Origin of the sequence: Micromonospora sp. NPDC005299, from assembly GCF_042872345.1 — a bacterium.
Classification (GTDB): domain Bacteria; phylum Actinomycetota; class Actinomycetes; order Mycobacteriales; family Micromonosporaceae; genus Micromonospora.
On sequence record NZ_JBIAKG010000019.1, the window covers coordinates 1 to 55815 of the forward strand.

Below are 55815 nucleotides of genomic sequence, written 5' to 3' on the forward strand. Positions count from 1 at the left end.
CGGCCATCCGCTGACAGGAGCGAGCACGAAGGGCCGGCCCCCACAAGGGGCCGGCCCTTCGTCGTGTCTCCGGACCGTGTCTCAGGACTCGGTGAGTACGGCGAGGATCCCCTCGCCGTACTTGGCCAGCTTGTTGTCGCCGACGCCGCTGATCCGGGACAGCTCGGCCAGCGAGGTCGGCGCCTCGGTGGCGATCTGCCGCAGCGTGGCGTCGTGGAAGATCACGTACGCCGGGACGCCCTGTTCCTTGGCGGTCGCCGCCCGCCAGGCGCGGAGCCGCTCGAACACCGGGACGGCGGCCGGGGCGAGGTCGGCCACCACGGTGGCCGCGCCCCGGGGCTTGGCGGACCGGCCGGCCGCCGGCCGCTCCAGCTCCCGCCGCATGGTGACCGTCCGCCGGCGGCCCAGCACCTCGGCGCTCGCCTCGGTGAGGGTCAGCGTGCCGTAGTCGCCCTCGACGGCGAGCAGGCCCTCGGCGAGCAGTTGCCGCACCACGCCCCGCCACTCGGCCTCGCGCAGGTCGGTGCCGATGCCGAAGGTGCTCAGCGAGTCGTGGCCGTGCTGGTCGACCTTGTCGGTGCGCTTGCCGAGCAGGATGTCCACGCAGTGCCCGGCGCCGAACCGCTGGTTGCGTTCCCGGTCGAGCCGGTAGACGGTGGAGAGCAGCTTCTGCGCGGCGACCGTGCCGTCCCAGGACTCCGGCGGCTCCAGGCAGGTGTCGCAGTTGCCGCAGTTGGCCGTGCCGCCCTCCCCGAAGTATTCGAGGAGTTGCGCACGGCGGCAGCGGACCGTCTCGCAGAGCGCGAGCATGGCGTCGAGGTGGGTGGCGAGGTTGCGCCGGTGGGCCAGGTCGCCCTCCGACGTCTCGATCATCTTGCGCTGCTGCACCACGTCCTGGAGCCCGTACGCCAGCCAGGCCGTCGACGGCAGCCCGTCCCGCCCGGCGCGCCCGGTCTCCTGGTAGTAGCCCTCCACCGACTTGGGCAGGTCGAGGTGGGCGACGAAGCGGACGTCGGGCTTGTCGATGCCCATGCCGAAGGCGATGGTGGCGACCATGACGAGGCCGTCCTCGCGCAGGAAGCGCTGCTGGTTGGACGCCCGGGTCGCCGCGTCGAGCCCGGCGTGGTAGGGCAGCGCCGCGATGCCGTTGGCGACGAGGAACTCGGCGGTCTTCTCCACCGAGGCGCGGGACAGGCAGTAGACGATGCCGGCGTCGCCGGGGTGCTCGTCGCGCAGCAGGGCGAGCAGCTGCTTGCGCGGCTCCCGCTTGGGCACGATCCGGTACTGGATGTTGGGCCGGTCGAAGCTGGCCACGAAGTGCCGGGCGTCGGTGAGCTTGAGCCGCGTGGCGATCTCCGTGCGGGTGGCCTGGGTGGCGGTCGCGGTCAGCGCGATCCGCGGCACGCCGGGCCAGCGCTCGTGCAGCATCGACAGGTTGAGGTAGTCGGGGCGGAAGTCGTGCCCCCACTGCGAGACGCAGTGCGCCTCGTCGATCGCGAAGAGCGCGATCCGTCCGCGCTCCAGCAGGGCGACGGTGGCGCGCGTCGCCAGCGCCTCCGGGGCGAGGTAGAGCAGGTCGAGCTCGCCAGCGAGGAACGCCGCCTCGACCCGCCGCCGCTCGGCGAGATCCTGGGTCGAGTTGAGGAACCCGGCCCGGACGCCGACGGTGGTGAGCGCGTCGACCTGGTCCTGCATGAGCGCGATCAGCGGCGAGACGACCACCGCCACGCCGTCGCGGACCAGCGCCGGGATCTGGTAGCAGAGCGACTTGCCGCCCCCGGTCGGCATCAGCACCAGCGCGTCGCCGCCGGCCACCACGTGCTCGACGACCTCGTGCTGGAAGCCGCGGAAGGCGTCGTAGCCGAACACCCGGCGCAGCACCCGCAGCGCGTCCTCGGTCCGCTGATCGGTGGGGGAGACCATCCGCGCAGTCTACGAGCGGCCGCCGACAGCGCCCCGCCCCGAACGGCGTGTGGCGGCAACCGGACCTCGACCGAGCGGTAGCCGGACCTCGACAAAACGGACAAGCGCTCGTTCCGGTCATCACCCCGTGGAATCCCGGGCGGGGTCGCAGCGGTTAGAGTCGCTGACTGACCATGCGCGGCCGACCGGCCGCGGCGCCACGGCTGGGGGTACGGGTGAGCGAGGCGCGGACGGGGGGAGACCTGGTGCCGACCAACGCGGAGACAGCGCTCGGGCGGCCGGCGCCGGCCGAGGCGGACACCACCCTGGTGGTGGTGACCGGCCTGTCCGGCGGTGGCCGCAGCACGGTGGCCCGGGCGTTGGAGAACGTCGGCTACTACGTGGTGGACAACCTGCCCCAGGCGTTGATGCTCGACATGGCCGAGCTGGCCTTCAAGGCCGGCGGCGCGGCCCGGCGTACGGCGATGGTGCTGGACGTCCGCTCGCGGGCCTTCTCCACCGACCTGGCCGGGGCGATCCGGGAGCTGCGCGAGCGCGGCTTCCAGCCCCGGGTGGTCTTCGTCGACGCCGACGACGAGGTGCTGATCCGCCGCTTCGAGAGCGTCCGCCGCTCGCACCCGCTGCAGGGTGACGGGCGGCTGGCCGACGGGATCGCCGTCGAGCGGGCGCTGCTGGAGGAGGCCCGGGACCAGGCCGACGTGATCATCGACACCAGCCACCTGAACGTGAACCAGCTCCGCCGCCGGGTCGAGGAGCTGTTCGGCGGGGAGGACTCCCGCCGGCTGCGGATCACCGTGCTCTCCTTCGGCTTCAAGTACGGCCTGCCGCCGGACGCCGACTTCGTGATGGACGCCCGGTTCCTGCCGAACCCCTACTGGGTGCCGGAGCTGCGCGAGCACACCGGGCGCGAGGAGGCGGTGAGCGCGTACGTGCTGGGCCAGGAGGGTGCGGACGCCTTCGTGGCCGGGTACGCGGACCTGGTCAACGCCACCACCGCCGGTTTCGAGCGGGAGGGCAAGCGCTACCTGACCGTGGCCGTCGGCTGCACCGGTGGCAAGCACCGTAGCGTGGCGATCGCCGAGGAGCTGGCCGCCCGGCTGCGCCGCTCCGGCATCGCCGCCAACCCCCAGCACCGGGACCTGGGGCGGGAATGACCCCGACCAGGGTGGTCGCCTTCGGCGGCGGACACGGGCTGTCGGCGTCGCTGCGGGCGCTGCGGCACTGCGTACCCGGACTGGACCTGGACATCACCGCGGTGGTCACGGTCGGCGACGACGGTGGCTCCAGCGGGCGGCTGCGCGCGGAGCGCGGCGGCCTGCCCCCGGGCGACCTGCGGCAGGCGCTCGTCGCCCTGTCCGGCGACCATCCGGCCACCCGGCGCAGCGCCGCGCTCTTCCAGCACCGCTTCGCCGCCGTCTCCGGCGGAGGGGGCGGGGGAGCGGCCGATCCGCTCGCCGGCCACGCGGTCGGCAACCTGCTGCTGCACGGGCTGACCGAGCTGCTCGGCGACCCGGTGGTCGCGCTTGACCACGCGGGGGCGATGCTCGGCGCGGTCGGCCGGGTGCTGCCGATGTCCCGGCAGCCGGTCGGCATCGAGGCCCGGGTACGCGGCGCCGACCCGGACCGCCCCGACGAGGTCCGCACGGTGCGCGGCCAGCACCAGGTGGCGGTCACCTCCGGCACGGTCGAGTCGCTGCGGCTCACCCCGGCCGCGCCGGCCGCCTGCGCGGAGGCGGTGACCGCGGTGCGTGCCGCCGACTGGCTGATCTTCGGGCCGGGCAGCTGGTACACCAGCGTGCTGCCGCATCTGCTGGTGCCGGGTCTGGCCGACGCGATCGTCTCCAGCCCGGCGCGTCGGCTGGTGACCCTCAACCTGGTGGCGGAGAAGGAGACGCTCGGCCTCTCCCTGCCTGACCATCTGGACACCCTCCGGCGCTATCTGCCCGAGTTGAAGGTGGACATGGTGCTGGCCGACTCCACGGCGGTGGGTGATCCCGCGGCGGTCGAACGTGCGGCAGAATCGCTGGGTGCCCGGCTGGTCCTCGTTCCCGTCGCCGTCACCGACGGCACGCCCCGTCATGATCCGGCCGCCCTGGGCGCCGCGTTGGTGCCTGTCCTGGGCGCCGATCGTTAGACACGTACGTAATCACCGGCGACACGCCGGAACCGGTCCGTGAGGGGGCGCGCAACATGGCGATGACGGCTGCGGTCAAGGACGAGCTGAGTCGGGTCGATGTGCCCAAGCCCTGCTGCCGGCGGGCGGAGATGGCGGCCCTGCTCCGGTTCGCCGGCGGGCTGCACATCGTGTCGGGTCGCGTCGTGGTCGAGGCGGAGCTGGACACCGGCGCGGTGGCCCGGCGGCTCCGCCGGGAGATCGCCGAGGTCTACGGCTATTCGAGCGAGATCCACGTGCTCGCCTCGGGCGGCCTGCGCAAGGGCAGCCACTTCATCGTGCGGGTGGTGAAGGACGGCGAGGCCCTCGCCCGGCAGACCGGCCTGCTGGACGTCCGCGGCCGGCCGGTGCGTGGCCTGCCCCCGCACGTGGTGGCCGCCAACGTGTGCTGCGCGGTCTCCGCCTGGCGGGGCGCGTTCATGGCGCACGGCTCGCTCACCGAACCGGGCCGGTCCAGCGCACTGGAGATCACCTGCCCCGGCCCGGAGTCCGCGCTCGCCCTGGTCGGCGCGGCCCGTCGGATCGGCATCAGCGCCAAGAACCGCGAGGTGCGCGGCGTGGACCGGGTGGTGGTCAAGGACGGCGACGCGATCGCCGCGCTGCTCACCCGGATCGGCGCCCACTCCAGTGTGCTGGCCTGGGAGGAGCGGCGGGTGCGCCGCGAGGTGCGGGCGACCGCCAACCGACTGGCCAACTTCGACGACGCCAACCTGCGCCGCTCGGCCCGCGCCGCGGTGGCCGCCGCCGCCCGGGTCACCCGCGCGCTGGAGATCCTCGCCGACGACGCCCCCAACCACCTGACCTCGGCCGGCCGGCTGCGGTTGGAGCACCGGCAGGCCTCCCTGGAGGAACTCGGCGCGCTGGCCGAGCCGCCGCTGACCAAGGACGCCATCGCCGGCCGGATCCGCCGGCTGCTCGCGCTCGCCGACAAGCGGGCACGCGACCTGGGCATCCCGGATACCGAAGCGGCCGTCACGCCCGACATGCTCGTGGTCTGATAGGACCGGTGAGGCGTCGGGCTGCGAGGGGATCACCACCCGCCGCAGCGCGGCGGCGCGCGCTCGGATAAGGTCGCTGCGTACGGCAAGGGGGCCGGCAAAGGCACCCCTCGCCGTGCTCACCGCCTCGGGCGGTCTGGTCTCCTGGGACCGCGGCGGGGTGGCCGAGATGAACCGTCAACGGCCGGCTCCACCGGTCGGCGAACAATCTCCGCCGGCCGGGGTTCGACGCCGGCGGACCAGAACGCGAGGAGATGGGACCTGTGACCATCCGGGTTGGCATCAACGGCTTCGGCCGGATCGGCCGCAACTTCTTTCGGGCAGTGCTGGCGTCCGGCGCTGACATCGAGGTCGTGGCGGTCAACGACCTGACCGACAACGCGACGCTCGCCCACCTTGTCAAGTACGACAGCATCCTGGGTCGCCTCCCGCACGAGGTGAAGGCCACCGCCGACGAGATCACCGTGGGTGGCAAGACCATCAAGGCGTACGCCGAGAAGGACCCGGCCAAGCTGCCGTGGGGCGAGGTCGGCGCCGACGTCGTCATCGAGTCCACCGGTTTCTTCACCGACGCCACCAAGGCGAAGGCGCACGTCGACGGCGGGGCCAAGAAGGTCATCATCTCCGCCCCGGCGAAGAACGAGGACGTCACCGTGGTCATGGGCGTCAACCAGGACCAGTACGACCCGGCCAAGCACACGATCATCTCGAACGCCTCCTGCACCACCAACTGCCTCGCCCCGATGGCCAAGGTGCTGCACGACACGTTCGGCATCCAGCAGGGTCTGATGACCACCATCCACGCCTACACGCAGGACCAGAACCTGCAGGACGCGCCGCACAAGGACCTGCGCCGCGCCCGGGCCGCCGCGCTCAACATCGTGCCGACCTCGACCGGCGCCGCGAAGGCGATCGGCCTGGTCCTGCCGGACCTCAAGGGCAAGCTGGACGGCTACGCGCTGCGCGTGCCGATCCCGACCGGCTCGGTCACCGACCTGACCGTCACGGTCGGCCGGGAGACCACGGTGGACGAGGTCAACGCGGCGCTCAAGGCCGCCGCGGACGGCCCGCTCAAGGGCATCCTGATCTACAACGAGGACGCGATCGTCTCCTCGGACATCGTCACCGACCCGGCGTCCTGCATCTTCGACGCGCCGCTGACCAAGGTGATCGGCAACCAGGTCAAGGTCGTCGGCTGGTACGACAACGAGTGGGGCTACTCGAACCGCCTGGTCGACCTGGTCAAGCTGGTGGGTTCGTCGCTGTGAGCATCCGCAACCTCGACGACCTGCTCGGCGAGGGGATGTCGGGTCGGCGCGTGCTGGTGCGCGCCGACCTGAACGTCCCGCTCGACAAGCAGAGCGGTGAGATCACCGACGACGGCCGGATCCGGGCCGTGCTGCCGACCCTGAGCGCGCTGGTCCAGGCCGGCGCCAAGGTGGTCGTCTGCTCGCACCTGGGCCGCCCGAAGGGCGCGCCGGACCCCCAGTTCAGCCTCCGCCCGGTCGCCGGGCGGCTCGGCGAGCTGCTCGGCGCGCCGGTGCACTTCGCCAAGGACACCGTCGGCGACTCCGCCCGTTCCATCGTGGAGGGCCTGGCCGACGGCCAGGTCGCCCTGCTGGAGAACCTGCGCTTCAACAAGGGTGAGACCAGCAAGGACGACGCCGAGCGGGGCGCCTTCGCCGACCAGCTCGCCGCCTTCGGTGACGCGTACGTCGACGATGCCTTCGGCGCGGTGCACCGCAAGCACGCCAGCGTCTACGACGTGCCGGCCCGGCTGCCGCACGTCGCCGGCCGCCTCGTGCTGCGCGAGGTGGAGGTGCTCAGCAAGCTCACCGGCGACCCGGAGCGGCCGTACGTGGTGGTGCTGGGCGGTTCCAAGGTCTCCGACAAGCTGGCCGTGATCGAGGCGCTGCTGCCGACGGTCGACCGGCTGCTCATCGGCGGCGGCATGTGCTTCACCTTCCTCAAGGCGCAGGGCCACGAGGTGGGCTCCTCGCTGCTGGAGGAGGAGATGGTCGAGACCTGCCGCAACCTGCTGGAGCGCTCCGGGGGCAAGATCATGCTCCCGGTCGACGTGGTGGCCGCGGACGCGTTCGCGCCCGACGCCACCCACGACACCGTGCCCGCCGACGGCATCCCGAGCCACCGGCTCGGGCTGGACATCGGCCCGGAGACGGTGGCCGGCTTCGCCGCCGCGCTGTCCCAGGCGAAGACGATCTTCTGGAACGGCCCGATGGGCGTGTTCGAGATGGCCGCGTTCGCCAACGGCACCCGGGGCGTCGCCGAGGCGATCACCAAGACCGACGCGTTCAGCGTGGTCGGCGGCGGCGACTCGGCCGCGGCGGTGCGGGCGCTCGGCCTGGACGAGTCCTCGTTCGGGCACATCTCCACCGGCGGCGGCGCCTCCCTGGAATACCTCGAGGGCAAGACCCTCCCCGGCATCGCGGCCCTGGAGAACTGAATGGCGAGCACCCCCCGCCGGCCGCTGATGGCCGGCAACTGGAAGATGAACTTGAACCACCTCGAGGCCAACCTGCTGGTGCAGAAGCTGGCCGCGAGCCTCAACGAGAAGCAGCTCACCGAGGTCGAGACGGTGGTCCTGCCGCCCTTCACCGACCTGCGCACGGTGCAGACGGCGGTGGACGGCGACAAGCTGCTGATCGGCTACGGCGCGCAGGACCTGTCGCCGTTCCAGTCCGGCGCGTACACCGGGGATATCTCCGGTTCGATGCTCGCCAAGCTGGGTTGCACCTACGTGGTGGTCGGCCACTCCGAGCGGCGGCAGTACCACCACGAGGACGACGCCCTGGTCAACGCCAAGGTGGCCGCCGCGCTGGGGAACGGGCTCACCCCGATCCTCTGCATCGGCGAGGGGCTGGAGATCCGCGAGCAGCTCAGGCACGTGCCGTTCTGCTGCGACCAGCTGGACGGCGCGCTGAAGGGGCTCACCCCGGAGCAGGTCACCAAGGTCGTCGTGGCGTACGAGCCGGTCTGGGCGATCGGCACCGGCAAGACGGCGACCCCGGAGGACGCCCAGGAGGTCTGCGGGGAGGTGCGCAAGCGCCTGGTGGAGACCTTCGGCCAGGACACGGCGGACCAGGTCCGGATCCTGTACGGCGGGTCGGTGAAGTCGTCGAACGTGGCGGCGACCATGGCCCAGCCGGACGTGGACGGGGCCCTGGTCGGGGGCGCCAGCCTGGACGCCGAGGAATTCGCGCAGATCTGCCGGTTCCCGGAGCACATCGCCCGCTGAACGCTCGCTATCCTTGACGCTGCCCGCCCACCGGTCGGTGCCGCTGTGCCCGTCAGGACCGGGCAGTGATCGCAACGAGAGGATTGACCCCCGCCATGCCGATCTGGTTCGCCTACACGATGATCGTGTTGCTGGTCATCACGAGCATCCTGCTCACCCTGCTGATCCTCCTGCACCGCGGTAAGGGCGGCGGGTTGTCGAGCATGTTCGGCGGCGGCGTCAGCTCCAGCCTGGCCGGTTCCTCCGTGGCCGAGAAGAACCTCGACCGCTACACCGTTCTGGTCGGGATCATCTGGTTCGCGTGCATCGTCGGGATCGGGCTCTGGCTCCGGCTCCAGACGGGCAGCGGCGCCTGAGCGGGCGCTTCGAGTCGTACAATCTGCGCGCGGTCCGTGACGGACCGCGCGCAGATTGTTTCTCCGCGCGTCGCCCGCCGCCCATCCCCGCAAGCGGCGGTCCCCTCCGACGACAGGAGCGAGCAGCCGTGTCCAGTGGCAACGTCATCCGCGGCACCCGGATCGGATCCGCGCCCGAGCGGTTCGAGCAGCGCATCGAGCCGGCGCCCCGCCGGCCGGTCACCTACTGGTGCGCCAACGCCCACCGCGTCCAGTTCCTCATCGCCGCCGAGGCGGAGGCCCCGGAGACCTGGGACTGCCCGCGCTGCGGCGAGCCGGCCGGCCCCGACCCGGGCAACCCGCCCGGCCCGGCCCGGGCCGAGCCCTACAAGACCCACCTGGCGTACGTGCAGGAGCGGCGCACCCCGGAGCAGGGTGAGGCGCTGCTGGCCGAGGCCCTGGAGACGCTGCGCCGGCGGCGCGGCGGGGCCTGACCGTGGTCAGGAAGGGGCCCCGGCGTTAACCGGGGGCCCTTCCTCACGATTCAGCGCAGGCTGCGCAGCCGGGGCGGCACGTCGGCCGCCGCGGCCCGGTCCAGCAGCCAGAGGGTCCGGGACACCCCGTGCACCCCGGCCGCCGGCAACTGCACCGGCCCGGCCCCGGCCAGGGCCATCCCGACCGCCCGGGCCTTGTCCGCCCCGGCGGCCACGAGCCAGACCTCCTCGGCCGTGTTGATCGTCGGGAGGGTCAGCGTGGTCCGCACCGGCGGCGGCTTGGGGCTGCCGCGTACCGCACTGACCGGGCGGTTGTCGTGGTGCACCGGGTGCTCCGGGAACACCGAGGCGACGTGCCCGTCCTCGCCGACGCCGAGCATCAGCACGTCGAAGTGGGGAAGGGCGGCGGTCCCCGGCCGGGCGGCCCGGGCCAGCTCCTGCGCGTACCCGGCGGCGGCCGCCTCCGGGTCGTTGCCGGCCGGCCCGTCCGACGCCGGCATCGGGTGGATGCGGGCCGGGTCCAGCGGGACCACGTCCAGCAGCGCCGCCCGGGCCTGGGTCTCGTTGCGGTCCGGGTCGCCGGCCGGCAGGAACCGCTCGTCGCCCCACCAGACGTCGACCCGGGACCAGTCGACGGCGTCCCGGGCCGGCAGCTGCGCCACCGCCCGGTACACCGCCGCAGCGATCCGCCCGCCGGTCAGCACCACCGACGCCTGGCCGCGCTCGGCCTGCGCGTCGAGCAGCTTCACCACCAACCGGGCCGCCACCGCCTGCCCCAGCAGGTCGGGGTCGGCGTGTACGGCGACACTCGCCTCACTCATCCATCGTGCCTTCGTCCTCCGACCGCTCCACGGCGGTCACCTGTGCTGTCCGACCGCCGAGCGGCCCCTGCGTTCCGCTCACTCATTGGCGGTCGCGCCGGCGTGCGCGGTGAGCCCGGCCTCGGCCCGCTGGGCGGTCGCCGGATCCTTCCACACGTGCACCCGCTGGGCGACCCGCTGGTCGAGCGCGGTCAGCCCGGCGGTCGCACCGAGCGCCTCCGCGTAGACCTGGTCGGCGTCGAGCCGGCGCAGCTCCTCGGCCAGTTCGTCGCCGAGCGGGCGGCGGACCAGCGGCAGCGTCCGGTCCTCCTGGCCGGTACGCCGGAAGATGGCCACGTTCTCGTCGCGGCTCAGCATCAGCTCGTCGCCGTTGGCGCAGCGCAGCTGCACCTCGCGCATCCGGGGGAACTTGTCGGTGTGCTCCCAGACCGGGTCGATGCCGAGCCGGGCGGTCAGCCAGCCCCGCATGAGCGCGGCCGTCGGGTCGGTGCGCGGCGCCACCACGGTCGCCTCGGTGACCCGGGCCTGGGTGGTGTCGAACGCCCCGGCCACGAGGGTGCGCCACGGGGTGATCCGGGTCCACGCCAGGTCGGTGTCGCCCGGTGCGTAATCCGCGGCCCGCTGCCGCAGCGCGACGATCGGGTCGGCGGCCTGCGCCGCGTCGGTGATCCGCCGGTCGGCCACCACACCGAGGAAGTCGGTCGCGATCTCCTCCGGCGGCTCGCCGTGCCACCACGTCACCACCGGCACGTCCGGCACCAGCAGCGGCATCACCACCGACTCGGCGTGCAGCGCGAGCCGGCCGTACATCCGGGTCACCACCGCCTCGCACGGGCCGAGCCGGCCGCCGACGACGATCTCCGCGTCCAGCCGGTTGCGGTCCCGCTCGACGTCCGAGCGGACCACCACGAGCAGCCGGCACGGGTGGGCGGCGGCCGCGATGGTCGCCGCCGCCTCCGCCTCCCGCACGCGCTTCTCGTCGACCACCACGATCAGCGTGAGCGCCATGCCGCTGGCCACCCCGCCGGCGCTGCGCCGCTCGGCGGCGAGGGCCTTGACCACCTCGTTCCCGGTGGTGTCCCACAGCCCGATCATGCTCTCCTCCAGGACCGACCCTCGCGGGCCAGCATCTCGTCGGCGGCCCGGGGGCCCCACTCGCCGGCCCGGTACGGCTCCGGCTTGGTGCCCGCCCAGGCGTGCTCCAGCGGGTCCACCGCCTGCCAGCTCTGCTCCACCTCGGCGGCGTCCGGGAACAGCGTCCGGTCACCGATGAGCACGTCCAGCACCAGCCGCTCGTACGCCTCGGGGCTGGACTCGGTGAACGCCTCGCCGTACTGGAAGTCCATCGCGATGTCGCGGACCTCCATGGTCGTGCCCGGCACCTTGGAGCCGAACTTCAGCACCACGCCCTCGTCGGGCTGCACCCGGATGACGAGCTGGTTGGGGCCGAGCGACTCCATGTCGGCGGGGTTGAACGGCAGGTGCGGCGCCGTCTTGAACACGATGGCCACCTCGGTGACCCGCCGGGGCAGCCGCTTGCCGGCCCGGATGTAGAACGGCACCCCCGCCCAGCGCCGGTTCTGGATGCCCAGCTTCACGGCCACGTACGTCTCGGTGGTGGAGTCCGCCGGGACGCCCTCCTCGTCGAGGTAGCCGACGGCGCGTTCGCCGCCCACCCAGCCGGGCAGGTACTGGCCGCGGACGGTGTCCCGGGAGACGTCCTTCGGCACCGTGATGGCCTTGAGCACCTTGAGCTTCTCGGTCCGGATCTCGTCGGCGTCGAAGCTCGTCGGCTCCTCCATCGCCACCAGGGCGAGCAGCTGGAGCAGGTGGTTCTGGAGCACGTCCCGGGCGGTGCCGACGGAGTCGTAGAAGGCGGCCCGGGTGCCGATGCCGACGTCCTCGGCCATGGTGATCTGCACCGAGTCGACGTACTTGGAGTTCCACAGCGGCTCGAACAGGTTGTTGGCGAAGCGCAGGGCCAGGATGTTCTGGACCGTCTCCTTGCCCAGGTAGTGGTCGATCCGGAACACGTCCTGCCGGGTGAAGACGTCGTCGACCAGGTCGTTGAGCGACTTCGCCGAGGGCAGGTCGTTGCCGAACGGCTTCTCCACCACCACGCGGCGCCAGCCGCCGGACTTGGCGTTGTCCGCCATGCCGGTGCGGGCGAGCTGCTTGAGCACCACCGGGAAGGCCGCCGGGGGGATGGAGAAGTAGAAGGCGGCGTTGCCCGGGATGCCGTGGGTGTCGCGCAGCTCGTCGAGGGTGGCGGCGAGGTGGTCGAAGGCGGCGTCGTCGTCGAACGAGCCGCCGACGAACTTGATGTTGCCGGCGAGCCGGGCCCAGACCTCCTCCCGCCACGGGGTGCGAGCGTGCTTCTTGGCCGCGTCGTGGGCCAGCCCCTCGAAGTCGCCGTCGCCCCAGTCGCGCCGGGCGAAGCCCAGGACCACGAAACCGGGCGGCAGCAGCCCCCGGTTCGCCAGGTCGTAGACCGCCGGCAGGAGCTTCTTCTTGGCCAGGTCGCCGGTCACCCCGAAGATCACCAGAGCGCACGGCTCCGGGATCCGTGGCAGCCGGCGGTCCTGAGGATCGCGCAGCGGGTTCATGCCGCCTCCTCGCTCCGCCGATGTCACATCGTTCATCGTCACGTCAGTGTCCGTCCGGCCGCATCCAGTAGCTGGGCGGCGCCCGCCGCCCGCTCGGTCAGGTGCAGGCGCAGCACCGGTCGCCCGCGACCGGCGAGGGCCCGCCGGTCGCCGGCGGCCTGGGCCGCCTGAAGGTCTCCGAAGGTGTACGGGCGGCCGGGCACCGGCAGGTCGTCGGTGACCGCGCCGGTCACCTGGAGGTGGCTACCGGCCCGCGGGCCGCCCCTGTGGTACTGCCCGGTGGAGTGCAGGCAACGCGGCCCCCACCCGAAGGTGACCGGGCGCGCGGTCGCCCGCGCCAGCAGCGGGCGCAGCCCGGCCACCGCCGCGTCGCCCCACCGGTCGAGGTAGGCGGTCACCGCCAGGTAGCCGCCGTCGCCCAGCCCGGCGAGCAGCCAGGTCAGCGCGCTGGCCAGGTCGGCGGGGGCGCCGGCCGGGGCGTACACCTGGATGGCGCCCTCGGTGGCCGAGGGCGACTCCGCCGGCGGGCCGGCGGCGAGCTGCCGCGCGGCGTGCTCCGTGCTCTCGGCGACGTCCGGCTGGCCGAACGGGTCGACGTCGAGCACGGCGGCGGCGAGCGCGGTGGCGTACTCCCAGGTGAGGAACTGGGCGCCGAGCGGACCGTTGACCGCCAGGTCGGCGGGGCCGGGCGCGACGCCCGGGCCGAGGGCGCCGCCGTAGCCCACGGTCAGCACGCCCGGGCCGGTGGCGCCGGGGGCGTCCGGGGACTCCACCACGACCGGGAGGATGCCCTGGCCGGCCTTGCCGGTGGACTCGGCGAGCAGTTGCTCGGCCCAGTCGCCCAGCCCGTCGAGCCCGGTGCCGTCGGACACCAGCGCGACGGTGTCCCGGCCGGTGGTGGCCGCCGCGGCGAGCGCCGCCCCGAGGGCCAGGCCCGGGTTGTCCCGGTCCCGGTCGAGCGCGCCGGCGAGGGCGTCGGCGTCGTCCAGCAGGTCGGCGACCGGCGCTCCGGCCAGCGCCGCGGGGACCAGCCCGAACGCGGTGAGCGCCGAGTACCGGGCGCCCACCTCCGGGTCGGACTGGATGACCACCACGCCCAGCTCGTCGGCGACCGCCTCCAGCGGGGAGCCGGGGTCGGTGACCACCACGAAGTGCCGGGCGGCCTCCGCGTCGGTCAGCCCGGCGTCCAGGAACGCCTGCCAGTACGCCCGCCGGATGCTGTCGGTCTCCACCGTGGCCCCGGACCTGCCGGTGACCACCACGACGGTGCGGTCCAGCCGGTCGGCCAGGGCCGCGCGGACCTCGCCGGGATCGGTGCCGTCCAGCACGGTCAGCGGCCGCCCGAGGGTCCGGGCGACCACCTCCGGGGCGAGCGAGGATCCGCCCGACCCGGCCAGCACCACGTGGTCCAGGTCGGCCAGCTCCTCGGTCAGCTCGGCGAGCTGGGGGAGCAGCTCCCGGGCGCGCGCGTGGGTGTCCAGCCAGCCCAGGGCCGTCCGGGCCGTCGCCTCGGCGGCCGGCCCCCAGAGGGTCGGGTCCTTGGCGGCGAGCCGGGCGGGGAGGTCCGCCGCGACCAGCGCGGCCCGCACGGACGCGGGCGCGGACCCGTCGACCGCGTCCGCGCCGTGCACGGCCAGCCCGGCGGCGATGTCCGCCCGGCCGGCCAGCAGGTCGCTCACCTCACCACCCCGTCCTCGTGGCGTGGCGCGTCCCGGGGCACGTGGTGGGTCCCGGGACGCGTCCGGCGCCGTCCGTCACGCGTTGCCTCCGGCCTTTTCGGCGGCCCGCGCGTTGCCCTTGGCGGCCTGGTTCGGCTGGCCGATGCCCTTGGCCGCCTCGGCGAGGGACTTCTTGACCCCGTCGAGCAGTTCCATCCAGCTCGTCGCGAACTTCTCCACGCCCTCCCGCTCCAGGGTGGCGATCACGTCGGCCATGTCCACGCCGACCGCCTCGAGGTCGGTGAAGACCTTGCGGGCCGCGTCGTACGAGCCGGTGATGGTGTCGGCGCGGGTCTCGCCGTGGTCGGCGTAGGCGTGGATGACCGCTTCCGGCATGGTGTTGACCGTGCCGGGGGCGATCAGCTCCTCGACGTAGATGACGTCCCGGTAGTCGGGGTTCTTGGTCGAGGTGGAGGCCCACAGCGGGCGCTGCGGGTGGGCGCCCGCGTCGGCCAGCTTCTGCCAGCGGTCGGAGGAGAAGACCTTGCCGTAGCGCTCGTACGCCAGTTGGGCGTTGGCGATGGCGGCCTTGCCGCGCAGCGCCTTGGCCTCGTCGGACCCGATCTTCTCCAGCCGCTTGTCCACCTCGGTGTCGACCCGGGAGACGAAGAACGAGGCGACCGACCCGATCTTCGACAGGTCGTGACCGTTCGCCTTCGCCTGCTCCAGACCGGCCAGGAACGCCTCCATGACCTCCGAGTACCGGTCCAGGCCGAAGATCAGCGTGACGTTCACGCTGATCCCCTCGGCCAGGGTCGCGGTGATCGCCGGCAGGCCCGCCTCGGTGGCCGGGATCTTGATGAACAGGTTCGGCCGGTCGACCAGCCACCAGAGCGCCTTGGCCTCGGCGACGGTCCGGTCGGACTCGTGGGCCAGCCGCGGGTCGACCTCGATCGACACCCGGCCGTCCACCCCGGCGCTCTTGTCGTAGGAGGGGCGCATCACGTCGCAGGCCCACCGCACGTCGTACGTGGTGAGCATGCGGACCGCCTCCTCGACCTCGATGCCGCGGATGGCGAGGTCGCGCAGCTGCCAGTTGTACTCGTCGGCGTCGCTGAGTGCCTTCGCGAAGATCGTCGGGTTGGTGGTCACCCCGGCCACGTGCTGCTCCCGGCGGAGCTTGTCCAGCCCACCGGAGCTCAGTCGTACCCGGGAAAGATCGTCGAGCCAGATCGCCACACCGGCGGCCTGGAGCTCGCTCAGCCTGTCCGTCATGCTGCCCACGCTCCCCTCAGTTGCCGGTCGTGAAACCGGTGATGTCGCCCACCCGGGTCAGCGCCGCGTGCGCGGCGGCCACGATCCGGTCGGGGGTGAACCCGAACTGCTCGAAGAGCACGGTGTGCGGCGCGCTCGCCCCGTAGTGCTCCAGGCTCACGCACTCGCCGCTGTCCCCGACGATCGCCCGCCAGGACATGGCGATGCCCGCCTCCACGCTCACCCGTGCCTTTACCCCGCGCGGGAGCACCGACTCCCGGTAGGCCTCGTCCTGCGCGAAGAACCATTCCTGGCAGGGCATCGAGACGACCCGGGTGGGGGTGCCGTCGGCCTCCAGCCGCTCCCGGGCGGTGAGGCAGAGCTGTACCTCGGAGCCGGTGCCCACGATGATCACCTGCGGCTGCCCGTTGGACGCCTCGGCCAGCACGTAGCCGCCCTTCGCGACACCCTCGGCGCCGGCCAGCTCGGTGCGGTCGACCGTCGGCAGCGCCTGCCGGCTGAGCGCCAGCGCGGTGGGCCGGTCGGTGTGCTCCAGGGCCTGCCGCCACGCCCAGGCGGTCTCGTTGGCGTCGGCCGGGCGGACCACGTCGAGGCCCGGGATGGCCCGCAGCGCGGTCAGGTGCTCCACCGGCTGGTGGGTCGGGCCGTCCTCGCCGAGGCCGATCGAGTCGTGCGTCCAGACGTAGGTCACCGGCAGCTTCATCAGCGCGGCGAGCCGCACCGAGGGGCGCATGTAGTCGCTGAACACCAGGAACGTGCCGCCGTACGGGCGAGTGCCGCCGTGCAGGGCGATGCCGTTGAGGATCGCGCCCATGGCGTGCTCGCGGATGCCGAAGTGCAGGGTGCGGCCGTACTCGTCGCCCGGGAAGTCCTTGGTGGCGTGCTCGGCCGGGATGAAGGACGGCTCGCCCTTCATGGTGGTGTTGTTGCTTTCCGCCAGGTCGGCGGAGCCGCCCCACAGCTCGGGCAGCACCGGGGCGAGGGCCTCCAGGACCTTGCCGGAGGCGGCCCGGGTGGCCACGCCCTTGGCGTCGGCCGGGAAGGTCGGCAGCGCATCGGCCCAGCCCTGCGGGAGCGTACGGGTGGACATCCGCTCCCAGAGCGCCTTGCGCTCCGGGTTGGCCTGCGACCAGGCGTCGAACGCGGTGGTCCACGCCGCCTGCGCCTCGGCGCCCCGCTCCAGCACCTGGCGGGCGTGCTTGAGCACCTCCTCGTCGATCTCGAAGGTGCGCTCCGGGTCGAAGCCGAGGATTCGCTTGGTGGCCTTCACCTCGTCGGCGCCCAGCGCCGAGCCGTGGATCTTGCCGGTGTTCTGCTTGTTGGGCGCGGGCCAGCCGATGATGGTGCGCAGCGCGATGAAGGACGGCCGGCCGGTCTCCGCCTTCGCGGCCAGCAGCGCCTCGTGGAGCGCCTCGACGTCCTCGTGGTAGTCGCCCTGGTCGGCGTCGCCGCGGCGCCAGTCGACCGTCTGGACGTGCCAGCCGTACGCCTCGTAGCGGGCGGCCACGTCCTCGCTCTTGGCGATCCGGGTGTCGTCCTCGATCGAGATCTCGTTGTCGTCGTAGATCACGCAGAGGTTGCCGAGCTGCTGGTGGCCGGCGAGGGCGCTCACCTCGTGGCTGATGCCCTCTTCGATGTCGCCGTCCGAGGCGATGCACCAGATGTCGTGGCGGAACGGGGAGTCGGCCCGATCCGGGTCGGGGTCGAACAGGCCGCGCTCGCGGCGGGCCGCCATGGCCATCCCGACCGCGTTGCCGAGGCCCTGGCCGAGCGGGCCGGTGGTGGTTTCCACGCCCGGGGTGTGGCCGTGCTCCGGGTGGCCCGGGGTGAGCGAACCCCACTGCCGCAGCGCCTTGAGGTCGTCCAGGGCCAGCGGGTAGCCGGAGAGGAAGAGCTGGATGTAGAGGGTCAGGCTGGAGTGCCCGGCGGACAGCACGAACCGGTCCCGGCCCGGCCAGTTCGGGTCGGCCGGGTTGTGCCGCATGACCCGGTTGAAGAGCAGGTACGCCGCCGGGGCGAGGCTCATGGCCGTGCCCGGGTGGCCGTTGCCGGATTTCTCCACGGCGTCCATGGCCAGCACGCGGACCGTGTCGACGGCCCTGCGGTCGAGGTCGGACCAGTTGAGAGCGGGAAGCTCGGGTCGGTTGGCAGCCACGATGGTTGTGCTCCTCGGCAGATGGGCGGAACCCTCACTGATGACCCTATCGAGCAGCCCTAAACGTCCGCCCGGGGATCTCTGCATGCTGGTCTGTACGTCTCCGACCGGATCAGCCGTTCAAGCCGGGATGTGACGGCCCGCACCGTTGCCGGGTCTCCGGGGCAGCCAAAACGACGCCGCGTAGTGTGTGGGGCGGTGTGTGGACCCCGTGGGGTCCGAGCCGACACCGACCTCCCCCGCCGAAGCCGGAAGGTGGCAATCCGTGAGCATGATCACCGAGCGCCCCGTCAGCGACTCTGCCGGGCCCCCGCCGGTGAGCACGGTGGCGGAGGCGCCGGCGACCGGCCGGCGGGACGTGCGGGCCGTGGTGGCCGCGTACGTGGCGCTCACCAAGCCGCGGATCGTCGAGCTGCTGCTGGTCACCACCGTGCCGGCGATGATGCTGGCCGACGGCGGCATGCCGGCGCTCTGGCTGGTGGCCGTGGTGCTGGTCGGCGGCTCGCTCGCCGCCGGTGCGGCCAGCGTGCTCAACTGCTACATCGACCGCGACATCGACCAGTTGATGCGGCGCACCAAGCGCCGGCCGCTGCCCGCGCACACCGTGTCGCCGCGCAACGCGCTGGTCTTCGGCCTGGTGCTCGCGGTGATCTCGGTCGCGCTGATGGCCGCCGCCACCAACTGGCTGGCCGCCGGGCTGACGCTGGCCGCGATCGCCTACTACGACCTGGTCTACACGCTCTGGCTGAAGCGGACCACGGCTGCCAACACCTTCTGGGGCGGCGCCTGCGGGGCTGCCCCGGTGCTGATCGGCTGGGCCGCGGTCACCGGCTCGCTGGCCCCGGCCGCGTGGGGCCTGTTCGCGGTGGTCTTCTTCTGGCAGATGCCGCACTTCTACGCTCTGGCGATCAAGTACAAGGCGGACTACGCGCGGGCCGGCATCCCGATGCTGCCGGTGGTGGCCTCGGTCCGCCGGGTCAACACGGAGATCATCCTGTTCTCCTGGCTGACCCTGCTCTCCTCGCTGGCGGTCTGGCCGCTCGGGATGAGCCCGATCTACGGCGTCACCGCGCTGGTGGTCGGCGGGATCTTCGTCGTCGAGGCACACAAGCTCTGCCGGCGCGCGGCGCGCGGCGAGGCGGTCAAGCCGATGCGGCTCTTCCACTGGTCCACCACCTACCTCACCATCCTGTTCGCGGCCGTCGCCCTCGACGCCCTGCTCTAGTCCCGTTTCCGGCGCTCACCGCAGTGGATGAGTTTCCCCGTGTCGCGGATTTCATCAGAATTTTTTTCGGCCTGAGTCGGACGGGCTCAACCCGGACAGACTGTGACGATCTTCGCCGCCCGTTTTGGACGGGCATAGGCGACATGCGCGGGCAAATTACCTGTGGTCTTCCTTAAACCAGTAGGTAATTGGCATCACATTCAGTTCATCGTTCTCGCACATCCGAGTGGATGTCTGCTTAGGCTTCGCGTCATGGCAGATGGTTCCGATACGACGCTGACGGCTGACAAGATCGCGGAGCAGGCCCCCAACGGCCTGGTCGCGGGCATCAAGTCGTTCGCCGCCGGACACGGTGGGGCGAAGGCGGTCATCGAGTACGTCGGCAAGCGCGGCGCACGGATCGTCCTCGTGGGTTCCGACGGCGCATGGGCCGACCAGTTCGCCGATGGCACCGACATCGCGCGGCAGGCCTGCGCCAAGGCAGGAGTCACCGTCGAGAACGCCTGGGAGCGTGAGCTGATGGACCAGATGCGTCCGAGCAACGACCTCTGGCGGTCGATGGCCCGGCGCACGATGGCCCGTTGACATAAATTGACCGACCACCACCAGTCGACCCGGGGGAAACCCCGGGTCGCTCTCGTCACCTGCACAGCCCTTCCCGACCTCGACCCGGACGACCGGCTCGTGCTCGACCCGCTCGCCGCCCGCGGCGTCGCCGCCGAGGCGGTCGTCTGGGACGACCCGGCCGTCGACTGGTCCCGCTACGACCTGGCCGTGCTCCGCTCGCCCTGGGACTACGCGCTGCGCCGCGACGAGTTCGTCGCCTGGGCGCGCACGGTGCCCGCTCTGGTCAACCCGGCCGACGTGGTCGCCTGGAACACCGACAAGCGCTACCTGGCCGAGCTGTCCGCGGCCGGCGTGCCCACCGTCCCGACCGCCTGGGTCGAGGCGGGCGCGGACTGGACCCCGCCCGCCGACACCGGCGAGTACGTGATCAAGCCGGCGGTCAGCGCCGGCAGCCAGGACACCGGCCGGTACGACCTGGCCGACCCGGAGCACCGGGAGCTGGCCGTGGCCCACGTGCGGCGGCTCTCCGCCGCCGGCCGGGTCACCATGGTCCAGCCGTACCTGGGAGCGGTGGACACCGCCGGGGAAACCGCGCTGCTCTTCCTGGCCGGGCCGGACGGCCTGCCGTTCAGCCACGCGATCCGCAAGGGGCCGATGCTGACCGGCCCCGACCGCGGCGTGGCCGCGCTGTACAAGGAGGAGCGGATCGAGGCCCGGACGGCCACCCCGGAGCAGCTCGACACGGCGGAGAAGACCCTGGCCGTCGTGCCCCGCGGCACCGAGCGGCTGCTCTACGCCCGGGTGGACCTGATCCCCGGCCCGGACGGGTCACCCGTCCTGGTCGAGCTGGAGCTGACCGAGCCGAGCCTGTTCGTCGGCTACGCCGACGGCGCTCCGGACCGGCTCGCCGCGGCGATCGACACCCACCTGGCCCGGCGGTCCTGACCCCGCGCTCCGGCCCGCGCCGAGCGGGCCGGAGCCGGCGTCACTCCTCGTCGCAATGGTTGCGGTCCCACCGGCCGCCGATCGGCGGGGTGTCCAGCCGGACCGCCGCCTCGTTACCGGCGAAGTCGTTGTCCTCCACCCGGCAGGACACGCAACTGCCCGCCTCGGTGATCCACAGTCCGTAGGTCTGGGTGTGCTCGTCCCGGTGCCAGATCCGATTGCCCCGCACGGTGGCCGAGTCGAACGGCGCGTTGACCGCGATCCCGGCGCGCTCCGGCGGGCCGGCGGGCAGCTCGTACGGGGTGCCCGGCGCCGGGATGGCCTCGTTCCAGCCGGTGGCCCCGTCCGGGCGCACCTCGGCCAGGGACAGCTCCGTGCCGGTGTTGTCGGCGACCACCGCGGTCCGCGAGTCGACCCGCAGGATTTTGCCCCGGTGCCCGCCGGGCGGCCAGTCCGCCGTCCCGTCGGTGACCCGGCGCCGGGCGTACCGCACGGTTGCGCCGGAGCCGTGGCACGCGGGTGCGGACCGGCGCCCGTTGTCCCGGATCCGGTTGTCCACCACCGCGGCGTCGATCATCGGCCGGTCGATCCGGATCCCGTCCAGCGCGTTGTCCCAGATGTGGTTCCCCTGGATCACCACGTCCTCCGCGGCGCCCCGGTACCCGTGGCCCAGGTCGTGCTCGTGGTAGCCGTAGCCACCGTTGCGGCTGATCCGGTTGCCCCGGATCGCGTACGGACCGGGGGTGTTGCCCATGCTGGTCCCGTCGCCGACGTTGCGGTCGATCACGCAGTCGGTCAGCAGGCCGCCGCGGCCGGCGATCCCGGCCGTGCCGTTGGCCGAGACGTCGAAGCCCGCCTCCAGGTTGTTCGTCAGCGTGCAGGCCGAGACGATCAGCCCGTCGGCACCCCAGTCGGAGATGCCGAACCGGTTCGCCTGGCTGTGGCACCCGATGATGCGGAAGCCGCGCGGCGGCGGCCAGTAGTCCTTCTGCAGCTCCAGGAAGATCCCGTTGGTCCCGTTGCCCACGGTGGTGCAGTTGGCGATGGTGAGCCGCTCCACGTCGCCCCAGCCGCCGATGCCGACGCCGATGCCCGCGCCGCCCATCTGCTCGCCGTTGTCCAGCCGGCCGCAGCCCACCACGACCACCCCGTCGATCAGGCTGTCCTGGAGGAAGTCGCAGCCCAGCCCGGTCGCCCCGGTGTGGTGGATGTAGAGGTTCCGGAAGACCCCGCGCACCACGTACTGGAGGCCGAGGCCCTTGGCCAGGTAGTTGTACTGGGCCATGCCGACACCGGAGCCGTCGATCTCGAAGTCGGCGAAGGTGCAGTCGGCGATGTGCCGGTCCCGGTCCGCGCCGTGCTGCACCGTGGTCCAGAACGCCAGCGGGACGGGATCGTTCCGGTTGCCCTCGTTGCTGAGCAAGAACCGGGTCGCGGCCGACCCCGCGCCGATCAGCGACACTCCGCTGCGCCAGACGGTGCCGGCGTCCCGGATCGAGTAGATGCCCGGCGGGCAGTGGATGACCCGGGCCCGGCCGTCGGCGGCGTACCCGTCACCCAGCCGGTCCACCAGGGCGGCCAGCGCCGGCTGGTCGTTGGTCACGCCGTCGCCGGTGAGCCCGAAGTCGAGGGCGTCGCACCACAGCGGCGCGCCGGCCACCGGCGTCAGCCGCTGCGGGACGGTCGTGGACAGGCCCTTGCGCGACACCGGCGGCTCCCCTCGAGCGGATGATCCGTGTCGCGGACCGCATTCCCGCTGTCGGACGGGGGTAACGCCGGGGGAGAGCGCTTCAGGCCGCCCTCAGGCGCCTCAGGCGGCGGCGGTGAGCGGCTGGCCGGCCGGCGCGGCGGTGGCCGGGGCCGGCGGGGCGGCCGGACGCCGCTCCCGGGTGGCCCAGAGCACGCCCAGGGTGGCCAGCAGCACCAGGCAGGAGCCGAGCATGTGTGCGGCGACCAGCACGGCGGGCAGGTGGGTGAAGTACTGCACGAAGCCGATCAGGCCCTGGCCCAGCTCGACCGCGACCAGCACCCCGGCGGCCCGGGCCGCCCGGGCGGCCCCCACCGCGCGGAACGCGAAGAGCAGCGCCACCGAGAGGCCGATCAGCAGGAACACCCCGTCGGCGTGCACCTGGGAGATCGCCTCCGGGTCCAGGCCGTTGCGGGCCGCGCCCTGGTCGCCCGCGTGCGGCCCGCTGCCGGTCACCCAGGTGCCGACCACCAGCACGGCCGCGCTGACCACGGTGGTGAGCCCGGCGAGGGTACGCAGCGGCGCCGGCACGGTGGGGCCGACCGGCCCGTCCGGCTCGACCGTGCGCCGCCAGAGCGCGTACGCGGCGGCGATCACCACCATCGAGGCGAGGAAGTGCAGCCCGACCACCCACGGGTTGAGGTTGGTGAGCACGGTGATGCCGCCGATCACGGCCTGGGCGGGGATGCCGAACAGCACCCCGATGGCCAGCGGCAGCAGCCCGCGCGGGCGGGTCCGCTGGGCCACCACGGCGAGCACCACGGCCAGCGCGATGACCCCCACGGCGAAGGTGAGCAGCCGGTTGCCGAACTCGATCACCCCGTGCACGCCCATCTCGGCCGTCGCGTGGTACGACCCGTCGGTGCACCGGGGCCAGGTGGGGCAGCCGAGACCGGACGCGGTCAGCCGGACGGCCCCGCCGGTGACCACGATCGCCACGTTCGCGATGATCGAGGTGTACGCGAGGCGGCGCAGCAGCGTGGGGGAGACCGGGAACCGGACGGAAGCCTTCACGGAGCGAATCCTACGCACCGTAGTTGATCCCGTTCGGGTGACTCCGCCGCACCGGTGGTGGGGATCACCGGACCCCGGGTTTGCGGGGCCTCGGCGAATTACGTAACGTTGGCGTTGTGAAAAACGCGGCGGCGCTCTCCGGAGACCACCAGGCGACCGCTCCGGTCGCCGGTACTGCCGCGTCCACCGATCTTTCCACCCGTGACCGGGTCACCCAGCTTCTGCTGGAGCAGGGCGCGACGACCGCCGGCCAGCTCGGCTCGGCGCTCGGGCTCAGCCCGGCCGCGATCCGCCGGCACCTCGACGCCATGCTCGCCGACGGCGACGTGGAGGCCCGCGAGCAGGTCGTGCGGGGCAGCCGGGGCCGGGGCCGGCCGGCCAAGGTCTTCGTGCTGACCGAGGCGGCCCGGGTGCGCTGCGGCACCCACCACTACGACAACATCGCCACCGCCGCGCTGCGCTGGATCGCCCGCACCGGCGGCTCGCAGGCCGTCGAGGCGTTCGCCGCCGAGCAGGTGACCGCCCTGGAGGAGCGCTGCCGCGCCGCCATGGAGGACGCCGGCGACGAACCGCTCGCCCGGGCGGAGGCACTCGCCGGGGCGCTGACCGCCGAGGGCTACGCTGCCAACGCGTCCACGATCGCCTCCGGCGGGCAGCTGTGCCAGCACCACTGCCCGGTGGCGCACGTGGCCGCCGAGTTCCCCCAGCTGTGCGAGGCCGAGACCGCGGTGATCTCCCGTCTGGTCGGCACCCACGTGCAGCGCCTGGCCACCATCGCGCACGGCGACGGGGTGTGCACCACGCACATCCCCACCCAGCCGCGTGCCCAGTCCGGTAACACCGTCACCACTGTGAGGACAGATAGATGACCGAGCAGATCGTCCAGCCCCTGACCCAGGAGGAGCAGCTTGCCGCCCTCGGTCGCTACGAGTACGGCTGGGCCGACCCCGACGTCGCGGGGGCGGCTGCCCAGCGCGGCCTCAACGAGGCGGTGGTGCGGGACATCTCGGCCAAGAAGAACGAGCCGGCCTGGATGCTCGACCTGCGCCTGAAGGGCCTGCGGCTGTTCGGCCGCAAGCCGATGCCGGCGTGGGGCGCGGACCTCACCGGGATCGACTTCGACAACATCAAGTACTTCGTGCGGTCCACCGAGAAGCAGGCCACCAGCTGGGAGGACCTGCCCGAGGACATCAAGAACACCTACGACCGGCTGGGCATCCCGGAGGCGGAGAAGCAGCGGCTGGTCGCCGGCGTGGCGGCGCAGTACGAGTCCGAGGTCGTCTACCACAAGATCCGCGAGGACCTTGAGGAGCAGGGCGTTCTCTTCCTGGACACCGACACCGCGCTGCGCGAGCACGAGGACGTCTTCAAGGAGTACTTCGGCACGGTGATCCCGGTCGGCGACAACAAGTTCGCCGCCTTGAACACCTCCGTGTGGTCCGGTGGCTCGTTCATCTACGTGCCGAAGGGCGTGCACGTGGAGATCCCGCTGCAGGCCTACTTCCGGATCAACACGGAGAACATGGGCCAGTTCGAGCGGACGCTGATCATCGTCGACGAGGGCGCGTACGTGCACTACGTCGAGGGCTGCACCGCGCCGCTCTACTCCTCGGACTCGCTGCACAGCGCGGTCGTGGAGATCATCGTCAAGAAGAACGCCCGGTGCCGCTACACGACCATCCAGAACTGGTCGAACAACGTCTACAACCTGGTGACCAAGCGCGCCGTCTGCCACGAGGGCGCGACCATGGAGTGGGTCGACGGCAACATCGGCTCCAAGGTCACCATGAAGTACCCGGCGGTCTACATGACCGGCGAGCACGCCAAGGGCGAGGTGCTCTCGGTGGCCATGGCCGGCGAGGGCCAGCACCAGGACGCGGGCGCCAAGATGGTGCACGCCGCGCCGCACACCTCCTCGACCATCGTGTCGAAGTCGATCGCCCGGGGCGGCGGCCGCACCTCCTACCGGGGCCTGGTGCAGGTGCTGGAGGGCTCGCACAGCAGCCGGAGCACCGTCAAGTGCGACGCGCTGCTGGTGGACACCATCTCCCGCTCCGACACCTACCCCTACGTCGACATCCGTGAGGACGACGTGTCGATGGGGCACGAGGCGACCGTCTCCAAGATCAGCGACGACCAGCTCTTCTATCTGATGAGCCGGGGCCTGAGCGAGGACGAGGCGATGGCCATGATCGTGCGCGGCTTCATCGAGCCGATCGCCAAGGAGCTCCCGATGGAGTACGCCCTGGAGCTCAACCGCCTGATCGAGCTCCAGATGGAGGGCGCGGTCGGCTGACCCGGCCCGCCCTCGCGCGGCCCGGACCCGTCGCGCCGCGTCGCGACCAGCCCGACCGACCCTCCGATCAATCGCTGAACAGACCAAGGAAGAGATGACTACCCAGGCTTCCGCGCCGCCCGCGACCAAGTCGCAGGCGCTCCGCTCGTACGACGTCGCCGACTTCCCGGCCCTCACCGGCCTGGAGGAGGAGTGGCGCTTCACCCCGCTCAAGCGCCTGCGCGGGCTGGCCGGCGGGGCGCAGGCCGCGACCGGCACGGTCCGCCACGAGCACGGCGACCTGCCCGAGGGCGTCACCGTGGGCCGGATCGGCAAGGACGACCCGCGGGTGGGCAGCGTGCTGACCCCGTTCGACCGGGTCAGCGCGCTGGCGTACGGCGGGGCCGACGAGGCGCTGCTGGTGCAGGTCGCCCGGGACGCCGTGGTCGCGGCGCCGGTGAGCCTGCGGGTGGTCGGCGGGGGCGCCGACGCGCTCGCCCTCGGCCACACCTTCGTCGAGGTGGGCCGGTTCGCCGAGGTGACCCTCGTGCTGGAGCACGTCGGGTCGGCCACCCTGGCGGACAACGTCGAGGTCGCGGTGGCCGACGGCGCCAAGCTGACGCTGGTCACCGTCGCCGACTGGGCCGAGGACGCGGTGCAGGCGCAGCACCTCAAGATCAAGCTGGGTCGCGACGCCAAGGTGATCCACGTGCAGGTCAGCCTCGGCGGCGACCTGGTCCGCCAGTACACCTCGGTGGAGTACACCCAGCGTGGCGGCGAGGCGGAACTGTACGGCGTCTACTTCGCCGATTCCGGCCAGCACCTGGAGCACCGGCAGCTGGTCGACCACACCGTGCCGGACTGCCGCAGCTACGTCGGCTACCGGGGCGCCCTGCAGGGCGACAGCGCGCACACCGTCTGGGTCGGTGACGTGCTGATCCGGGCCGAGGCGACCGGCACCGACACGTACGAGATCAACCGGAACCTGCTGCTCAGCGACGGCGCCCGGGCGGACTCGGTGCCCAACCTGGAGATCGAGACCGGCGAGATCGCCGGCGCCGGGCACGCCAGCGCGACCGGCCGCTTCGATGACGAGCAGCTCTTCTACCTGATGGCCCGGGGCATCCCGGAGGGCGAGGCCCGCCGGCTGGTGGTCCGCGGCTTCTTCGCCGAGCTGATCAACAAGATCCCGGTCGAGGAGCTGCGCGAGCGGCTCGGCGACGCGATCGAGGCCCGCCTCACCAAGGCCGGCGCCTGATGATCAAGATCTGCTCCGCCGAGGACGTGCCCAAGGGCACCGCGATCAGCGCCGACGTGGACGGCACGCAGATCGCGATCGTGCACGGCGAGGACGACGCGTTCTACGCCGTGTACGACGAGTGCTCGCACGCCGCCGTGGCCCTCTCCGAGGGCGAGGTCGACGGGTGCACGCTGGAATGCTGGCTGCACGGATCCCGTTTCGACCTACGGACCGGCGAGCCCACCGGGCTGCCCGCCACCGAACCCGTTCCCGTCTACCCCGTCGAAGTCCGCGACGGCGACATCTACGTCAGCCTGACGCCGAGCAATGGAGTGACCCGCTAATGAGCACCCTGGAGATCCGCGACCTGAAGGTGTCGGTCAAGCTGCCCGAGGGTGAGCTCAAGCCGATCCTGGCCGGCGTCGACCTGACCGTGAAGTCGGGCGAGACCCACGCGATCATGGGCCCGAACGGCTCCGGCAAGTCGACCCTGGCGTACTCGATCGCCGGCCACCCCAAGTACGAGATCACCGGCGGTTCGGTGACCCTCGACGGCGAGGACGTGCTGGCCATGTCCGTCGACGAGCGGGCCCGCGCCGGCCTCTTCCTGGCCATGCAGTACCCGGTCGAGGTCCCCGGCGTCTCGGTGGCCAACTTCCTGCGCACCGCCAAGACCGCCATCGACGGCGAGGCGCCGAAGCTGCGCACCTGGGCCGGCGAGCTGCGCGGCGCCATGGAGAAGCTCCACATGGACCCGGCGTTCGCCCAGCGCAACGTCAACGAGGGCTTCTCCGGCGGCGAGAAGAAGCGGCACGAGATCGTGCAGCTGGAGCTGCTCAAGCCGAAGATGGCCATCCTCGACGAGACCGACTCCGGCCTCGACGTGGACGCGCTGCGCGTGGTCAGCGAGGGCGTCAACCGGGTGCGCGACACCGGCGACACCGGCCTGCTGCTGATCACCCACTACACGCGGATCCTGCGCTACATCAAGCCCGACTTCGTGCACGTCTTCGTGGCCGGCCGGATCGTCGAGCAGGGCGGCCCGGAGTTGGCCGACAAGCTCGAGGAGTCCGGCTACGAGCGGTACGTCGCCGGGGCCGGCTCGGCGCGGGCCTGAGCACCGATGACCTCCATCGCGATCCCGTCGGGCATGCCGCAGTACGGCGACGTGCCCCGCTTCGACGTGGCGCGGGTGCGGGCCGATTTCCCGATCCTCGACCGGGAGGTCAACGGGCACCCGCTGGTCTACCTCGACAGCGCCAACACCTCGCACAAGCCACGGCAGGTGCTCGACGTGCTCGCCGAGCACTACGCGCGGCACAACGCCAACGTGTCGCGCTCGGTGCACACGCTGGGCACCGAGGCGACCGAGGCGTACGAGGGGGCCCGGGCGAAGATCGCCGCGTTCATCAACGCGCCCAGCGTGGACGAGGTGGTCTTCACCAAGAACTCCACCGAGGCGATCAACCTGGTGGCGTACGCGTTCTCCAACGCCTCGCTGCGCCCGGACGCCGACCCGCGGTTCCGGATCGGGCCGGGTGACGAGATCGTCATCTCCGAGATGGAGCACCACTCGAACATCGTCCCGTGGCAGCTCCTCGCGGAGCGGACCGGCGCGACCCTGCGCTGGTTCCCGGTCACCGACCACGGCCGGCTCGACGAGTCCGGGCTGGACGACCTGGTCACCGAGCGGACGAAGATCGTCTCGCTGGTGCACATGTCCAACATCCTCGGCACGGTCAACGCCACCTCGCGGATCACCCAGCGGGTCCGTGAGGTGGGCGCCCTGCTGCTGCTCGACTGCTCGCAGTCGGTGCCGCACCTGCCGATGGACGTCGTCGACTACGACGCGGACTTCATCGTCTTCACCGGCCACAAGATGTGCGGCCCGACCGGCATCGGTGTGCTCTGGGGCCGCGGCGAGCTGCTCGCCGCGATGCCCCCGGTGTTCGGCGGCGGCTCGATGATCGAGACCGTGTCGATGGCGCGCTCGACGTTCGCCGCGCCGCCGGCCCGGTTCGAGGCAGGCACCCCGCCGATCGCCGAGGCGGTCGCGCTCGGCGCGGCGGTCGACTACCTCACCGGGATCGGGATGCAGGCGATCCAGTGGCACGAGAAGGAGCTGACGGCGTACGCGCTGGACGCCCTCGCCACCGTGCCCGGGCTGCGCGTCTTCGGCCCGAACGTGCCGGTCGGCCGGGGCGGGACGATCTCCTTCGCGCTCGGCGACGTGCACCCGCACGACGTCGGGCAGGTGCTCGACTCGCTCGGCGTGCAGGTCCGGGTGGGCCACCACTGCGCCAAGCCGGTGTGCACCCGGTTCGGCGTGCCGGCCACGACCCGGGCGTCGTTCTACCTGTACACCACGACCGAGGAGATCGACGCGCTGGTTGCCGGTCTCGAGCAGGTGCGGAAGGTGTTCGACTGATGCAGCTCGACCAGCTCTACCAGGAGATCATCCTGGACCACTACAAGCACCCGCACGGCCGCGGCCTGCGGGACGCGACGGACCCGGCCGCCCGGGTCGGCGAGGCGCACCACGTCAACCCGACCTGCGGCGACGAGATCACCCTGCGGGTGACCACCGACGGCAAGGTGTTCACCGACATCTCGTACGACGGGATGGGCTGCTCGATCAGCCAGGCGTCGGCCAGCGTGCTGCACGAGCTGCTGCGCGGCCGGGCCGCCGACGACGCCGCCACGGTGCACGAGGCGTTCGTGGAGTTGATGTCCGGGCGTGGCCAGGTCACGCCGGACGAAGAGGTGCTCGGAGACGGGGTGGCGTTCGCGGGTGTCGCGCGCTACCCGGCCCGGGTGAAGTGTGCGCTGCTGTCGTGGATGGCGTTCAAGGACGCCGCGGCACGCGCCGGGGTGGGCGTGAGCCCGGAGGTGAAGGCATGAGCAGCGAAGAGACCGCCCAGACGCCGGAGATCGGCGCGGTGGCGACCGACGGCGCGGCCCCGGCCGACGGCGCGACGGCCAACGGCACGGCCCCGGCCAACGGTGCGACGGCCAACGGCGCGGCGGGCGGCGGCAAGGCCGTGCTCGACGACATCGAAGAGGCCATGAAGGACGTCGTCGACCCCGAGCTGGGCATCAACGTGGTCGACCTCGGCCTGGTGTACGGCATCCACGTCGACGACCAGAACGTCGCCACCCTGGACATGACGCTGACCTCGGCGGCGTGCCCGCTCACCGACGTGATCGAGGACCAGGCCCGGCAGGCGCTGACCACCGGCCCGGGCGGCGGCCTGGTCGACGACATCCGGATCAACTGGGTCTGGCTGCCGCCGTGGGGCCCCGACAAGATCACCGACGAGGGCCGCGACCAGCTCCGCTCCCTCGGCTTCAACGTCTGACCGTTCCCCGGTCCCCGTCGAGCGCGACACCCCCTGCGGGTGCCGCGCTCGACCCGTCTCACCCCCCGACCGGGGCGTGACAACGGCTCAGCGGTTGTCGCCGCTGCCACCCAGCACGCCACGGCCCTGACGGCTGGCCAGCTTGGCCAGGTTGGCCGCCGCGATGTCGTCCAGCGACAGATCGAGGTAGTCGGCGAGCACCGCCACGTACCAGAGCACGTCACCGAGTTCCTTGGCGATGTCGGCCCGGTCGATCCGCGACTCGTCGCTGTCGAGGTCTCGGACCCACTTCTTGAACTTCTCGGCGATCTCGCCCGATTCGCCGACCAGTCCGAGCACCAGATGGAGCAGCTCGTTCCTCTTGTCACGTGGAGCGGCAGTACGGAGGGCGCCGCGTTGATAGTCGTCCAGGTCCATGGCGGACCAGTATGGTCTGACCCTCGCCCACCCGACCCGCCGGCTCTCGCCGACAGCTCGACCGGGCTCGCCCCGTGACAACTTGATCGACTTCAGGTCGCCGACAGGGCGGTGGCGTGGGGCGGTGGCGGGGGAAATCGGGTGGCGGGGCGGGGGAGGGGAGTGCAGGATGGGCGCGTGATCGAGGCGTACCCGAAGCAGGTTCCTGTCCGTGCGGCCACCGCCGCGCGTCGACAGCGCACCCTGCCGCCGGCCGCCTCGACCCGCCGCCCACCGTCGTGACCGGGGCGTTCCTCGCCGGTCTGGTGGCCGGCTACGGCGTCGCCGTCCCGGTCGGCGCGATCGCGATCCTCATTCTCGGGCTGAGCGCCCGTACCGGCTTCCGGGTCGGCGCGGCCGCGGCGCTCGCCGTGGCCACCGCCGACGGGCTCTACGCGGCGGTTGCCGCGCTCGGCGGCGCCGGTCTGGCCGGCCTCATCGCGCCGGTCGCGGGGCCGCTGCGGGTGGTGGCCGCGTTGGTCCTGCTCGGCCTCGCCGGCCACGGGCTGTGGCGGACCTGGTCCGCCCGCCGCACGCGGGAGGTCGCGGAGGCGCCGGTGGGGCGGGGGCTGAACAGCCCCGGGCGGGCGTACGCCGTGCTGCTCGGCCTGACGCTGCTGAACCCGGCCACGGTGCTCTACTTCGCCGCGCTGGTGCTCGGCCGCCAGGACACCGCCGACCCGGACGCGGCCACCGCCGCGCTCTTCGTGGCCGGCGCGTTCCTGGCCTCGGCGAGCTGGCAACTGGTCGTCGCCGGCGGCGGCACCATGGTCGGCCGGGCCCTGGCCGGGCCGCGCGGCCGCCTGGTCACCGGCCTGGTCTCCAGCGCCCTGATCGCCGCCCTGGCGATCGCCACCCTGCTGCCCGACTGAGCCGCACCGGGGACGGTGTCGTACGGTCGGGCGGTGACCAGCCGACCCGCAGCCGGGGGCGGCCGGTGGGTCGAGGTCGACCCGGCCCGCGTCGCCCGCTGGGTCGAGGGCTTCGCCGACCGGCACGGCCCGCCCACCACGACCGTCGAGGGGTACGGTCTGCTGCTCGCCGCCCCCGACGGCGCCACCGCCGAGCTGCACACCCCGCCCGGCGCCCCGGCCGTCGCCGACGTGCCCGGGTTCGTGGCCGCGGCCGGCGCGCCCCGCCGGCTCGGTCTGCTGCTGGCCCGCAAGGGCGCGGTGGCGGTCGGCGTCGCCGACGGCCCGGACCTGGTCGTCTCCAAGGTGGACACCCGGTACGTGCAGGGGCGCACCGCCGCCGGCGGCTGGTCGCAGCAGCGGTTCGCCCGGCGGCGCGACAACCAGGCGAAGGCGGCGCTGGGCGACGCGGCCGAGCTGGCCGTACGCCTGCTGTTGCCGGAGGCGGAGAGCCTCGCGGCCGTGGTCGGTGGCGGGGACCGGCGGGCCGTGGACACGGTGCTGGCCGACCGGCGGCTGGCCCCGCTCGCCGCCCTGCGCGCGGAGCGGCTGCTCGACGTGCCCGAGCCCCGGCACGCGGTGCTGGTCGGCGCGGTGGCCGCCGCCCGCGCGGTGCGGATCCTGGTCCGCGACCCGGCACCCGACAAGGCCGGCTGACCTCGGTCATCCCGACATCCTGGGCCGGGCCGGGTGGGCTCGGTGCCCCCGGACACGACCGGACCCCGGCGCCGGGGGCGTCGCCGGGGTCCGGTGCGGTCGGTCGGGCGTTACAGGCTGCCGCCGAAGGTGTCGCAGGCCTTCGGGTCGCCGGTGGAGAAGCCCTTGGTGAACCACTGCTTGCGCTGCTCGGAGGTGCCGTGGGTGAACTCGTCCGGGTTCACCGGCCGGCCGGAGCGCTGCTGGATGGCGTCGTCGCCGATCTTCTCGGCCGTGTCGATCGCCTGCTGGATGTCCTGGTCGGTGATGCTCTTGAAGATCTTCTGGCCCTGCTCGTCGGAGGTGCCGGTGGCGTTCTTCGCCCAGGCGCCGGCGTAGCAGTCGGCCTGGAGCTCCAGCTTCACCGAGAGCGTGTTGGCGTTCTGCGGGTCGCGCTGCTGCTGGCGGCGCATCTGTGCCTCGGTGCCGAGCAGGTCCTGGACGTGGTGCCCGTACTCGTGGGCCAGCACGTACGGCTGGGCGAACTCGCCCTCCGCGCCGAGCTGGTCGGCGAGCAGGCGGTAGAAGGTGAGGTCGATGTAGACCAGGTCGTCGGCCGGGCAGTAGAACGGGCCGACCCCGGCGTCGGCCGCGCCGCAGCCGGTGCTCACGTTCTGGCTGAAGAACACGGTCTTCGACGGCCGGTACTGGTCGCCGAAGACCTGCGGCATGGCGGTCCGCCAGTACGCCTGGATCGAGTTGACGTAGAGCGTGTTGCGGCAGTCGAGCTGCTTCAGCGCGTCCTGCGCCGAGCACTTCTGCTCCAGCGAGGTGTTGTCGCCCTGCTCGGAGCCGCCGCCGTTGGTGGCCGCGTTCAGCCCGAAGCCGCCGCCCACCAGGGCGACCAGGACGGCGATGATGATGCCCACGATTCCGCCCCGGCCACCGCCGATCGGGATCGGAATGCCCATCCCGCCGCCTCCGCCGGACCCTCGCCGGTCCTCCACCTGGCTGGTGTCGACCCGCGCGTTCTCGTTCAGCTCCATGTTGACCCCGATCACCGATTAGTCCGTGTGTGGTGGTTGCGGTACCGGACCGGGTCCGGACGAGGTTTTCGGTACCCGATGATCTTGCGCGGTAATCCGGCGGGCCGGCCGCGGAGCGCCCGGTACAATTGGCGCGTGCTGCGCTGCGAAGGCTGAACGGCCCCGCGCCGACGGGAAACTGATGACCCGCCGGCGCTTTCGCGTGCCCTGAGTCAGCCCTTCGCCGAACCCCGAGAGCGAGTACCCCGACATGATCAACGCCACCGGCCTGGAACTGCGCGCCGGTTCCCGGATCCTGCTGTCCGACACCACGCTGCGGGTGCAGCCGGGTGACCGGATCGGCCTGGTCGGCCGCAACGGCGCCGGCAAGACCACCACCCTCAAGGTGCTGGCGGGGGAGGGGCAGCCGTACGCCGGGCAGATCGACCGGCGCAGCGCGATCGGCTACCTGCCGCAGGACCCGCGGACCGGCGACCTGGAGGTCACCGGGCGGGACCGCGTGCTCTCCGCCCGGGGGCTGGACGTGCTCATGGCGCAGATGAAGGAGCTGGAGGAGAAGCTCGCCGAGGGCGCCGACGACGAGAAGCTGGTCCGCCGCTACGGCGCGCTGGAGGACCAGTTCGCCTCCCTCGGCGGCTACGCGGCCGAGGCCGAGGCGGCCCGGATCTGCGCCAACCTCGGCCTGCCCGACCGGGCCCTGGTGCAGACCATCGGCACCCTCTCCGGCGGCCAGCGCCGTCGCATCGAGCTGGCCCGGATCCTGTTCCGCGACGCCGGCGAGAACGGCGGCGGCATCCTGCTGCTCGACGAGCCGACCAACCACCTCGACGCCGACTCGATCACCTGGCTGCGCAGCTTCCTCGGCAACCACAAGGGCGGCCTCATCGTGATCTCCCACGACGCGTCCCTGCTGGAGGCGGTGGTCAACAAGGTCTGGTTCCTGGACGCCACCCGCTCCGTGGTCGACGTCTACAACCTGGGCTGGAAGGCGTACCTGGAGGCGCGGGAGACCGACGAGCGGCGCCGCCGCCGGGAGCGCGCCAACGCCGAGAAGAAGGCCGGCGCGCTGATGGCCCAGGCGGACAAGATGCGGGCCAAGGCCACCAAGACCGTCGCCGCGCAGAACATGGCCCGCCGGGCCGAGAAGCTGCTGTCCGGCCTGGAGGACGTCCGGGTCGCCGACAAGGTGGCGAAGGTGCGCTTCCCCACTCCCGCGCCGTGCGGCAAGACGCCGCTCACCGCCGCCGGCCTGTCCAAGTCGTACGGGTCGCTGGAGATCTTCACCGACGTGAACGTGGCGGTGGACCGGGGCTCCCGGGTGGCGATCCTGGGCCTCAACGGCGCCGGCAAGACCACCCTGCTGCGGATGCTCGGTGGCCTGCTCGAACCGGACACCGGCGAGGTGCGCCCCGGGCACGGCCTGCGGCTCGGCTACTACGCGCAGGAGCACGAGACGCTGGACGTCGAGCGGACGATCCTGGAGCACATGCGCAGCGCGGCGCCCGAGCAGACCGACACAGACCTGCGCCGGATCCTCGGCGCGTTCCTCTTCTCCGGCGAGGACGTCGACAAGCGGGCCGGGGTGCTCTCCGGCGGCGAGAAGACCCGGCTGGCGCTGGCCACCCTGGTCTGCTCCGGCGCCAACGTGCTGCTGCTGGACGAGCCGACGAACAACCTCGACCCGGTCAGCCGCGAGCAGGTGCTCGACGCGATCGCCCGCTACCCGGGCGCCATCGTGCTGGTCACCCACGACCCGGGCGCCGTCCTGGCTCTCAAGCCCGACCGCGCCATCCTCCTCCCCGACGGCGACGAGGACGCCTGGTCCGACGACCTTCTGGAACTGGTCGAACTGGCCTGACGCCCGTCAGCCGAGCAGGCGGGGGAGGACGCCGGAGGTGGTCAGGATGACCACGCCGAGGGCGATGAAGACGGCCGGGACCAGCCAGTGGCCGGCGCGGCCGACCAGGGACACCACCCGGGGATGGTTGCCGAGCAGGGCGGCGGCCGCGCACCAGACGGCCACCAGGGCGGCGAAGACCAGCAGCCAGACCAGGCCGGTGGCCGGGTCGAGCGAGCGGAACACCGGCACGTAGACGGCGATGTTGTCGGCGCCGTTGGCCACCGTCACCCCGGCCACTCCGAGCAGGCTGCCGACCACGGCCGGCGGCTCGTCGTCGCCCCGGCGGGCCAGCAGGGCGCGCAGACCCAGCGCGGTCGGCAGCAACCCGAGCAGGCCGGTCCACGGGTCGGGCACCACCAGCAGCCCGGCGGCGACCACCACCGCGACCCCGACCAGCGCGCCGATGCCCGCGTACTGGCCGGCGACGATCTGCCACGGGCGGGGCCGGCCGGTGCCCCGGGCCGCCACGAAGAACACGGTGAGGACGACGATGTCGTCGATGTTGGTGGCGGCGAACACGCCCGCGGCGGCGGCCGCCGCGGCCAGCAGGTCGATCACCTGTGGAGCGTACGGGTCGGCCGGCCGGGCGGCCTCTCATGATCCGGCTGGCCGTCGCCGGATGGCCGGTCAGAAGGATCACTCTATCGGGAAGCTGACATTGCATAGCGTGTCGGTTGGCGAATAGTTGATATCTGGCGCATGATCGTCCGAGGCGGTCTAATAGGTGGGACCGTATCCGAACCGCACAGTCTGGGACGTGAGGAATCAGCATGGCAGCCACCGGCACAGCCACCAGCACTGAGAAGGGTCGCCGGATCGTCGGGGCCGAGCGGCAGACGCTCGCCAAGGACCTGGTAAAGCGGTACACCTCGGGTGAGAGCATCCGTGCGCTCGCGGCCTCGACCGGCCGTTCCTACGGGTTCATCCACCGGGTGCTCACCGAGTCCGGGGTGCAGCTGCGGCAGCGTGGCGGCGCCCGGCGCCGCAAGAAGGCGTGACCCGCCCCCCAGCGTCGTCCATCAGCGCTGTGCTCCGGGCGGTCCGGTGACCGCCGAGACGACCGGAGTACGACTCGACTGCGACGGGCCGGTCGCGACGGTGACGTTGTGCCGGCCCGACGTGCTCAACGCCCAGACCCCGGCCATGTGGCGCGCGATGAGCGACTTCTCCCGGGAGCTGCCCGGCGACGTCCGCGTCGTCGTGGTGCGCGGTGAGGGGCGGGCCTTCTCCGCCGGCCTCGACCTCTCGGTCGCCGGCTCCTCCGGCCCGGGTTCGTTCGCCGAGCTGTCCACCCTGTCCGAGCAGGAGTGTGCCGACCGGATCGCCGAATACCAGGGCGGCTTCACGTGGCTGCACCGGCCGGACGTCATCTCGATCGCGGCCGTGCAGGGCCACGCCATCGGCGCCGGCTTCCAGCTCGCCCTCGCCTGCGACCTGCGGGTGCTCGCCGAGGACGCCAGGCTCTCCGTGGCCGAGGTGGCCCTCGGCCTGGTCCCCGACCTGGCCGGCACCAAGCGCCTCGCCGAGCTGGTCGGCTATTCCCGCGCCCTGGAGATCTGCGCCACCGGCCGCCGGATGGACGCCGCCGAGGCGGACCGGATCGGCCTGGCCACCCTCGTCGTGCCCACCGGGGAGCTCGACGGCGCGGTGCGCGACCTGACGGCGGGTCTGCTGGCCAACAACCGCGACGCGATCGTCGAGATCAAGGCGCTGCTCGCCGGTGCGGGCGGGCGCACCCACGCCGAGCAGCAGCGGGCCGAGCGGGAGGCGCAGACCCGCCGGATCCGCGACCTGGCCGGTCGGGGCGAATAGTAAGGACCATTCGGGAAGATCCGGGTTACTGGCGAGGTTGTCGTAGTGGTCGGGAGAATTGATTCCGACGGTCCACGGCTGCCGACGACCCGGAGGTGACGAGTGTCCAACCCGATGGCCGGTGGCGGCATGGGCGGCTGGAGCATGCTCCGGTCGATGCGCAACCGCGACGAGATCTCCAGCCACCAGCTCAAGCGCGGCACCGCCGCGCGGATCGTCGCGTTCGCCCAGCCCTACCGGCGCGACATCATCGTCTTCCTGATCACCGTGGTGATCGCCGCGGTGATCGGAGTGGCCACCCCGCTGCTTGCCGGTGACGTCATCGACGCGATCGCCGGCGGCGGCTCCGACGCGCGCGCCACCGTGGTCCGGCTCGCCCTGATCATCGCCGTGCTGGCCGTGGCCGACGCGCTCTTCTCGCTGGCCCAGCGGTGGTATTCGGCCCGGATCGGCGAGGGCATCATCCTCGACCTGCGGACCCGGGTCTACGACCACGTCCAGCGGATGCCGCTGCAGTTCTTCACCCGCACCCAGACCGGCGCGCTGGTCAGCCGGCTCAACAACGACGTGCTGGGCGCCCAGCGGGCGTTCACCTCGACGCTGTCCGGCGTGGTCAGCAACGTCATCCAGCTCGTGCTCACCGCCGGGGCGATGCTCATCCTGTCCTGGCAGATCACCGTGCTGGCGCTGGTGCTGCTGCCCATCTTCATCATCCCGGCCCGCCGGGTCGGCCGGCGGCTGGCCGAGATCACCCGCGAGTCGTACAACCTCGACGCCAAGATGAACGCGACGATGACCGAGCGGTTCAACGTCTCGGGCGCCCTGCTGGTCAAGCTCTTCGGCTCGCCCGAGGTGGAGGCGACCCGGTTCGCCGGTCGGGCCGAGCGGGTCCGCGACATCGGCATCCAGTCGGCCATGTACTCGCGCACCTTCTTCGTGGCCATGCTGCTGGTCGCCTCCCTCGCCCAGGCGCTCACCTACGGGCTCGGCGGCTGGCTCGCCGTCACCGGCGCGGTCAGCGCCGGCACCGTGGTCAAGCTGGCGCTGCTGCTCACCCGCCTCTACGGCCCGCTCACCGCGCTCTCCAACGTCCGGGTCGACGTGATGAGCGCGCTGGTCTCCTTCGACCGGGTCTTCGAGGTGCTCGACCTGCGCCCCGGCATCGAGGAGAAGCCCGCCGCCGTGCCGGTGCCCCGAGGCAACGGCCGGGTCGAGTTCCGCGACGTGCGGTTCCGCTACCCGAGCGCCGCGGAGGTCTCGCTGGCCTCCCTGGAGGAGGTTGCCGCGCTCGACCGCACGGTCAACGAGCCGGTGCTCAAGGGCGTGTCGTTCGCCGTCGAGCCCGGCCAGATGGTGGCCCTGGTCGGCCCCTCCGGCGCCGGCAAGTCCACGCTCTCCATGCTGATCTCCCGGATCTACGACGTCAGCGAGGGCCAGGTGCTGGTCGGCGGGGTCGACGTCCGGGACGCCACGCTCGCCTCGCTCCGCGACGAGATCGGTGTGGTCACGCAGGACTCGCACCTGTTCCACGAGACCATCCGGGAGAACCTGCGCTACGCCAAGCCGGACGCCACCGACGACGAGATCTGGGCCGCGCTGGCCGGCGCGCAGGTCGCCGACCTGGTCCGCGCCCTGCCCGACGGGCTGGACACCACGGTCGGCGAGCGCGGCTACCGCTTCTCCGGCGGCGAGAAGCAGCGCATCGCCATCGCCCGGCTGCTGCTCAAGGCCCCGTCGATCGTGATTCTCGACGAGGCCACCGCACATCTCGACTCGGAGAGCGAGGCGGCCGTGCAGCGGGCGCTGTCGGTGGCGCTGACCGGGCGTACCGCGCTGGTGATCGCGCACCGGCTCTCCACGGTCCGCGACGCCGACCAGATCCTCGTCCTCGATGAGGGGCGGATCGTCGAGCGGGGCCGGCACGACGAGCTGGTCGCCGTCGGCGGCCTCTACGCCGAGCTTTACCGCACCCAGTTCGCGGTCACCGACTCGCCGGCCCGCTACGCGCAGCCGGCGCAGCCGGAGCCGGTGGTCACCACCGTGCCGGTCGGCACCTACGTCGCCCAGGAGGCCCTCCCGCCGGCCGCTGCCAACTAGTCGGCGACGCCGCCAACTAGCCGCCGGCGGTCACCGCGGCGCGCAGCTCACCGAAGGCGGCCCCGAGCGTCTCCGGGGTGAAGTGCGCGTTCAACCCGCTCGGGTTGGGCAGCACCCAGAGGCGGGCCGCCGCGAGTGGTTCCGGCTGCGGCCCGAAGCCCGCCTTCGGCCGGGCGAACCCGATCCGGTACGCGGTCACCCCGACCACCGCCACCCAGCGCGGCCGGTAGCGTGCCACCTTGGCGGTCAGCTCCCGCGCACCCTCGACCAGTTCCTCGGCGGTCAGCTCGTCGGCGCGGGCGCTGGCCCGGGCCACCATGTTGGTGATGCCCAGCCCGAGGCCGGGCAGCTCGTCCTGCTCGCTGGGGTGCAGCTGGCGCGGGGTGAAGCCGCCCCGGTGCAGTGCCGGCCAGAACCGGTTGCCCGGGCGGGCGAAGTGCCACCCGGTGGCCGCCGACCACAGGCCCGGGTTGATCCCGACGAAGAGCACGTCCAGCCCGGGCGCGATCAGGTCCGGGAGGGTCCGCTCGGCGGCCGCGGCGAGCTGTTCCCGGCTGGGGCGGGGGTAGCGCCGGGCCGGCGATCCGGGTGCGGCGTCCGGGCGGCCGGCGGCGGGGCGGCGTCGGTCGCTCACCGGGGCGCCGTCACAGACCGCGCAGCGCGCCGCCGTCGACCGGCACGGTCACCCCGGTGACGTAGCCGGCGGCGGGGGAGAGCAGGAAGGCGGCCACGCGGCCGAACTCGGCAGGGTCGCCGATCCGGCCCAGCGGGATCGACGCCTCCGCCTCGGTGCGGGCCCGCACCGCGTCGCCGCTGGCGGCCAGGAGTTCGCGGTTGCGATCGGTCATGATCCGCCCCGGCAGCAGGCTGACCACCCGTACGCCGCGGGGGCCGTGCTCGTCGGCCAGGTCCTTGGCCACCCCGGCCAGGCCGGGGCGCAGGCCGTTGGAGATGCCGAGCCCGGGCAGCGGGCTGCGGACCGAGGTGGAGAGCACCAGCCCGATGGCGCCCCCGTCGGTGAGCGCGGCGGCCACCGTGCGCGCGGTGCGGACGCTGCCCAGGAAGACCGTCTCGAAGGACTCCCGCCACTGCTCGTCGGTGATCTGGGCGGCGGTGCCCCGGGGCGGGCCGCCCACCGAGATCAGTGCCCCGTCGAGCCGGCCGAACTGCTCGCGCGCCGCCGCGACGAGACGCTCCGGGGTGCCCGGGTCGGTGAGGTCGGCGGTCAGCCCGATCGCCCGCTCCGGCCCGCCGAGCGCCTCCACGGCGGCGGCGACCCGCTCCGGGGCGCGGGACGAGATCACCACGCGGGCGCCGTCGGCGACGAGCTGCTCGGCGGTGGCGAAGCCGAGGCCGCCCGAGGCGCCGGTCAGCACGTACACCCGGTCGGCGAGTCCGAGATCCATGGAGCCGATCCTGCCGTACCCCGGGGGCGCCTGCCACCCGCTCTCAGCGCCGGGCGGGCCGGAGCAGGCGTACCCGGCCGGCGAGCTGGGCCGCGACGGCGCCGCCGGCCCGGGTGACGGCCGGCAGCCGGCGGGGCCGGGGAGCCGATCGGCCGTTGTAGCGGCTCGCCGCCTCGCGGACGGCCAGCTCCTCCGCGCCCAGCGGCGGCAGCGTGCCCCGGTCGCGCAGCTCCCGGGCCAGGTCCCAGCCGTCGCGCAGGGAGCCGTTCGTGGGGTGGCCGGCCGCCCAGCCGGCGAAGGTGGCCGGCCAGGCGTCGCCGATGCCGGCCGCCAGCAGCGGCCAGTGCCGGGCCACGTCCCCGGCCCGCTTGCGCAGCAGCGCCCGGCGGGCCGCCTCCACCGGCGCGGCGGCGAACCCGGGCGGCAGCGGCCCGCCGGCCACCAGCGCCGCCACCAGCGCCGCCTGCCGTGCGGCCAGGTCCCCGCCGGTCACGTGACCACTGGGTACGAGGAGGCGGCGGCCAGGGCGTCCAGCTCGCCGCGCAGCTCGGCGGCGGGCGGATAGTGGCCGTCGCGTTCCAGCAGCAGCGCCGGGGGCCGGTGCCGGTCGCACAGCTCGCGGACCAGGTCGAGCACCTCGGCGGGGACCGGGTCGGTGTGCGTGTCGTGGTAGAAGCCGCCCTGCTCGGCGCCGCCGGCCACGTGCACGTAGGCGATCCGCTCCAGCGGCAGCCGGTCCAGCAGGGCGGCCGGGGCGCCGCCCCGGTTGCGGGCGTTGGCGTGCACGTTGGCGACGTCGAGCAGCAGCAGCGCCCCGGTGGCGTCGAGGATCTCGGTGAGGAAGTCGGCCTCGTCCAGCTCGTCGTCCGGCCAGTCGAAGAGCGCGGCGATCGGCTCCAGGGCCAGCGGCACCGGCAGCTCCGCCTGGGTCCGGCGCACGTTGGCCACCACCGCGGCCACCGCCTCCCGGCTGCGCGGCAGCGGCAGCAGGTGACCGGCCTCCAGACCGCCGGCCCGGACGAACGCGATGTGCTCGCTGACCAGCGGCGCGTCCAGCGCCGCGGCCACACCGGCCAGGTGCGCCACCCGGGCCGGGTCGACGGGCTCCGCGCCGCCGAGGGAGAGCTTCACCCCGTGGGGTACGACGGTGACGCCCCGCCCGCGCAGCTCGGCCAGGCCGTCGGGGAGCGGTCCGGCCGGGGCGACCGTCTCCGCGACCACCTCGACGAAGCGCAGCCCGGGCAGGCCGGCCACGAAGCCGGCGATCTCCGGCCGCCACCCGATGCCCACCCCGGACGGTCCGGCCGTCATCCGCCGCACCCGCCACCGCCGCCGCAGCCGCCACCGCCCCCGCAGGAGCTGCCTCCGCTGCACGAGCTGCCGCCCCCGCAGGAGCTGCCGCCTCCGCAGGAACTGCCCGAACTGCCGCTCGTCCCCATCGCCTGACGCTGGATCTCGGCCTGCTCGGAAAACCCCGGGTCCATGGACCAGAGGGTGGCGGTGCCGAACAGCGCGACGCCCATCGCCGCGTCGGACGGGCCGTAGGTGGCGTACGCCGGTGCGGCGGCGGGACGCAGCCAGGTGTGCTGGCGGCGCAGCGCGCGCAGCTCCTTGTCGGCCGCCCGCGTGCGCCACGGCACCCGGTTGAGCAGCGGGAACGCGACGAAGAGCGGGACCAGGGTGAGCAGCAGCCAGCCGGCGGGCCGGCCGTTGGAGATGCCGACGAAGGCCCGGACGAAGCCGAGCGCCACCAGGGCCCCGACGAGCAGCGAGCCGCGGCGCAGCGTCGCCCGCCGCTCCTTGTCCAGTGCCAGGCCACGGCGCACGAGCCCGTCGCGCAGTTCGTCGACGGCGCGCCGGACCCATTCGTCCTGGCCCAGTTCCCGGGAGCGCAGGCCGCGGCCGGCCGCGTGGTGGATCGCCTGGTCCAGCGGGGTGACCCCGGCCGGCAGCGGGCCGCCGGCGGTGAGCCGCCGGTCGGGGCGCACGCCGACCGCGCCGGCGCGGCGCAGGCCGCCGAGCGCGGTCCAGACGGCGAGCTGGTCGCCCCCGTTGAGGTACGCGACCTGCTGCGGCCCGAGCGGCTCACCGCTGTGCACCGGGGTGCCGGCCAGCGCGCGGAACCGGTACACCAGGGTGCCGACGACCAGCACGACGGCCGCCACGAGGTACCAGCGGAGGAAGACGGGGCCGGGGATGCCCCAGGTGTCGCCCGCGAGGACTGTCATGCGCTGCTCCTGTCGCGAGGGGTCGCGGCTCATTGTGGAGCAGGTCCGCCAGCGGTGATCTCCCCGAGCGGTCGAGTTATCGGACCGAGACCCGCGGGGCCGTCAGTGCCGGCGGACGGCCTCCTCGACCAGGTCGAGGACCCGGCCCAGGTCACCGGCGGGACGGCCCATCGCCAGGTGCAGCACGAGCCCGTCGTACGCCAGCTCCAGGAACTGGGCCAACACGTCGATCGGCACGTCGTCGCGGAGCACCCCGGCCTCCCGCTGGCGGAGCAGGCGCTCCCGGGTGGCCTCGGCGATCGCCGCCGAGCGTTCCGCCCAGCGCCGGGCGAACGCGGGGTCGGTGCGCAGGCGCCGGGAGACCTCGAGCTGGCTGCCGAGCCAGCCGGTGGTGTCCGGGGAGACCGCCCGGGCCAGCAGGTCGCGCATCACCTGGACCAGGCCGTTGCGGGCCACGGTCTCCACCATGATCGCGGCGTCGTCCTCGGCCACGGCGAGGAAGAGCGAGTCCTTGTCCCGGAAGTGGTGGAAGATCGCGCCCCGGGAGAGCCCTGTGGCCTCCTCCAGCCGGCGGACGGTGGCACCTTCGTAGCCGTGCCGGGCGAAACACGCCCGCGCGGCGCCGAGGATCTCCTGCCGGCGCGCGTCGAGCTGGTCCTGGCTTACTCTGGGCACGTGTCGATCGTTCCAGGTGGAACCGGTCAATGCAAACCGTACGTACGGCTTGAGATGCGGTTTCGCATGATCGGCGGGGTCGGCCGCGCCGGTTAGGATCCTCCGGTGACCCAGGCCGTGCCCCTCCCCACCCGTCCGCTGACCGTGGCCACCATTCAGGCCGAGCCCGTTCCCGGTGACGTCGTCGGCAACGCCGCCACCGCCGCCCGCCTCGTCGGCCGGGCCGCCGGCGCCCGGGTCGTGGTGCTGCCCGAGCTGTTCCTGCCCGCGTACCACCCGCCGACCCTGCGCGCCGACCCGACCGGCACCGACGTGGGCGCCGACCCCGAGGGCCGCGTCGACGACCCGCGGCTGGACCCCCTGCGCGTGGCCGCCCGGGACGGCGGGACGAGCGTGGTGATCGGCGCGGCGGTCCGCCACCCGGACGGGCGGCGCACCATCTCCTCGCTGGTGGTGGACCCGACCGGCACGGTCACCGCCGCGTACGACAAGCAGCAGCTCTGGGGCGGCGAGCGCGAGCTGTTCGACGCCGGCCGGCGGGGCGCCTCACTGCTGGTCGACGGCTGGTTGTTCGGCCTCGGCATCTGCTACGACGGCTGCTTCCCGGAGCACGGCCGGGCGGCCGCCGTCGACGGCGCACACGGCTACCTCTGCCCGAGCGGGTACCTGGCCGGCTCCGAGCACCGCCGCGACCTCTACTACGCCGCGCGTGCCCTGGACAACACCATGTACGTCGTCTTCGCCAACGCCGTCGACGGCGCGGACCCGTGGCGGTTCAACGGTGGCGCCGCCGTCTACGAGCCGGAGGGCCGGCCGCTGGTCCGGGGCGCGGACACCGGCGAGGACGTGCTGGTGGCGACCCTCGACCCGGCCGCCCTCGGCGCCACCCGCGCGGCACACACCATGCTCACCGACCGCCTGACCGACCAGGGGCTCGCCCGAACGACGCTCGTCGGCTGACGGACGGCGTGGTGCCCTCGGGCCTGTCGGTGGCGCACCCCGTCCCGTAAGGTTCGCGAGTGCCGTTGCTCCTGCTCGATCTGGACAACACCCTGCTCGACCGCGAGGGGCCGTTCCGCGCCTGGGGTGAGCGGTTCCTGGACAGCATCGGCGCGCCGCCCACCGACATCGAGTGGTTGCTCTCCGTAGACGCCGACGGGCTGACCGACCGCTGGGACGTGGCGGACGCGATCCGCGACCGGTACGAGGTGCGCATACCCTCCATCGACCTGGTCGAGGAGCTGCACGACGGAGTGGTGGCGTTCACCCGGCTGGACCCTCTGGTGGCCTGCGCGCTGCGGATCGCCGACGACGCCGGCTGGGTGCCGGTGGTGGTCACCAACGGCACGTCCCGCCAGGAGGACGCCAAGATCCGCCGGACCGGGCTGGACCGCTACATCGCCGACTGGGTGATCTCCGAGGAGGCCGGGGTCAGCAAGCCCAACCCGCGGATCTTCGCGCTGGCCGCCCAGCGGGCCCGGATGCCGCTGCGCGGCGCCTGGGTGATCGGCGACAGCCCGGAGGCGGACATCGGCGGCGCGACCGCCGTCGGTCTGCCCAGCGTCTGGCTGCACCGCGGGCGCCGCTGGTCGGACACCCGGTTCGCGCCCACCCGCACGGTGGACGGGCTGATCGCCGGGGTGGCCGCCGTCCTGGCCGGCTGAGCGGTAATTCGGTTGACCCGCCCGGGGCCGCCCGTGACCATGGTGCGGCGCGAGGGCGCAGCCGGGCGGTGCCCGGTCGAGGAGAGGAGGTCGGTCATGGCCGTCTTTGCAGGGTCGCACCACCTGCCTCCACCAGCCTCGATCGAAGGACCGATCCACCCGTGCGCGATCACGACTTCCCGGCGCCGCAGCGCCGTGGCCGCGGCAAGAGCCGCTTCGACGACGACGATCCCTATTTCCTGAAGCGGGGCCGGCACGCCGAGCCGGTCCTCACCGACCCCGACGCCGAGCCGGACGCGGAGGACAGCTGGTCCTCCTGGGACCAGGCCGTGCACGGGCCGGAGCCCCACCCGCAGTGGCTGGTCACCGAGCTGGCCGCGAAGGACACCGAGCTGGGCGTGCTGAAGACCGGCAAGGAGGCGGACGTCCACCTGGTCCGCCGGGCCGTTCCGGACACCGGCCGCGGCTGCCTGCTGGCGGCCAAGCGGTACCGGGACCCCCAGCACCGCCTCTTCCACCGCGACGCCGGCTACCTGGAGGGGCGCCGGGTCCGCCGCTCCCGGGAGATGCGGGCGATGGCCGGCCGGACCTCGTTCGGCCGGCAGATGATCGCCGGGCAGTGGGCGGCGGCCGAGTTTGCCGCGCTCGCCCGGCTCTGGGAGATCGGCGCCGCCTCCGGGCGGATCGCCGTGCCCTACCCGGTGCAGTTGCTCGGCACCGAGCTGATGCTGGAGTTCGTCGGCGACGCCGAGGCGGGCGAGGCCGCGCCCCGGCTGGCCCAGCTCCGGCCCGAGGGCGCCGACCTGCGCGACCTGTGGGAGCAACTGGTCGACGCCCTGGTCGTGCTGGCCCGCGCCGGGTACGCCCACGGCGACCTGTCCCCGTACAACCTGCTGGTGCACGCCGGGCGGCTCGTCATGATCGACCTGCCGCAGGTGGTCGACGTGGTGGCCAACCCGCAGGGGGCGGAGTTCCTGGGCCGGGACGTCCGCGTGGTCGGCACCTGGTTCACCGCCCGCGGCCTGCCCGCCTCGGACACCGACCCGGAGGCGCTGACCGAGGTGCTGCTGCGGGAGGCGGGCCTCCGCTGAGCGTGCCGCGTCCCGGGCGGGTGCCGGCCCGCCCGGGACGCGGCACGGCGGTCCACTGCCGCCCCGGCGTCACTGGAGGTAGCGCTCGACCTCGGTCACCGGGCGCTGGCCCTGGGCGTCGGCGTCACCGTGCGTCCGGCGCGCCGCCCGACGCCGACGGAGCAGGTCCCAGCACTGGTCGAGGGACTCCTCCAGGGCCCGCAGCCGCTCCCGGGCCTCGTCGTCGGTGCCGGCCTCGTGCTCCTGTGCGGCCGCGCGCAGCCGGTGCTCCTCGTCGACGAGTTCGGAGATCCGGCTCAGGATGGTCGTGTCGTCCATGCCCGAAGCTTGGCACAGGGGGCGGGCACGCGCCCGCGTTCTCCCCAGTCGGTCGGCAGGAGTTGATCGCGCCGGCGCGCCGGCGGGTGGCGGGCCGGCTCGGGCCGGTCGCGGCCGGCGGGTGGTGGGCGGGGCCGGGCGGACCTGGGCCGCGAGCCGGTCGCAAAGTCCACTGCGGACGGTCCACCACGCGGGAAGCCTTCCGGCGTGACGCAAATCCCACCGGCTCCATTGTCGACACCGGGATTATTGTGCAGTGAGATATTTTCCTGTCCGCCTTTTTATCCGTCGTTCAGGATGGCATGCTCGCGGGCAAGGTCACGGGTCATGACGACGTCGCGACCCTGGGTAGAACAAAGGGAGCCATTCACGTGGACGAGTCGCCGACCGCGCCCCGGCCCACCGGGCGGCCCCACTCCGTTCCCCTGCGGCAGATCCTGCCCGGCATGCTCCGGGACCCGGCCCGCGCGCTGATCGACGTGGGCAACCGGACCGGGGGCGCGCTCGTCCGGCTGAACCTGGGATCGTTCCGCCCGTACCTGGTCACCCACCCCCGGCACGTCCAGCACGTGCTGCGCGACCGGGCGGACAACTACGAACGGGCCGGCGACGGACTGTTCTGGCGCCCGGTCAAGCGGCTGTTCGGCGAGGGCATCCTCGGCGAGGGGCAGATCTGGTCGGCCAGCCGCCGGATGCTCCAGCCGATGTTCACCGCCAAGCGGGTGGAGGCGCTGATCGACGGCATGGCCGACGCCATCCGGGACGCCGTCGACGAGCTGGACGAGCCGTTCCGGGCCGGGCGCCCCGTCGACATCGGCACCGAGCAGGCCCGGATCGTCAGCCGGGCGATCATGCGGGTGCTCTTCGCCGACAAGATCTCCGTGCCGGACGCGCTGCGGGTGATCGACGCGCAGGACGTCATCGCCTCCGCGGTGATCCCCCGGATCGTCGTGCCGTTCGCCCCGCTCTCCCTGCCGATGCCGGGGGACCGCCCGTTCCGCCGCGCGGTCCGCATCGTCGACGAGGTGCTCGTACCGATCGTCCGGGAGACCCGGGCCGTGGCCGACCAGGGCGACGACATCATCTCCACGCTCTGGCGGGCCCGCACCGACGACGGGCGGCAGCTCGACGAGCGGCAGGTCCGCAACGACACCGTGGCCATGTTCGCGGCCACCACCGAGACCACCATCAACGTGCTCACCTGGGCCTGGCCCCACCTGGAGGAGCGACCCGACGTGGCCGACCGGCTCTACGCCGAGATCGACCGGGTGGTGGGCGACGAACCGGTGCGCCGCGAGCACCTCGCCGACCTCACCTACACCCGGATGGTCCTGGACGAGCTCCTCCGGCTGTATCCGATCGGCTGGATCATCCCGCGCCGCGCGGTCGCCGCCGACGTCATCGACGGCGTGCCGATCGAGGCCGGAGCGACCATGGTGGCCAGCCCGCTGATCACCCAGCGGATGCGCCAGTTCTGGGACCGCCCGGACGAGTTCGACCCGGAACGGTTCCGGCCCGAGCGGGTCCGCGCCCGACACCGGTACGCCCACTTCCCGTTCGGCGGCGGCCCGCACCAGTGCCTCGGGATGTACCTGTTCTACCTGGAGGCGCAGCTCATCCTCGCCACGATGCTGAGCCGCTACCGGTTCCGGCTGCGCCGCCCCGGCGTACCCGGGTTGCGGCTGGCCGCGGCGCTGCGACCGCGCGAGCGGGTCGAACTGACCCTGCTCGCCGCCGACCGGCGGGCGGAGCCGGCATGACCGGCGGGGAGGTACCGGATCCGGTCGCCGCCGCGGCCGAGCAGGGGCGGATCTGCGCGCTCGCCGCCAAGGGCCAGCGCGACCTGCAGCGATCCGCCGCCCGGCACGCCGAGCTGTTCCCCGGCCGGCCGTTCGACGCGGCGCTGTTCAGCAGCATCGCCCTCGCGATGGCGTTCAGTGCGCCGTGGTGCACCGCCGAGGAGCTGGCGCTGACCAACCGCGCCGTGCTCTGGGGCTTCGCGGTCGACTGGCAGGTCGACCACCTGGCGGCCTCCCGGTCGGAGGTCGACCGGATCGCCAAGACCTGCCTCACCGTCGTCGACGGCGCCGAGCCCGACGACCCGCTGGGCCGATTCCTCGCCGAGCTGCGCGACGACCTGGCCGTCACCCCGGCCTACGCCGAGCTGCGCGGGCCGTGGCGGGACGCGATGGCCCGCACCCTGGAGGCGATGGCCCGCGAGTGGGAGTGGAAGCAGGCCGACCACCCCACCCTCGCCGACTATTTGGCGAACGCCGACAACCTCGCCGCCACGGTGGTCAACGTGGCGCACTGGATCCACACCGGAGACGACGAGACGCACCGCGAGCTGCCCCGGCTGATCGCGGTGAGCGACGAGGTCCAGCGGGCCCTGCGGCTGGTCAACGACCTCGGCACCCACCGGCGTGACCGCGAGTGGGGTGACCTCAACGCGCTGATGCTCGTGGACGATCCGGCGGAGATCGAGCGACGCCTGGCGGAGCAGGTCGACCACTGCCGGAGTCTGCTGGCCGACCTTGCCCCCGCCTGCCCCCGGCAGGCCGACTTCCTGGCCCGGCAGCTCGGCTTCACCAGCGGTTTCTACCGGCTCACCGACTTCTGGGGCGCCCAGTGAGTCTCACCGCGGGTCCCGCGCGGGTCACCCACCTCGGCGACGCCCGCGCCGGGCAGGCGCGGGACCTCGTCGAGGCCATGGTGGACAACCCGGCCGGGGAGACCTCCGCGTCGGTCTACGAGACCGGCCGGCTGGTCGGCCTGGCGCCGTGGCTGCCCGGCCACGACGTCCGCGTCTCCTGGCTGCTCGACCGGCAGCGCGCCGACGGTGGGTGGGGCGGCCCCGGCGGGTACGCCCTGGTGCCCACCCTGAGCGCCACGGAGGCCCTGCTGACCGTGCTGCGCCGGGGCGAGCAGGGTCCGGCCGCGGCGCTGGCCCGCGCGGCGCACCAGGGCCTGGCCTTCCTGGCCGGCGCCCTCGACGCCGGCACCCCGCCCGACCTGCCCGCCACCGACCTGATCGTGCCGGCGCTGCGGGAGGCCGTCGACCGGCACCTCGCGCAACCCCCGGCCGGGCTGGCCGACTGGGCCGGGGTCCGCCTGCCGCTGCCGGCCGGTCTCGACCCGGGCCGGCTGACCCGGGTACGCGGCCTGCTGGCCGCCGGCAGGCCGGTCCCGGAGAAGCTGGCGCACGCCCTGGAGGTGGCCGGCGACCGGGCCCGCCGGGCGGCCGGGGTACGGCCCGCCGAGGCGGGGGCGGTCGGCGCCTCACCCGCCGCGACGGCCGCCTGGCTCGGTCGCCCCGATCCCGGCCCCGCCCTGGACTACCTCCGGGCGGTCGGCCGGCGTGGCCCGGTGCCCTGCGCCAGCCCGATCACCGTCTTCGAGCGCGCCTGGGTGCTCGGCATCCTGACCCGGGCCGGCGTGCCGCTGACCGTCCCCGGGTCGCTGGTGGCCGAGCTGCGGGCGGCCGTCGGCGTGTCCGGCGCGGCCACCGGACCCGGGCTGCCCGCCGACGCCGACACCACCTCGGTGACCCTCTACGCGCTCGCCCGGCTGGGCCGGCCGCTCGACGTGTCCCGGCTCGACGCGTACGACACCGGCCGGCATTTCTGCACCTGGCCGGGGGAGGACGGGGCGTCGGTGACCACCAACGCGCACGTGCTCGACGCCCTCGGCCAGCACCCCGCCCACCCCGGCGTGGCGGCCACCGTGGACCGGGTCGCCGGTTGGCTGGTCGAGCGGCAGGAGCCGGACGGGCGGTGGAGCGACCGGTGGCACGCGTCGGCGTACTACGCGACGTACTGCGTGCTGCTCGCGCTCGCCGATCACGCCCCCTGCGTCGCGGCGCGGGCCGCCGTCGAGCGGGGCGCCGGCTGGCTCCTGGACACCCAGCGGGCGGACGGCTCCTGGGGGCGTTGGGGCGGCACCGCCGAGGAGACCGCGTACGCGGTGCTCGCGCTCGCCGGCGCCGGGCGGCCGGGGGACACCCGCGTCGCCGCGGCGCTCGTGCGCGGGCGGCGGCGACTGTCCGAGTGGGACGGACGCGCTGATGGGCCGGCCTTGTGGCACGACAAGGATCTCTACCGGCCGACGCTGATCGTGCGCGCAGCATTGCTGGCCGCGTCGTGGTCTGCCGACCCAACTTCCACCGGGCGGGCAACACCATGATCAGGATCGCTTGAATGGAGTTCACGACGGCTGCTAGCGTGCGCCGGAGTCGATCGGATTTCCGACTGATCGGATACCGGGCCAGGACGGTGTGATGCGTTCCCGCAGTACGAATCTCCGTACGAAGATCATCGCCCTGCTGGCGTCCCTGATCGCACTCTGGGCCTTCGCGGCGTGGGTGACCGTCCGGGACGGGTTCAACCTGCTCGGTGTGCAGGCGCTCAACGCGCGGGTCTTCGAACCGAGCGACCCGCTGCTGCTCCAGCTCCAGAACGAGCGGCGGCTGTCGCTGCTGTACCTCGGACAGTCCGATCCGGACCAGCTCCAGGAACTGGTCGCCCAGCGGCAGCGCACCGACGACAGCGCCGCCGCGCTGTGGCGCTCCGCGCAGGACTGGCGCACCGAGATCCCGGCCAGCGACGAGCTGGAGCAGCGGATCACCGACCTGAAGACCCAGGTCGAGCAGCTCGGTGCGGTCCGCGCGGAGGTCGGCCGCAAGACCATCGACCGCACCGCGACGCTGGCCGCGTACAACGAGGCGGTCGACGCCATCTTCGGTGTCTTCGACGCGCTCGGCGGCCTGGACGACGACGAGATCGCCCGGGACACCGCGGCGCTGATCGACCTGAACCGGGCCCGGGAGCTGCTGTCCCAGCAGGACGCGCTGCTGACCGGCGCGGTGGCGGCCAATCGGATGACCGTGACGGAGCAGGCCGCCTTCGCCCGGCTGGTCGGCGCCCAGTGGTTCCTGTCCGACCGGACCGCCCGCGACCTCGCCGCGACCGACCGGGCCCGCTACCAGCAGATGACCGAGGGTGAGGCGTTCCGCCAGCTGCGCGCCCTCCAGGACCGGGTGCTCGCCGCCAAGGGCAGCGACGTGCGCCCGCCGGTCACCGCCACGGCCTGGCAGGCCGCCGCCAGCCAGTCGATGGAGGACCTGCGCGGCGTGATCCTCGCCGGCGGCGACGACATCGTGGCCCGGGCCACCCCGGTCGCCGTCGGCGTCATCGTCCGGCTGGTGCTCGCCGCCGGCCTCGGCCTCATCGCGGTCGTCGCGTCCGTCGTCGTCTCCATCACCACCGCCCGGGCGCTGGTCCGGCAGCTCGAACGGTTGCGTGAGGCGGCGTTCCGGCTGGCGAACGAGCGGCTGCCCAGCGTGGTGGAGCGGCTGGGCCACGGCGAGGAGGTCGACGTCGCCCGCGAGGCGCCGCCGCTGCAGACCGGTGACGACGAGATCGGGCAGGTCGGCAAGGCGTTCAACGCCGTGCAGGAGACCGCCATCCGGACCGCCGTCGAGCAGGCCGAGCTGCGCCGCAACGTACGCGAGGTCTTCCTCAGCCTGGCCCGGCGCACCCAGGCGCTGGTGCACCGCCAGCTCACCCTGCTCGACGCCATGGAACGCCGGGAGCACGACGCCGAGGAGCTGGAGGACCTGTTCCGCGTCGACCACCTGGCCACCCGGATGCGGCGCAACGCGGAAAACCTCATCGTCCTCTCCGGCTCGACGCCCGGCCGGGCGTGGCGGCGCAACGTGCCGATGGTCGACGTGGTGCGCGGCGCGGTCGCCGAGGTCGAGGACTACACCCGGGTGACCGTGCGGCCGCTCGGACCCGTGTCGCTGACCGGCCGGGCCGTCGGTGACGTCATCCACCTGCTGGCCGAGCTGATCGAGAACGGCCTCTCCTTCTCGCCGCCGCACACCACCGTCGAGGTGCGCGGCATGATGGTGTCCAACGGCTTCGCCATCGAGATCGAGGACCGCGGCCTCGGCATGGGCGCGGAGGAACTGGCCGCCGCGAACCGACGCATCGTCGACCGGTCCGAGCTGAACCTCGCCAACGCCGCCCGGCTCGGCCTCTTCGTGGTCAGCCGGCTCACCGAGCGGCACGGGGTGAAGGTCCAGCTCAAGGAATCGGCGTACGGCGGGACGACCGCCGTGGTGCTGATCCCGCTCGAACTGGTCACGCAGAACGGGCCGGACCCGAGCACCTCCGGCGGCTTCCCGGCCGGCGCGGGGCAGCCCGCTCCGGCGGTGCCCGTCTCCGCGGCAGCGGAGAGCGCGGTGGCCGAGCCCGCCGGCGACCGGCCGGCCGCCAGGGTGGCGGTGGCCGAGAGCGAGGGCCCGACGGAACCGGCCGCGGACGGCACGGAACAACCCGCCCCGGAGCGGGAGGACGATTCGGACGAGCCGCGGCTCACCCCGTCCGGGCTGCCGGCGCGTACCCGGAAACGGCAGCCCGCGCTCGCGGAGCCCACCGTGGCGCTGACCCCGGTGGAGGCCCGGCCCGCCGACGCGCGGCCGGCCGGCGACGCGGCGGCGGACGGCGCGGCGGCGGCCCGCACCGACGGTGGGCTGCCCGTCCGGGTCCGGCAGGCCAACCTGGCGCCGGAGCTGCGGCACGACCAGTCCGCCGCGGACGACGACGGGGACGACGACGACACGGTGCGCCCACCGGAGCAGGTGCGCCGGATGATGAGCTCCTACCAGAGCGGCACCCGACGCGGCCGGACCGACGCGGCCCGGCTGCTCGGCGGGGCGCACGAAGCCGGCGCGCCGGACACCGGCGACGGTCAGGCGACCTAGGGACGCCGATCCGGCGATCCCGGACGAGCACGGCACACCAGCCGGGGGAGAAGAGGACGACGAGTGGCGCAGAAGACGGCTTCGAGCGCAGACCTGACGTGGTTGCTGGATGACCTGGTCGGCCGGGTCAAGCAGGCGGAACACGCCGTGGCGCTCTCCACCGACGGACTGCTGATGGCCTCGTCGCGCGGGTTGAGCCGGGACGACGGCGAGCACCTGGCAGCGATGGCGGCGGGCATCCAGAGCCTGGCCCGGGGCGCGGGGAAGCGGTTCGGCGGTGGTCAGGTGCAGCAGACCATCATCGAGATGCAGTCGTCGTTCCTGTTCGTCACCGCGGCCGGCCGCAACGCCTGCCTGGCCGTGCTGGCGTCCGAGGACGCCGACGTCGGCCTGATCGCGTACGAGATGGCCATGCTGGTCACCCGGGTCGGCCGGTTCGTCGCCTCACCGACACGGGAACAGCCCCTCGGCGAGAATCCGGCGCGATGATCGGCCAGGGGGAGTCCGCGGAGCACGAGTGGGTGGACGACCACGCGGGTCCGGTGGTGCGCCCGTACGCGGTGACCGGTGGCCGGGCCCGCCCGGTGACCGGCACGTTCGACCTGATCTCCCTGGTCACGGCGACCCGGGCGGAGGTGGCGTCGGAATCCGGGCTCGGCCCGGAACACGTGGCGATCGTCGGCCTCTGCCAACGCATCCAGTCCGTGGCCGAGATCGCCGCCCACCTCGACCTCCCGGTGGGCACCGTCCGGGTCCTCCTGGGTGACCTGGCGGCCCGCAGCCTGGTGCAGGTCCGTGAGCCGCGGGCGACCCCCGCCGGCCTTCCCGACGACAGTGTTTTCGAGGCGGTAATCAATGGACTACGGGCGCTCTGAGCGGCCGGCGGATGCGGCGCCGCTGCCCACCGCGATCAAGATCCTGATCGCCGGCGGTTTCGGCGTCGGCAAGACCACCCTGGTCGGCGCGGTCAGCGAGACCCGGCCGCTGCGGACGGAGGAGGTGCTGACCGAGACCGGGATCGGCATCGACGACCTGTCCGGTGTGGAGGAGAAGACCACCACCACCGTGGCGATGGACTTCGGCCGGATCACCCTCAGCGACGACCTGGTGCTCTACCTGTTCGGCACCCCCGGGCAGGACCGGTTCTGGTTCGTCTGGGACGAGTTGGCGCTGGGCGCGATCGGGGCGGTGGTGCTCGCCGACACTCGGCGGCTGGCCGACTGCTTCCCGTCGATCGACTACTTCGAGGGGCGTGGCACGCCGTTCGTGGTGGCGGTGAACTGCTTCGAGGGCGCCAAGCAGTTCCGGCTGGGCGAGGTGCAGGGGGCGCTCGACCTGGACCCCGACGTGCCGGTGGTGCTCTGCGACGCGCGGAACCGGGAGTCGGTCAAGGAGGTGCTGATCACGCTGCTGGAGTACGCCATGAAGCTGCGCGAGGAGCGCCGCCGGGCCGCCGGCGACTGACTCCGGCGGCGCGCGCTGCCATGATGGGGCGATGTCCACGGAATCCCGGCACCTCAGCGTGCACATCGACCGGCCGGTCGCCGACGTCTACGCCTTCGTCGCCGACCCGGCCAACCTGCCCCGCTGGGCGCCCGGCCTGGGAGGCTCGGTGGTGCAGGAGCACGGGGACTGGTTCGTCGAGACGCCGGAGGGCCGTGCGCGGGTCACCTTCGCCCCACGCAACGAGTTCGGCGTGCTCGACCACGACGTGGTGACGCCCTCCGGCGAGACGGTGTACGTGCCGCTGCGGGCCATCGCGGACGGCGACGGCTGTGAGGTGGTCTTCACGCTGCGCCGCTCGCCGGGGATGACCGACGCCGAGTTCGCACGGGACGCCGGGCTCGTCAGCGGCGACCTGGCCCGGCTCAAGAGGGTGCTGGAATCAGCACCAGCGTCACGAAGCCCGGAACGTCGCGGTACCCACGCAACCACTGATCGCGGTGCTCCCGCGCGGCGGTGAGCGCCTCGGCGGCGTCCGGGTGGCCGGGATTGTCCAGCGCCCACTCGGTGAGCGAGCCGATCCACGACCATTCGTAGTCGTCCCACTCGGCGGCGTCGCTGACGTGGGCGTACACCGGCGTCCAGCCCCGTTTCGGACGCGAACCTGACCGGTCAACCCGTCAGTCGGCGAATTCGACGCCGGCCAGGGAGACCGTGCGGTGGGCGGCGAGGCGTTCAGCCTGCTCGACGATGGTGGCGCGGGTGGCGGCGGGCAGCTTCTGCCACGGCTGGATCGCGAGCTTCATCGTCCTGCCGGACTTGCGAGGACGCCACGTGCCGACCAGTTGACCGTCGACCAGGACGGCGCCGGGTCGGCCCAGCACCGGCCACAACTCCTTGGCGCGGGCCGTGTCCGGCACCAGGGTCGCCCGGTCCTTGGCCTGGAGGAAGAGGTCGAACGGGCCGAGCAGGCGGGTTGCCGTGGCGTCGGCCGATTCCAGCGCCTGTTCGTCGGCGGCCAGGAGGGAGCGTGCCTCGCCGTCGACCATCACCTCGATCACATCTTCGGGCCAGCGTGCCTTCACCTCCTTGACCGGGGCGTCGAGGTAGTCGGCCACGTGTTTAGGGGTGGCCGGGCCGAGCAGACGAAGGTACGCGCGGATGAGGTCGAACCTGCCGCCCGAGGTGACGGCCTTCGTGAAGCCCGCGATGCGGTGCAGGACCGGCGGCGAGGTGTCGAGTCGCAGCTCCAGCCCGGCCCGTACGGCGGCCAGCCGGAACGGCATCTCGTAGAGGTGGG

The 55815-nt window shown here is 73.2% G+C and carries 56 protein-coding genes (1 of these 56 only partly in view); 36 read left to right on the forward strand and 20 right to left on the reverse strand.

What is annotated here, in order from left to right:
• Positions 1-81: 81 nt before the first annotated feature.
• Positions 82-1923, reverse strand: a complete 1842-nt coding sequence (gene recQ, locus ACFYPD_RS32060; RefSeq protein ID WP_387121866.1) for a DNA helicase RecQ — start codon at positions 1921-1923, stop codon at positions 82-84.
• Positions 1924-2138: 215 nt separating this feature from the next.
• Between recQ and rapZ the strand changes: the two genes are divergently transcribed.
• The 8 genes from rapZ to ACFYPD_RS32100 all read left to right on the forward strand — a co-directional run bounded on the left by rapZ (position 2139) and on the right by ACFYPD_RS32100 (position 9179).
• Positions 2139-3077 (forward strand): RNase adapter RapZ, encoded by a 939-nt coding sequence (gene rapZ / locus ACFYPD_RS32065; protein WP_387121869.1) that lies wholly within the window; start codon positions 2139-2141, stop codon positions 3075-3077.
• Positions 3074-4057 carry a uridine diphosphate-N-acetylglucosamine-binding protein YvcK gene (gene yvcK / locus ACFYPD_RS32070; protein WP_387121872.1) on the forward strand — a complete coding sequence of 328 codons (984 nt, stop codon included), beginning with the start codon at positions 3074-3076 and terminating at the stop codon, positions 4055-4057. The genes rapZ and yvcK overlap by 4 nt, the downstream gene beginning before the upstream one ends.
• A gap of 56 nt (positions 4058-4113) precedes the next feature.
• Positions 4114-5094, forward strand: a complete 981-nt coding sequence (whiA, locus tag ACFYPD_RS32075) for a DNA-binding protein WhiA (RefSeq protein ID WP_387121875.1) — start codon at positions 4114-4116, stop codon at positions 5092-5094.
• Between the two features lie 263 nt (positions 5095-5357).
• Positions 5358-6362, forward strand: coding sequence for a type I glyceraldehyde-3-phosphate dehydrogenase (gene gap / locus ACFYPD_RS32080; RefSeq protein ID WP_154227719.1), 1005 nt, complete (start codon positions 5358-5360; stop codon positions 6360-6362).
• Positions 6359-7558 carry a phosphoglycerate kinase gene (locus tag ACFYPD_RS32085; RefSeq protein WP_387121878.1) on the forward strand — a complete coding sequence of 400 codons (1200 nt, stop codon included), beginning with the start codon at positions 6359-6361 and terminating at the stop codon, positions 7556-7558. The genes gap and ACFYPD_RS32085 overlap by 4 nt, the downstream gene beginning before the upstream one ends.
• Positions 7559-8350, forward strand: coding sequence for a triose-phosphate isomerase (tpiA, locus tag ACFYPD_RS32090; RefSeq protein ID WP_387121881.1), 792 nt, complete (start codon positions 7559-7561; stop codon positions 8348-8350).
• Positions 8351-8445: 95 nt separating this feature from the next.
• On the forward strand, positions 8446-8706 hold the full coding sequence (secG, locus tag ACFYPD_RS32095) for a preprotein translocase subunit SecG (protein WP_151461972.1): 261 nt from the start codon (positions 8446-8448) through the stop codon (positions 8704-8706).
• A 128-nt stretch (positions 8707-8834) separates the two neighbouring features.
• On the forward strand, positions 8835-9179 hold the full coding sequence (locus ACFYPD_RS32100; protein WP_387121884.1) for an RNA polymerase-binding protein RbpA: 345 nt from the start codon (positions 8835-8837) through the stop codon (positions 9177-9179).
• A 50-nt stretch (positions 9180-9229) separates the two neighbouring features.
• Here ACFYPD_RS32100 and pgl read toward each other — a convergent pair whose 3' ends face one another.
• The 6 genes from pgl to tkt all read right to left on the reverse strand — a co-directional run bounded on the left by pgl (position 9230) and on the right by tkt (position 17694).
• Positions 9230-10000: a 6-phosphogluconolactonase gene (pgl, locus tag ACFYPD_RS32105; protein ID WP_387121886.1), complete on the reverse strand. Its 771-nt coding sequence runs from the start codon at positions 9998-10000 to the stop codon at positions 9230-9232.
• A gap of 78 nt (positions 10001-10078) precedes the next feature.
• Entirely contained in the window at positions 10079-11095 is a 1017-nt protein-coding gene (locus ACFYPD_RS32110) for a glucose-6-phosphate dehydrogenase assembly protein OpcA (protein ID WP_387121889.1), read from the reverse strand.
• The gene (zwf, locus tag ACFYPD_RS32115) at positions 11092-12606 is read right to left on the reverse strand and encodes a glucose-6-phosphate dehydrogenase (RefSeq protein WP_387121892.1); all 1515 of its coding nucleotides are present in this window, start codon (positions 12604-12606) and stop codon (positions 11092-11094) included. The genes ACFYPD_RS32110 and zwf overlap by 4 nt, the downstream gene beginning before the upstream one ends.
• Positions 12607-12644: 38 nt before the next feature.
• A complete protein-coding gene (locus tag ACFYPD_RS32120) occupies positions 12645-14285 on the reverse strand; it encodes a glucose-6-phosphate isomerase (protein ID WP_387121895.1) in 1641 nt (546 codons plus the stop codon).
• Between the two features lie 75 nt (positions 14286-14360).
• Positions 14361-15539, reverse strand: a complete 1179-nt coding sequence (tal, locus tag ACFYPD_RS32125) for a transaldolase (RefSeq protein ID WP_387121897.1) — start codon at positions 15537-15539, stop codon at positions 14361-14363.
• A gap of 16 nt (positions 15540-15555) precedes the next feature.
• Positions 15556-17694, reverse strand: a complete 2139-nt coding sequence (gene tkt / locus ACFYPD_RS32130) for a transketolase (RefSeq protein WP_387121900.1) — start codon at positions 17692-17694, stop codon at positions 15556-15558.
• Between the two features lie 265 nt (positions 17695-17959).
• Here tkt and ACFYPD_RS32135 point away from each other — a divergent pair, with 265 nt between their 5' ends.
• The 3 genes from ACFYPD_RS32135 (at position 17960) to ACFYPD_RS32145 (ending at position 20431) form a co-directional block, all read left to right on the forward strand.
• Positions 17960-18919: a heme o synthase gene (locus tag ACFYPD_RS32135; RefSeq protein ID WP_387121902.1), complete on the forward strand. Its 960-nt coding sequence runs from the start codon at positions 17960-17962 to the stop codon at positions 18917-18919.
• Positions 18920-19171: 252 nt separating this feature from the next.
• The gene (locus ACFYPD_RS32140) at positions 19172-19504 is read left to right on the forward strand and encodes a hypothetical protein (protein WP_387121905.1); all 333 of its coding nucleotides are present in this window, start codon (positions 19172-19174) and stop codon (positions 19502-19504) included.
• 6 nt (positions 19505-19510) lie between these two features.
• Positions 19511-20431 carry a RimK family alpha-L-glutamate ligase gene (locus ACFYPD_RS32145; RefSeq protein ID WP_387121907.1) on the forward strand — a complete coding sequence of 307 codons (921 nt, stop codon included), beginning with the start codon at positions 19511-19513 and terminating at the stop codon, positions 20429-20431.
• Positions 20432-20471: 40 nt separating this feature from the next.
• On the opposite strand, the gene ACFYPD_RS32150 is transcribed toward ACFYPD_RS32145, so the two are convergent.
• Complete coding sequence (locus ACFYPD_RS32150; protein WP_387121910.1) at positions 20472-22139, reverse strand: right-handed parallel beta-helix repeat-containing protein; 1668 nt, start codon at positions 22137-22139, stop codon at positions 20472-20474.
• A 102-nt stretch (positions 22140-22241) separates the two neighbouring features.
• A complete protein-coding gene (locus ACFYPD_RS32155) occupies positions 22242-23210 on the reverse strand; it encodes a heme A synthase (protein WP_387121914.1) in 969 nt (322 codons plus the stop codon).
• Positions 23211-23308: 98 nt separating this feature from the next.
• Here ACFYPD_RS32155 and ACFYPD_RS32160 point away from each other — a divergent pair, with 98 nt between their 5' ends.
• The 8 genes from ACFYPD_RS32160 (at position 23309) to ACFYPD_RS32195 (ending at position 30066) form a co-directional block, all read left to right on the forward strand.
• Complete coding sequence (locus ACFYPD_RS32160) at positions 23309-24061, forward strand: helix-turn-helix transcriptional regulator (RefSeq protein WP_387121917.1); 753 nt, start codon at positions 23309-23311, stop codon at positions 24059-24061.
• Positions 24058-25488 (forward strand): Fe-S cluster assembly protein SufB, encoded by a 1431-nt coding sequence (gene sufB, locus ACFYPD_RS32165; protein WP_043967531.1) that lies wholly within the window; start codon positions 24058-24060, stop codon positions 25486-25488. Before ACFYPD_RS32160 ends, sufB begins: the two co-directional genes overlap by 4 nt.
• 94 nt (positions 25489-25582) lie before the next feature.
• The gene (gene sufD / locus ACFYPD_RS32170) at positions 25583-26725 is read left to right on the forward strand and encodes a Fe-S cluster assembly protein SufD (protein WP_387121920.1); all 1143 of its coding nucleotides are present in this window, start codon (positions 25583-25585) and stop codon (positions 26723-26725) included.
• Positions 26725-27051 carry a non-heme iron oxygenase ferredoxin subunit gene (locus ACFYPD_RS32175; RefSeq protein ID WP_387121923.1) on the forward strand — a complete coding sequence of 109 codons (327 nt, stop codon included), beginning with the start codon at positions 26725-26727 and terminating at the stop codon, positions 27049-27051. Before sufD ends, ACFYPD_RS32175 begins: the two co-directional genes overlap by 1 nt.
• Positions 27051-27824: a Fe-S cluster assembly ATPase SufC gene (sufC, locus tag ACFYPD_RS32180; protein ID WP_387121926.1), complete on the forward strand. Its 774-nt coding sequence runs from the start codon at positions 27051-27053 to the stop codon at positions 27822-27824. The genes ACFYPD_RS32175 and sufC overlap by 1 nt, the downstream gene beginning before the upstream one ends.
• 6 nt (positions 27825-27830) lie before the next feature.
• Entirely contained in the window at positions 27831-29135 is a 1305-nt protein-coding gene (locus ACFYPD_RS32185; RefSeq protein ID WP_387121929.1) for a cysteine desulfurase, read from the forward strand.
• Positions 29135-29608, forward strand: coding sequence for a Fe-S cluster assembly sulfur transfer protein SufU (gene sufU / locus ACFYPD_RS32190; RefSeq protein WP_387121932.1), 474 nt, complete (start codon positions 29135-29137; stop codon positions 29606-29608). The genes ACFYPD_RS32185 and sufU overlap by 1 nt, the downstream gene beginning before the upstream one ends.
• Positions 29605-30066: a metal-sulfur cluster assembly factor gene (locus ACFYPD_RS32195; RefSeq protein ID WP_387121935.1), complete on the forward strand. Its 462-nt coding sequence runs from the start codon at positions 29605-29607 to the stop codon at positions 30064-30066. Before sufU ends, ACFYPD_RS32195 begins: the two co-directional genes overlap by 4 nt.
• Before the next feature lie 87 nt (positions 30067-30153).
• Here the strand turns inward: ACFYPD_RS32195 and ACFYPD_RS32200 are convergent, their stop codons facing one another.
• Positions 30154-30483 (reverse strand): nucleoside triphosphate pyrophosphohydrolase family protein, encoded by a 330-nt coding sequence (locus ACFYPD_RS32200; protein ID WP_387121938.1) that lies wholly within the window; start codon positions 30481-30483, stop codon positions 30154-30156.
• 278 nt (positions 30484-30761) lie between these two features.
• Between ACFYPD_RS32200 and ACFYPD_RS32205 the strand changes: the two genes are divergently transcribed.
• Together ACFYPD_RS32205 and ACFYPD_RS32210 are read left to right on the forward strand one after the other, a co-directional pair.
• Positions 30762-31394 carry a LysE family transporter gene (locus ACFYPD_RS32205; protein ID WP_387121941.1) on the forward strand — a complete coding sequence of 211 codons (633 nt, stop codon included), beginning with the start codon at positions 30762-30764 and terminating at the stop codon, positions 31392-31394.
• Between the two features lie 33 nt (positions 31395-31427).
• Positions 31428-32090 carry an acVLRF1 family peptidyl-tRNA hydrolase gene (locus ACFYPD_RS32210; protein ID WP_387121944.1) on the forward strand — a complete coding sequence of 221 codons (663 nt, stop codon included), beginning with the start codon at positions 31428-31430 and terminating at the stop codon, positions 32088-32090.
• 110 nt (positions 32091-32200) lie between these two features.
• Here the strand turns inward: ACFYPD_RS32210 and ACFYPD_RS32215 are convergent, their stop codons facing one another.
• On the reverse strand, positions 32201-33115 hold the full coding sequence (locus tag ACFYPD_RS32215) for a neutral zinc metallopeptidase (protein WP_387122018.1): 915 nt from the start codon (positions 33113-33115) through the stop codon (positions 32201-32203).
• 250 nt (positions 33116-33365) lie between these two features.
• Here ACFYPD_RS32215 and ACFYPD_RS32220 point away from each other — a divergent pair, with 250 nt between their 5' ends.
• The gene (locus ACFYPD_RS32220; protein ID WP_387121946.1) at positions 33366-34973 is read left to right on the forward strand and encodes an ABC-F family ATP-binding cassette domain-containing protein; all 1608 of its coding nucleotides are present in this window, start codon (positions 33366-33368) and stop codon (positions 34971-34973) included.
• A gap of 6 nt (positions 34974-34979) precedes the next feature.
• Here ACFYPD_RS32220 and ACFYPD_RS32225 read toward each other — a convergent pair whose 3' ends face one another.
• Positions 34980-35573, reverse strand: coding sequence for a cadmium resistance transporter (locus tag ACFYPD_RS32225; RefSeq protein WP_387121948.1), 594 nt, complete (start codon positions 35571-35573; stop codon positions 34980-34982).
• Positions 35574-35785: 212 nt separating this feature from the next.
• Between ACFYPD_RS32225 and ACFYPD_RS32230 the strand changes: the two genes are divergently transcribed.
• The 3 genes from ACFYPD_RS32230 (at position 35786) to ACFYPD_RS32240 (ending at position 38924) form a co-directional block, all read left to right on the forward strand.
• On the forward strand, positions 35786-36013 hold the full coding sequence (locus tag ACFYPD_RS32230; protein WP_007462679.1) for a helix-turn-helix domain-containing protein: 228 nt from the start codon (positions 35786-35788) through the stop codon (positions 36011-36013).
• A 46-nt stretch (positions 36014-36059) separates the two neighbouring features.
• The gene (locus tag ACFYPD_RS32235) at positions 36060-36827 is read left to right on the forward strand and encodes an enoyl-CoA hydratase/isomerase family protein (RefSeq protein WP_387121951.1); all 768 of its coding nucleotides are present in this window, start codon (positions 36060-36062) and stop codon (positions 36825-36827) included.
• A gap of 114 nt (positions 36828-36941) precedes the next feature.
• On the forward strand, positions 36942-38924 hold the full coding sequence (locus ACFYPD_RS32240; protein WP_387122021.1) for an ABC transporter ATP-binding protein: 1983 nt from the start codon (positions 36942-36944) through the stop codon (positions 38922-38924).
• A gap of 16 nt (positions 38925-38940) precedes the next feature.
• On the opposite strand, the gene mug is transcribed toward ACFYPD_RS32240, so the two are convergent.
• The 6 genes from mug to ACFYPD_RS32270 form a co-directional block, all read right to left on the reverse strand.
• The gene (mug, locus tag ACFYPD_RS32245) at positions 38941-39558 is read right to left on the reverse strand and encodes a G/U mismatch-specific DNA glycosylase (RefSeq protein WP_387121954.1); all 618 of its coding nucleotides are present in this window, start codon (positions 39556-39558) and stop codon (positions 38941-38943) included.
• Positions 39559-39568: 10 nt separating this feature from the next.
• Positions 39569-40330: an SDR family oxidoreductase gene (locus ACFYPD_RS32250; protein ID WP_387121957.1), complete on the reverse strand. Its 762-nt coding sequence runs from the start codon at positions 40328-40330 to the stop codon at positions 39569-39571.
• A 43-nt stretch (positions 40331-40373) separates the two neighbouring features.
• Positions 40374-40823, reverse strand: a complete 450-nt coding sequence (locus ACFYPD_RS32255; protein ID WP_387121960.1) for a hypothetical protein — start codon at positions 40821-40823, stop codon at positions 40374-40376.
• Positions 40820-41641, reverse strand: coding sequence for a DUF692 domain-containing protein (locus ACFYPD_RS32260; protein ID WP_387121962.1), 822 nt, complete (start codon positions 41639-41641; stop codon positions 40820-40822). The genes ACFYPD_RS32255 and ACFYPD_RS32260 overlap by 4 nt, the downstream gene beginning before the upstream one ends.
• A complete protein-coding gene (locus ACFYPD_RS32265; protein ID WP_387121965.1) occupies positions 41638-42558 on the reverse strand; it encodes a TIGR04222 domain-containing membrane protein in 921 nt (306 codons plus the stop codon). The genes ACFYPD_RS32260 and ACFYPD_RS32265 overlap by 4 nt, the downstream gene beginning before the upstream one ends.
• Positions 42559-42660: 102 nt before the next feature.
• Entirely contained in the window at positions 42661-43233 is a 573-nt protein-coding gene (locus ACFYPD_RS32270) for a helix-turn-helix domain-containing protein (RefSeq protein ID WP_313719384.1), read from the reverse strand.
• Positions 43234-43338: 105 nt separating this feature from the next.
• On the opposite strand from ACFYPD_RS32270, the gene ACFYPD_RS32275 reads away from it, so the two are divergent.
• The 3 genes from ACFYPD_RS32275 to ACFYPD_RS32285 all read left to right on the forward strand — a co-directional run bounded on the left by ACFYPD_RS32275 (position 43339) and on the right by ACFYPD_RS32285 (position 45988).
• Positions 43339-44193: a carbon-nitrogen hydrolase family protein gene (locus ACFYPD_RS32275; RefSeq protein WP_387121968.1), complete on the forward strand. Its 855-nt coding sequence runs from the start codon at positions 43339-43341 to the stop codon at positions 44191-44193.
• A 59-nt stretch (positions 44194-44252) separates the two neighbouring features.
• Complete coding sequence (locus ACFYPD_RS32280) at positions 44253-44897, forward strand: HAD family hydrolase (RefSeq protein ID WP_387121971.1); 645 nt, start codon at positions 44253-44255, stop codon at positions 44895-44897.
• A gap of 161 nt (positions 44898-45058) precedes the next feature.
• The gene (locus ACFYPD_RS32285; RefSeq protein WP_387121973.1) at positions 45059-45988 is read left to right on the forward strand and encodes an RIO1 family regulatory kinase/ATPase; all 930 of its coding nucleotides are present in this window, start codon (positions 45059-45061) and stop codon (positions 45986-45988) included.
• 69 nt (positions 45989-46057) lie between these two features.
• Here the strand turns inward: ACFYPD_RS32285 and ACFYPD_RS32290 are convergent, their stop codons facing one another.
• The gene (locus tag ACFYPD_RS32290) at positions 46058-46306 is read right to left on the reverse strand and encodes a DUF2630 family protein (protein WP_387121976.1); all 249 of its coding nucleotides are present in this window, start codon (positions 46304-46306) and stop codon (positions 46058-46060) included.
• A 446-nt stretch (positions 46307-46752) separates the two neighbouring features.
• On the opposite strand from ACFYPD_RS32290, the gene ACFYPD_RS32295 reads away from it, so the two are divergent.
• The 8 genes from ACFYPD_RS32295 to ACFYPD_RS32330 all read left to right on the forward strand — a co-directional run bounded on the left by ACFYPD_RS32295 (position 46753) and on the right by ACFYPD_RS32330 (position 55035).
• Entirely contained in the window at positions 46753-48066 is a 1314-nt protein-coding gene (locus ACFYPD_RS32295) for a cytochrome P450 (RefSeq protein WP_387122023.1), read from the forward strand.
• Entirely contained in the window at positions 48063-48938 is an 876-nt protein-coding gene (locus ACFYPD_RS32300; RefSeq protein ID WP_387121979.1) for a terpene synthase family protein, read from the forward strand. Before ACFYPD_RS32295 ends, ACFYPD_RS32300 begins: the two co-directional genes overlap by 4 nt.
• The gene (locus ACFYPD_RS32305; protein ID WP_387121981.1) at positions 48935-50488 is read left to right on the forward strand and encodes a prenyltransferase/squalene oxidase repeat-containing protein; all 1554 of its coding nucleotides are present in this window, start codon (positions 48935-48937) and stop codon (positions 50486-50488) included. Before ACFYPD_RS32300 ends, ACFYPD_RS32305 begins: the two co-directional genes overlap by 4 nt.
• Positions 50489-50582: 94 nt before the next feature.
• A complete protein-coding gene (locus tag ACFYPD_RS32310) occupies positions 50583-53072 on the forward strand; it encodes a nitrate- and nitrite sensing domain-containing protein (protein ID WP_387121984.1) in 2490 nt (829 codons plus the stop codon).
• Positions 53073-53135: 63 nt separating this feature from the next.
• Positions 53136-53561 (forward strand): roadblock/LC7 domain-containing protein, encoded by a 426-nt coding sequence (locus ACFYPD_RS32315; protein WP_091320827.1) that lies wholly within the window; start codon positions 53136-53138, stop codon positions 53559-53561.
• Complete coding sequence (locus ACFYPD_RS32320; protein ID WP_387121987.1) at positions 53558-53947, forward strand: DUF742 domain-containing protein; 390 nt, start codon at positions 53558-53560, stop codon at positions 53945-53947. Before ACFYPD_RS32315 ends, ACFYPD_RS32320 begins: the two co-directional genes overlap by 4 nt.
• Complete coding sequence (locus ACFYPD_RS32325) at positions 53928-54536, forward strand: ATP/GTP-binding protein (protein WP_387121990.1); 609 nt, start codon at positions 53928-53930, stop codon at positions 54534-54536. Before ACFYPD_RS32320 ends, ACFYPD_RS32325 begins: the two co-directional genes overlap by 20 nt.
• Positions 54537-54567: 31 nt before the next feature.
• Entirely contained in the window at positions 54568-55035 is a 468-nt protein-coding gene (locus ACFYPD_RS32330) for an SRPBCC family protein (RefSeq protein WP_387121992.1), read from the forward strand.
• A gap of 160 nt (positions 55036-55195) precedes the next feature.
• On the opposite strand, the gene ACFYPD_RS32335 is transcribed toward ACFYPD_RS32330, so the two are convergent.
• Positions 55196-55815, reverse strand: the 3' portion of a protein-coding gene (locus ACFYPD_RS32335; protein ID WP_387121995.1) for a winged helix DNA-binding domain-containing protein. It continues 472 nt past the right edge of the window; the window shows 620 of its 1092 coding nt (coding positions 473-1092); its start codon lies beyond the right edge, outside the window — the gene reads right to left on this strand; the stop codon is at positions 55196-55198.

Excerpts from the sequence above, each read along its gene's own strand:
- ACFYPD_RS32250 (WP_387121957.1), bottom strand. The coding sequence starts at position 40,330 with ATGGATCTCGGACTCGCCGACCGGGTGTACGTGCTGACCGGCGCCTCG.
- zwf (WP_387121892.1), bottom strand. The coding sequence starts at position 12,606 with ATGAACCCGCTGCGCGATCCTCAGGACCGCCGGCTGCCACGGATCCCG.
- whiA (WP_387121875.1), top strand. The coding sequence starts at position 4,114 with ATGGCGATGACGGCTGCGGTCAAGGACGAGCTGAGTCGGGTCGATGTG.
- ACFYPD_RS32240 (WP_387122021.1), top strand. The coding sequence starts at position 36,942 with ATGGCCGGTGGCGGCATGGGCGGCTGGAGCATGCTCCGGTCGATGCGC.
- recQ (WP_387121866.1), bottom strand. The coding sequence starts at position 1,923 with ATGGTCTCCCCCACCGATCAGCGGACCGAGGACGCGCTGCGGGTGCTG.
- ACFYPD_RS32215 (WP_387122018.1), bottom strand. The coding sequence starts at position 33,115 with ATGGAGCTGAACGAGAACGCGCGGGTCGACACCAGCCAGGTGGAGGAC.
- yvcK (WP_387121872.1), top strand. The coding sequence starts at position 3,074 with ATGACCCCGACCAGGGTGGTCGCCTTCGGCGGCGGACACGGGCTGTCG.
- secG (WP_151461972.1), top strand. The coding sequence starts at position 8,446 with ATGCCGATCTGGTTCGCCTACACGATGATCGTGTTGCTGGTCATCACG.
- sufU (WP_387121932.1), top strand. The coding sequence starts at position 29,135 with ATGCAGCTCGACCAGCTCTACCAGGAGATCATCCTGGACCACTACAAG.
- ACFYPD_RS32110 (WP_387121889.1), bottom strand. The coding sequence starts at position 11,095 with ATGATCGGGCTGTGGGACACCACCGGGAACGAGGTGGTCAAGGCCCTC.
- ACFYPD_RS32310 (WP_387121984.1), top strand. The coding sequence starts at position 50,583 with ATGCGTTCCCGCAGTACGAATCTCCGTACGAAGATCATCGCCCTGCTG.
- ACFYPD_RS32320 (WP_387121987.1), top strand. The coding sequence starts at position 53,558 with ATGATCGGCCAGGGGGAGTCCGCGGAGCACGAGTGGGTGGACGACCAC.
- ACFYPD_RS32200 (WP_387121938.1), bottom strand. The coding sequence starts at position 30,483 with ATGGACCTGGACGACTATCAACGCGGCGCCCTCCGTACTGCCGCTCCA.
- ACFYPD_RS32300 (WP_387121979.1), top strand. The coding sequence starts at position 48,063 with ATGACCGGCGGGGAGGTACCGGATCCGGTCGCCGCCGCGGCCGAGCAG.
- sufB (WP_043967531.1), top strand. The coding sequence starts at position 24,058 with ATGACCGAGCAGATCGTCCAGCCCCTGACCCAGGAGGAGCAGCTTGCC.
- ACFYPD_RS32295 (WP_387122023.1), top strand. The coding sequence starts at position 46,753 with ATGCTCCGGGACCCGGCCCGCGCGCTGATCGACGTGGGCAACCGGACC.
- ACFYPD_RS32175 (WP_387121923.1), top strand. The coding sequence starts at position 26,725 with ATGATCAAGATCTGCTCCGCCGAGGACGTGCCCAAGGGCACCGCGATC.
- ACFYPD_RS32195 (WP_387121935.1), top strand. The coding sequence starts at position 29,605 with ATGAGCAGCGAAGAGACCGCCCAGACGCCGGAGATCGGCGCGGTGGCG.
- ACFYPD_RS32220 (WP_387121946.1), top strand. The coding sequence starts at position 33,366 with ATGATCAACGCCACCGGCCTGGAACTGCGCGCCGGTTCCCGGATCCTG.
- ACFYPD_RS32330 (WP_387121992.1), top strand. The coding sequence starts at position 54,568 with ATGTCCACGGAATCCCGGCACCTCAGCGTGCACATCGACCGGCCGGTC.
- sufC (WP_387121926.1), top strand. The coding sequence starts at position 27,051 with ATGAGCACCCTGGAGATCCGCGACCTGAAGGTGTCGGTCAAGCTGCCC.
- ACFYPD_RS32260 (WP_387121962.1), bottom strand. The coding sequence starts at position 41,641 with ATGACGGCCGGACCGTCCGGGGTGGGCATCGGGTGGCGGCCGGAGATC.
- tpiA (WP_387121881.1), top strand. The coding sequence starts at position 7,559 with ATGGCGAGCACCCCCCGCCGGCCGCTGATGGCCGGCAACTGGAAGATG.
- pgl (WP_387121886.1), bottom strand. The coding sequence starts at position 10,000 with ATGAGTGAGGCGAGTGTCGCCGTACACGCCGACCCCGACCTGCTGGGG.
- ACFYPD_RS32265 (WP_387121965.1), bottom strand. The coding sequence starts at position 42,558 with ATGACAGTCCTCGCGGGCGACACCTGGGGCATCCCCGGCCCCGTCTTC.
- ACFYPD_RS32185 (WP_387121929.1), top strand. The coding sequence starts at position 27,831 with ATGACCTCCATCGCGATCCCGTCGGGCATGCCGCAGTACGGCGACGTG.
- ACFYPD_RS32325 (WP_387121990.1), top strand. The coding sequence starts at position 53,928 with ATGGACTACGGGCGCTCTGAGCGGCCGGCGGATGCGGCGCCGCTGCCC.
- ACFYPD_RS32290 (WP_387121976.1), bottom strand. The coding sequence starts at position 46,306 with ATGGACGACACGACCATCCTGAGCCGGATCTCCGAACTCGTCGACGAG.
- tal (WP_387121897.1), bottom strand. The coding sequence starts at position 15,539 with ATGACGGACAGGCTGAGCGAGCTCCAGGCCGCCGGTGTGGCGATCTGG.
- sufD (WP_387121920.1), top strand. The coding sequence starts at position 25,583 with ATGACTACCCAGGCTTCCGCGCCGCCCGCGACCAAGTCGCAGGCGCTC.
- ACFYPD_RS32230 (WP_007462679.1), top strand. The coding sequence starts at position 35,786 with ATGGCAGCCACCGGCACAGCCACCAGCACTGAGAAGGGTCGCCGGATC.
- ACFYPD_RS32140 (WP_387121905.1), top strand. The coding sequence starts at position 19,172 with ATGGCAGATGGTTCCGATACGACGCTGACGGCTGACAAGATCGCGGAG.